Genomic DNA, 41,392 nt, shown 5'->3' with positions numbered 1-41,392 from the left:
GGCAATGCCACTGGTGACACCTACACCTCGATCGAGAACCTGCTGGGTTCGGACCATGACGACCTGCTGACAGGCTCATCCGGGCGGAATATTCTGGTGGGCGGAAGTGGCCAAGACGTTTTGCGCGGTTCGGCGGGCAACGACCTGTTACGCGGTGGCTTGGACAACGACACGCTGAACGGGGGGTCCGGCGAGGACGAGTTCCGGTTTGAGACGGCGCTCGATGCGGGGTCGAACGTGGACACGATCGAGCATTACTCGATTGCCAATGACTGGATCAGCTTGGATGAGCGCGTGTTCGGCGCGATTGGCTCGAGCTTGTCCTCCAGCGAGTTCCGTATTGGCTCGTCGGCACAAGACAGCAACGACTTCATCATCTACAACTCCGCGACTGGAGCGCTCTTCTATGACGCGGACGGGGCCGGAGGCGCCTCGCAAGTTCAGTTCGCCTTTCTAGATCCGGGGCTCGGTCTGACAGCCTCAGAGTTCGATATCGTGTGAGCAGAGTGAGGGCTTTCAGTCGCCAGAGTTTCTCGGAGAGAGCACGGTGTTGTTGTAACGTGTGATCCGGTTCGCTTTCTGTTTTAGGCCGTGCGGCGTCACTGGCGTTTCGCGAGTTTTCGAAGGCTCTTTCTTTTTTGGGTGGTTAGCCGAACACATGCAACCGTCCGGAGAGGACTCTCTGGAACAATGTTTGCGTCAAACTTGTTTTTGACTGTGCTCAAACTCCTTGGCCTCTCGTACCAGTTCGTTGATCTCCGCTCTGGTTTCGACCCATTCCTGCGACCGCATACCATGCTGCCAGGACGGGTGATCCTTGCCGGGCGGATGCCCACCCCGTGCCCCGTGCATTCGGCAGACCTTCCAGCCACGGACAGCGGGATTTTTACAGGGGAGACCAGTGCGCTTCGATTTCGCGGCACAACGGGGCGCTGCATTCGCCGCGTGCAAGGGGTTGGCGTCATGTTTCATTCTTACCCCTCCCCCCTGCCTGCACGTTTCCTACGATGGCCTGTCCTCCGTCCGACACGTTGACGTGCTGCACCGTGACCTTTTGCTCGCCCCCGGTTCGATGTTTTCTCAGGGCTTCGGCCTGCGCCGCGAAGGTTCGCGCCAGCTTGTTGTACCCGGTGTAATGAGCCTGGACCTGGGGAATGGTGTCGGCATTGGCCAGCCATCGGGCCGAACGGATCGTCGCAACATGCGTTGCCGCCATCTGTACCGCAAGCATCCGCTCCACGGCGTCGCGGGGGGCTAGATCGTTGACAATCGTCATCATGAACGCCCTTTCATCATTGGCCGGGTACTTGTCACTCGCTTCGCTTGCCCTGAGCGGTTTCAGGCATTGGTTAAAGAGTGCTTCCGCCAGGAACTCGTCCGATGTACCGAATATCTTTTGAAGGGCGTCCTTAGTCTTGAGTTTGACTTCATGGCCTGTCTCAGCCGATCCGCTGAACTCTACCCCCACCTCGTTCGGTTTTGCTTTTTCAACTTTGCTCATTTCCATGCCTCCGGGTCATATGGCCCCATGCATCCATAGGCGTTGAACGCTTCTGCGATGCACTGTGTGTGTCTGTCCTGCCAGACATGGCTAGGGTCGCTAGGTTCGCTTTTCATGTTCGGGGGTGCTGCTAATCCCGCTATTTCTGCTAATCCACCAACCCGATTAGCGGGATTAGCAAGATTAGCAGGGGGGTCAGCCTCGATTTTCGCCAGTGCGGCGTTCACATCAAACCACATCGCCGCGCCTCACGATATGCCAAGCCGCCTTGCGTGGCTTGCCTCGGACAATCGCTCCGGGGTCCAGCGGCACCAACCATCCGTGCTGTTCGAGCACTCGCAGTGCGGCCAGGGCCTTAGGGGATTCCCGTAGCTGGTTCGGGCCGAATTGCACCACTTCACTTTTCAGGATTTCAGGATGTGGCCAGCATTCCAGCAGCCACTTCCGCAGCATTTCCGCCCGGTCGATTTCCTCGCTTGTGTTTGCAGCGTCGGTCAGTCTCACGGCTTCGGACAGGTAGTATTGCGCCAGCGCGATGCCGTTGGCCATGTCCTGAGCCGTGACGGCGGGGGCGTCCAAGTCACGCCATAGCGTCAGAACGCCAGCGATACGCGCGGCCTGTTCCGCTGCCTTGGAGGCATACCCGGTGACATGAGCGAGGGTGCCGCCTGGGGCCTGCTCCAGCTCGATTGCATCGGAAAAACCGATCAACAAGGCGCGGGCTTCCGGTGCCAAGGGCAATGCGCGGGGTTGCAGTTCGCGGGTTTCGACATCCATCGGCATGGGGGGGGCGAGAATGGCCCGAAGCCGTGACCCGAAGCCTGCAAGTGCTGCATCGTCACGCCGCGCCTTTGCGTGTTCCCGCGTGCCGATTGCGCTGGGTGGCTCGCAGATCAGGAAACGGGGCAGGAAGCCGGTTTCTGTCGCCATGCGGTCAGCCATGAAGGTTCGCGCAACACGGGGTTGTACCATCAGGTGTACCGCCAGCCGACGACCGTAGAGCGTGGCATGTCCATCCCCGGCCCGTGTGCGCCGGATCGGGTTGCCTTGCCAGAGGTCATTCAGCGCCGCCAACGTCTTTTGACGGTTATCGCTGTTCATGGCGTGGCCGCCCAGGAACTGCCCGCCTTCGTCCGAGAAGATGCCCAGCGACGGTTGCCCGGTTGCAAAGAGACGGGTCAGACCCTCGAAGGTCGGTTCCGTCACCGTGCGGTCTGCGCTTGGCGGCGCGGCAGGTTCCTTGCCTAGCGCGGCCAGGTCGGCTTGCGCTGCCGTTCGCTTCTCTCCCTTTCCCTTCTTCGCCTCGGCAAGAATGCGGTCGCGTTCGCCCTTCCAGAGCGCCTGCGCATTGACCCAGCTTGCGTGATCGTCACGCTGGGCGATGGCCTGTTCCCGTTCATGGTCCCGCAATGCCGCCATCAAGGGCGCATCGCAGCTTGATTTGCGCTCGCCGGATTGCGCGATGGTCAGGGCGTAGAGAGATACAGGGCGCAACCCACCCAGCGTTTCGACATTGGCAAACCCCTGAACGGCCAGAGAGACGACGCACAGGGCCGATGCGGCAGGAATGGCCACAGGAGCCTGTGTCATGCCCTGAACGGCTTCAACAGCCTTCCTGAGTCCTCCCAGAGCCTCCACGGGATAAGGTGCTCCAGGAGCGATTTCCCGCACCAGCGGTTGCGGTTCCTCGGGAGGGGCGGTCCTTGGCGTTGGCAGAGCGAAAGCATCACGTTTGGACAGGGTTTCGCGCCAGGTCTCTTTCCAGGTTATTTCTCCGACAGCTTCCTTAAGCAATGCCAGTGCCGGGGCAATGCCGGTGATCGTTCGCGGAGTGTCGGCAGATTGCCAGACGTGCGAAGCCTCGGCAGCATCGCAGGGCGTGCCGCCTGAATAGCGCAGAGAAAAGGCGATGAAGCCGGAACGCAGAGTCTCACCAAACCCGGCCTTCAGTGACAGCGCCAGCTTTACCCAATCTTCGCGCGACAGGCTATTGGGTGCGGTTGCCAGCAGGCGGCTTAGAACTTCCAGCGTCTCGTCGTCCGTGGCCTGCGTATCTCCGAAACCGCCCGTATCTACCCCGAACTCGGCGTTTGCAGGGGTTGGTTGCCTATTCCGCTTGTGGGCCTCAATAGCGGCCTGCACGGCGGTTTGCGGATACGGGGGCAGATCGCCTTGCCGCAGGGCTTCGGCCAGCGTGCGGCCCGCGTAGGCATATGACGTACCGTTTGCCATGATTGCACCGGGAGCTATGATGTAGCCGCCATCCCCGCGCGTATCGACATGGGATGCCACCTGCTTTGCCGTACAACTTACCCCCTCGACGTACCGGAAGATGTGATGCACGCCGCCGCTCGGGGTATTAACGACAACGGCCAGCGGGTTGGTGAGACCAAGGTCAATGATTTCCGTCTTGCCGACTGCCTCGCCGGTTTCCTTGAACACGTCGCCGTCTATCACCGCCAGCCCGCTTGCCTTGCCGGTAGGGATACCAGGCAAGGCACCGGGATGATGGCTCCACCAAAGACCTACTTGCTCTAGATCGGTGGTTGCATCCTTGAAGCCGCTCGCGGTGTAGGGCGCTTTCGCTTTCTTGCCGTCGCTGTCGGCTTCACGGCAGGGAAAGACGGGAATACCGCCAATTGCCAGGCGACGGGCAAGATCATGGTTCGAGGTCACGTTGTTTTGGGGCATCTGGTTCATCAGCTGGCCCCCCAGATCAACGCGGTGATGGCCTGCGCTTGTGCTTCGGTCAGCCCATGCAGGCGGCGCAGGTAGAGGATCTGAAGGCGGGTCATTTCAGCACCTCCAGATGTTCCATCGGGTCGTAGAACCCAGCACCTCTGACGCGGGCCAGAACATGCCCCTTGTCGTCTTTCAGCACCCGGTCAGGAGAGCAGTTGCAGGTACGCTCTTGTGTGTAGATCGCGCACCAATCGTCGTGTTGGACATCCATGCGAAACACATGGCCGGGGCGAATGTGTTTGCGGATTGCAGCCGCCCATGCGCGGCGTGCCTTGCGTGATGATGTTTTCATGCTCGAAAGCCTCTAGTCTTGTTAACAAGGGCGGTTCGCGCTATCTTTTGGCTATCCCCAAGCCGAAACAGATCGCGCCGCCGCCCCATGCTCGGGGTGGCGGTTATTATTCGGCGACTTCGCGGGACTGTTCCCAGGCTTCAAGTTCAGCCAGTCTCCAGCGGGTGCATCCGGGGGATAGAACCACGGGTTTGGGAAATCCCGGTTCTGTTTTTACCCAGCGCCACGGGGTCGTGCGGTGTACGTTGTAGCGCTGGGCAAGTTGCAGGTCGGAAAGGAAAGTGTCCGACATGTTACATGCTCCAATCTGTTGCGATTGGACGCAGAACTAAGCTTTCGGTTACGAGTACGCGAAATGGGGGTTTCTGGAATTAGAGCGTGTCGCGTTTAATCGGTTCTGTACCCTGTGGCCTGGAAGAAGTTGTAGCATTCCTCATCGGTGAACAGGTCGCACACATGACCGACTACCTGCCAAAGTTCATGGTAGGTTCGGGCGGCAGCCTTTCGGATCAGCGCCTTAAGTTTGGAGAAGGCCATTTCGATTGGGTTGAGGTCGGGGCTGTAGGGCGGCAGGAACAGGAACCATGCTCCGATGCCACGCATGGTCTTTGCAGCACCTGGGCTTTTGTGGCTCGACAAGTTGTCGAGGATACCCGCCTAAAATTATGCAAATGATCGCGACAAAGTGCAACAGGTGACAACAGGGAAAGTTAAAATATAGCTTTAATACAGTATCTTATGAGAATGATCGCTACATACTGCGACAACAAAATGGCGGGCATCGGCTCCGCCACTATCACCCTTTCGAACCTGTTCAGGCTGCCCGCCCGCAGCGGATTTTCCCCTGTTTTCAAAGGGGTTTGCCAAGCGGGTGCGAACCGCTGAGACGGCGGCGCACAGCGATTTCCGTCTCTGAGTGGCCTCTCGTCTCTGGTCGGGCGAACCGCGCCGATTTCGGTTCGGTCGGAATTTTTCTTTCCTTTTCAATAACCTGACCCGAAAAACCGCCAAAACTGCGCGCCCTGTTTCCATCGCTATCGAATGAAACAGAGATCGAACATGCAGGAGGCGCGTTTGGTCGTAGTACAACTAGGTGGCGACGGAAGACGTGGGTCGCCGTCAACAAGGTCTTGGACGAGCCAGACTTCGCCCCGCTCATGATGCTGCCGGAACATCACCGTTCTGGCGGACCGCAGAATGCTCAACATGAGCTTTGATGAGTTCGGACCGCCGCGCTATGCCGGCACACTCTACCATGTGGTGAAGGCCACGATGCCTGGCGCCTTCCACCCCAAGATCGCTCTTCTGGTAGGTGCCGCGAAGGGCCGATTGATGATCGGTTCCGCAAACCTGACTGGATTGGGTCTTGGCGGAAATCGAGAATTGGTCGCCGATCTCGCCTACACCACCGACAACCCTGAAACGGAGAGAGCGGATGCAGCAGAAGCATTGCCTGAACCAGAAGGAACTCGCCCGGCGCTGGACGATCTCGCATCGTACGCTGGAGCGCTGGCGGTGGGCGGGTGAAGGCCCCGCCTACATGAAAATCGGCGGCCGGGTGGTCTACCGGCTCGAGGACATCGTCGCCTTCGAGCGCGACCAGCTTCAGCACGCCATGGACACCCAGCCGCGCGCGGGAGCGGCCTGATGGGACGCCTGTCGCCCATCACCGAGGCCGATGTCGTGCCCCTGCACGGCGCGAACGGGCCGGGGCTCGACGAGATCGGGCTCGCCGCCTGGATCGCGCAGGCCGAGCCAGGCGAGGCTCTGGTCTATCACCGCGGGTTCCTCGCCGTCGATGCCACGTCGGTCATCTCGAAGCTGCCGGCGGACCGGCAACGCACGCTGCAACTGGTGGCGGCTGCTGCCCGGCGCGCGGCGGAGCAGAACCTCGTCCACCTCGTGCAGTCCCGGCTCGGCCCCGACGCCTTCGCCTACATCGCCGTCGCCCGACCGAAGCCCGGTCCGTCCGGCGCGGCGCTCTCGATGCGCCTGCTCGAGGCCGCCTGATCCCCATTCCCCATCCCGGAGACCCCAATGCCCTATCCCGAGAACACCCCCACGCCCGATGATCTGCCGGGCCTCAGCCCGCAGGAGATCGCTGCGCTGCCCGTCGAACTGCTGGCCATCCTCCAGCGCGAGATCGACGAGCGCCTGAAGCGCGACAAGGCCGCGAAGACCCGGCTCGATGCCGCGCTGACCATCCGCTACGCCACCCGCGCCGCCGAGGAGCGGCAGGCGCAGACCAAGGATACCGGCACGGTCCGCTTCGACGACGGCGATTTCACCGTAGTCGCCGATCTGCCGAAACGGGTCGAGTGGGACCAGTCCCAACTGGCCGCCATGGTCGAGCGGATCCGCGCCGCCGGGGACGATCCGGCAGAATATGTCGACATCGCCTTCAAGGTGCCTGAGCGCAAATACGCGGCCTGGCCCGATGCGATCCGCCAGGGCTTCGAGCCGGCGCGGACCGTGAAGACCAGCGCGCTGAAGGTCGAGATCCGACCGCAGGGAGGCGATGCATGAGCCTCCCGATCATCACCGCTGACGAGCGGCTGGCCGAGTGGACGGCTCGTCCTGAACGGCACGACCGAGATCCGGGGGTCGTTCGGCGAGATCAGCGGCGCGCATGTCTCGGAGACGACGGCGCTCTGGCTCCAGACGATGGCTGCGCTCACCGCCGGCGACAGCGTCGAGTTGCAGGGCAACTTCCGCGGCGCCGACGGCTATTTCGCAGCCGACCAGACGTCCTTCTGGGGCATGAAAATCGGGTGAAGTTGGAAATCGCAGATTGGAGAAATTGGTCACCGAATTTCCGCTGCTCTTTATGCGCTTTCAACGCTAGTGATACCGGGAGCAGGGCCGTTGGCATCGTACCGCTATCGCTAAACTGCGCTTGATCGACGCTTGGGGCTCCACAGATCCACCACTCCACAAAAAATCGCGAAGACTTTAGCCGGTGTAACCAACTTCAGCCTCGTATCTCCTCATTGTGAAAGGGCTCTGTAGAGGAGCCGTCGCCGAAGAATTCTTCGACAGCCCGCACAATACTTGTGAACCCCCGACCTGCCGCCCAGCATATCGGTTTGCCAGAAGGACGATTTGCTCTGATAAAATCAGTCGCCGCATGTGTAGCCGACAAAGATGTGATTACGACCAAATCCGAGTTCACAGCCAGAGCTTTCAATTTTGCGGATCCGACCTGCTCCGAAGATATTTGAACTCTCGTACTTGGCTCTAGCCGGGTCAGGACGGATGCGGCCTGACGCGCCGCCGACTCTGTCAAAGAGTAGATTCCAATTCGCAGGTTGGCGAGTTTGGGTGCGAACTCGTCCTGAGCGATCGTCGCGCTGTCAGAGAAAGGAGAGTCCGGCCACCCCAAGAGTTCAGCGAGTGCAGCAAGGCTCGCGCGCTGGACCGGTTCGAGACGAAGCCGAAGCGGTTCTAGGACGGCAAGTGCGGTCAACCAGAATGCCTCCCTCGCGGATGGATCTGGGCAAGGATGACGCAGCAATGCCTCAATGAGTTCAAGGAGAAGGTACAAGTTATTCGTACCCGTGCCTTCTGTGATAAGCGTTGCAAGGGATTGGAGGAGTTTCTGATAGTCAGACGTGGAGTTTCCGATTGACAAGAGAGCTTCGCCGACGATGGCGGCCGAAGCCATGATGCCTCTGTCGCGTGCCTCACCCAGAGCGAACAGGGTTAGCACCGTCTCGTAGACGGGTCGCATCGAAGGCCGGGGAAACGCCACGTCACGCTGTAGCCAAGTGACGATTAGCGGCAAAGCCTGAGCCAGTCTTGCACGCGACACATCGTCGTCGATTGCATCCGCCAGGGCTTCAGCTAGTGCTGCCGCAACGATAGGATCGGCGACTTCTTTCACCGGCCATTCGAGCGCCCCCTTTCGTGCGACTTCAAATGCCATGGTGTATTCTGGTTCTGATATGCGCTTTAACCAGTCGTTCCAACCAAGTGGGACTAGCGTCGGTTTCACCGCGGTTCCATCGGTGAGTAGAGCGCGCAATGGTTCTATTTCTAAGAGACGAATTCGCTGTTCCAATGGAAGTTCGTTCAGGCGTTCACGGGACGCCCGAGGCGCCGGGATATCTTCGCGAACTCGGTGAGCTTGGCGGCTACGTCGCGCCCGATCTCTGGGATACGGCAGCGGCAATCGAGCGCATCCGAAAACGGTTCGGCGTTACCGGCAATCTCGTCGAGGGTTATGACCACCCATATCTGAACCTTGCTGACCAAGCGCTCGATATCGAGGGCGTCGACCCCGTCGAACTGCAAACCGCCATCGCCGACGAACTGGTCGCCCTCGACGGGGTGGCCTACGCGGTGCCGAGCGCACGGCTGCGCGAGGGTTCTGTTCCGGACAACGCATTAACCCGCGCCGTCCTGAACAACTACAATCCCGACCGCTCTGGCGACAACTAAGTTGTCTTCAACCCCGGGTGGTTCATTTCCGACTTTGACGGGCTTTCGGTTACTGTCACCCATGGCTCGCCGTGGCGTTACGATACTTATGTGCCGATCATCTTCGCGGGCCCCGGTCTGACACCGCAGCAGGTGTCCAGGCGGGTTCACACCGTCGACGTGGCGACAACGCTTTCCGCGGTCGTGGGCACGCGTCTGCCCGACGGAGCGGTTGGCGAGGTGCTGCGGGAAGTTGCTGGGCACTAGTCGCGGGTAGTGCAGGTACACCGCTACTGCGGCGTCTATCTCGAATACAGACCCTGAGAAGCTGGGCAATGACTGGTGGCGGCGCGGCGGCCTTGTTCTCGTGATGACCTGGCTCAGCGGTTACGTGGCAGGCGGTTCTGATGGCGGCGGGCTCGGGTCTTGTCCGCCCGTTATGGAGGGCAGTCGGCTGTAACAGGCGCGGGCGACCGAGGAATCTGAGCGGTTGCCGGAGGGGGGGCGGTGATTGCAGAGATGATGGGGAACTGCGCGGTGATGCGAGAGCCGCCGCTGGGATGCGCATCGTTCGAAACCGGCTGGATACTCGGCTGAGTCCTCCTGAACCAAACCTTGGTTTCAGGCTCGAAGGGTGAACGAGAACGCGGCCGAAACCGGATGCCAGCGGCGTTTCCGAAGCACGCAGCCGACCGGTGAAGTAAACCGGCTCAGTTGCAAGGCTGCCAAGCGCACCCTGTTGTCGACAGAACCAGGAATCAGATTTCGACCCTTAGTCGACAGCCCTTCCGGCCCGGTAGGCGTTTGGCGATACCCCCGCTTGCCGTCGAAATGCACGCTTGAAGCTCTTGGGTTCTTCGTATCCCAGCGCTTCGGCGATCGTTGCGATGGCCAAGTCCGTCTCCCGCAGAAGCGTGCGCGCCCGCCTTTCGATGACCCGAAAAGACGTTCCCTCTCGCTGCAGCAGCCGCTGCAGCGTTCGTCGTCCCAGCGACATGCTGGCGGCGACTTCGTCCTCGGACGCGTCGCCTATCGTGATGTTGGTTTGTATCATTTGTTCGACCGTGTCCGTCATGTTTCGGGGCGGGTTCACCCCCATCAACACCGGCAGATCAGACAGGGTCACGATGTCCTGAGGGTTCGGAGGATGGGGGTTCGGTGTGGCCAAAGCTTGTTCCGGAAGAGCAACCATCGGCATCTTGGACGCGCCTCTGACAGGTGCGCCGATCCTGTCTTCGAGATACAGCAGCCGGGCGTCTGTCTTGCCTGTCGCCTCGACCCAGGCTGGTCGCCAATGCGCACCGAGAAAATGTCGGATGACGCGTATGATGATGAAGAGTGCGCCGTCGTCGAGATGATGGTGCCCGATCGTGGTGCCGATCCTTGAGAGTCGGCCAGCGAGGACATGACCGTCTGCCTGCTTGAGGACGATCTCTCCTCCGGGCTGTATCAGGGGAAAGGTCTTACGGCCGCGGGCCAGCGCTGTTCCAAGGTCGCGGGCGGACAGAACATAACGGGCATAGGCTGCATAGGCGCTGTAGTCGAATTTCGGCGCGGCGCGGGCTCCCAGGAACGGATCGCCGATCGCGCGGGCAACGTGTTCGACCACCTGCGCTTCCAGCCGATAGGGAATAAAGCCGCTTGGGGCCGTCAGCAGGCTGCGGGAGATGTTCGAGGCTTCAAGCGCCTTGGTGACGACGGACGGAGACGCGATTTCGTCCAGCATTTCGACGACTTGAGCCAATTCGATGACATTTATCAACGGAATCCGCATGGCGCACTTTGTCGCAAAATGATCCCCGGCGCCAGCCTATACTGGACTCGAATCATCAACCGTCGGAGGAGCAATGAAGAACACGCTGTCGACATTGCTGGTGCTGGGCCTCCTGGGGTCTGGCTCGGGGTTGCATGCGCAATCGGCGGGCGACTGGGAGTTTCGCGTGGCGCCCTATGCCTGGCTCTCGGGCCTGTCCGGTGAGGTGGGTGCGATTCCCGGGCTTCCCTCGGGCAGTGTCGATCTGTCTTTTGGCGACATCCTCGATGATCTGGATTTCGCGGGAATGCTGATGGCCAGCGCCCGCAACGGTCCCTGGGTGATCTATTTCGACACGACCTATGTGCGCACCACATCGACCGAGGCGCTGGGCGGAATTGTTTTCAACAGCGTGAAGATCCGCAGCGAAACATCGACACTTGCGCTCGCCATCGGCCGCAGACTGTCGGAGACCTCGCAAGGGTCGCTTGACGCCTATCTCGGCGCGCGGGCCTGGTGGCTGCAAAACCGCTTCGACCTGACAGCTGTCGGCGGCGCCGTAACCCGCCGGACCGAAAAGGCGGATTGGGTCAATCCTCTGATCGGGTTGACCGGCCGGTATCGGATATCCGACCGCTGGGCGCTGTTCGGCGCACTCGAGGTTGGCGGCTTTGGCGTCGGCGCGGACAGCGAATGGTCGGTGCTGGCCGGCGCGACCTGGCAGATCAACGACAGGTCCGGCCTGAGCTTCGGCTGGCGCCATATGGAGGTCGATTACGAAAAACCCGGGGTTGTGTTCGATGCGGCCCAGTCGGGCCCGGTTTTCGGTGCGACCTTCCGGTTCTGAGGGGGCGGCAACGGCCGTCGCGATAGGGCAGACATATCTGGATCTGGCCCGTCACGCGTATAGCCATGGAGGCAACACAATGCAGATACTGATAAGACCCATCCTGTTGGCCGCGATGATGGCAAGCCTTGCGCTGCCGAATCCGGTCGAAGCCAGTTCCCAGCGCACCAAGAACACTGTCGGTGGCGCCGCGATCGGTGCCGGGGTTGGATATCTGGTCGGTGGCAGCGACGGCGCCAAGGCCGGCGCCGTGGTCGGCGCGATCTCTGGCTACACCAAGAAAACCAGAAAGAAGAAGTGACCGGCGCCGGTTGCTTTGGCTCAGATACAGGACGTTGCCATGTTTCATTCCCTACGCACCCCAACCATCGCCCTTGCGATGTTTGCGCTGTCCGGCACGGCGCAGGCCGACGAAGAGATGCAGCGCATCATCGCGGCTGCCATGCCGCATATGCATTACAGCTGCGAAAGCGTGCTGGAGGCCCACCCGGGTGATGACCAGGCGGTGGCCGATATCGTCCGCCTGATGGCCATGGTGTCGCTTTACAACCGTCAGATCGACATCCTCGCCCTGATCCCGGACGAGGCGGATCGCGCTGGCCTCAAGGATGATTTCGTCAAGGAACTGGGCGATACTTGCGACGACGATCCGGGCCGGCTTCTGGCGGCGGCGGTCGATGATGCGGTCAAAGAGACCATGGACGCCTATGATTGAGCAGCGGGCATCGCTGTTCCAAAGGTGCCAGCGCGCGCCACAACAAGGATCGCGAGCAAGGTGCAGTCGAATTTGCGTTTGGTATTGAGAAAGCACAGGGGACGATTGACATGAAAACCATGATTACCAGCGTTTGCGTTGCGACGATCTGGGCCGGCACTGCCATGGCGCAGGGCTATCTCGGCGACGTGGCAATCGGCCAAGACGATGTGCGGCTGGGGGGGAAACACTACTCGCCCTATCTTGACCAGTCCTATCCGAACCGCGTGTTCTTCGGCGACACCCATTTGCACACCTCCTATTCCACCGATGCGGGCATGATCGGCAATACGCTCGGCCCGGAGGAGGCATTCCGCTTCGCGCGCGGTGAAAAGGTGCGTGCCTCCCTTGGCGACTATGCAAAACTGATCCGCCCGCTGGATTTCCTCGTCGTGGCCGATCACGCGGAAAACCTCGGCCTGGCTCCGATGATCTCCGAGTCCAATCCGAAGTTGCTCTCGATCCCTTGGGGCCGCGAGATCCACGATATGGTCAAGGCCGGCGATCCATTCGGGGCCTACGTCATGTGGGGTGGGGCAATGATGGAGGTGCGTGACCCAATCGACGACGACGATTTGACCCGCACGATCTGGAACCGGATCGTCGACACCGCCGAGCGGTTCAACGAACCGGGCCTCTTTACCGCGCTGCATGGCTTCGAGTGGACGTCGAGCTACGAGGCCAACAACCTGCACCGGATCGTCATGTTCCGAGACGATGCCGACCGGGTCGAGGACCTTGTTCCCTTCTCCAACTACGACAGCAGCGATCCCGAGGATCTGTGGGATTGGCTGGAGGCCTACGAGCGCGACACCGGCGGCCGCGTCATGGCGTTCGCTCACAACGGCAACCTGTCGAACGGGCTGATGTTCGACGACGTGCGCCTGAATGGAGAGCCCATCGACGCGGCCTATGCGGAACGCCGGATGCGGTGGGAGCCGCTCTACGAGGTGACCCAGATCAAGGGCGACGATGAAACCCACCCGATGCTGAGCCCCAACGACGAGTTTGCCGACTACTACACCTGGGACCGGGGCAACTTCGGGTTGGAGTTGAAGACGCCTGAGATGCTGCCGCGGGAATACGCACGCACCGCGCTCGCCCGTGGCCTCGCCTTCGAGGAAGCGATCGGTGTCAACCCGTTCAAGTTTGGCATGATCGGCTCCACCGACAGCCACACGTCCCTCGCCACCACGCGAGAGGACAACTACTTTGGTAAAGCCACTGCCGGAGAGCCGGGTGCGGGGCATGAGCGCTACGACGAGAACATCATCCAGCCCGATTTTCTGGGCGAGGAGATCACCGTCAAGCACTACGAGACGCTAGCCTCGGGTCTTGCCGCTGCCTGGGCGCGGGAGAACACGCGCGAGGCGATCTGGGATGCCTTCAAGCGGAAGGAGGTCTATGCCACCACCGGCTCGCGCATGACCGTGCGTGTTTTCGCCGGCTGGGACTTCGAGGGACACGAGGTGCATCGCCCCGATTTTGCCGCAACCGGCTATGCGCGCGGCGTGCCGATGGGGGCTGACCTTTTCGCGGGGCCTGAGGGGGGCGCGCCCACCTTCATGGTTCGCGCCCTGCGCGACCCTGACGGCGCCAACCTCGACCGTATCCAGATCGTCAAGGGCTGGCTCGGCAATGCCGGAGAGCCGCAGACTAAGGTGTTTGACGTGGCGTGGTCCGGTGACCGCGAACCGGACGCCGAGGGCAAACTGCCGCCGGTGGGCAGCACCGTGAACGGCGCCGATTTCACCAACACGATTGGCGCGGCGGCGCTCGGCGGATACTGGGTGGACCCGGAATTCGACCCCGGACAGCGCGCCTATTACTACGTCCGTGTTCTGGAGATCCCGACGCCATCGTGGCTTGCCCATGACGAGGCGTTCTACGGCCCGCTCGACCTTCCCGAGGATGCTGTGATGGTCCAGCAGGACCGCGCCTATACATCGCCGATCTGGTACACACCATGACAACAAGCGCCAAGCTCGGGTGGCTGGCATTCGTCCTGTCCTGGCTGGCATGTGATGCGCTGGCCTGTGGCGTCTGCATCGAGCGGCCGGAGAAGACCTTTGCCGACCTGATTTTGGAAGCCGACACGGTGGTTCTCGCGCGCGAAGATGCGAAACGTCCGTTTCGGTTCGAGGTAACGGCGGTTCTGGCCGGGTCGGATCCTGCCGACCTTGCCATCCCGTTTCTGGTCGACAGCGCCACGCGGCGCAAGCTGTCGTCGAATGCCTCGGAGGGCGTCTTGATGGTGAGGCAGGGTTCGACATGGACCCGCGTCGGTTATGCAGATGCCGCATTGCAGACGGTCACGGGAGAAATCCTGTCATTCGGCCCCGATTGGCAGGTCGCGCCGGCCGCCCGGTTCGCGTATTTCGAAGCCCGGCTTCACGATGCCGGTCCGATGCTGCGGCATCTGGCCGTCGACGAGTTGAGCCGCGCGCCTTATGACCGTCTGCGCGCGATGAAGCGTCCCGTCGACGGGATGCAGGCAAGGCATGCCTTGGCAGACCGCGCCCAGCTACCATGGAGGCAATTCTATATCCTGATGCTGGGGTTGAGCGACCATATCGAGGATCACCAGCTCGTACGCCATCGGCTAGCGCGAGAGCTGCGGTCTGGAGGCAGCAAAGACCTTCAAGCCTGGGCGACAGCTTTTCTGGAGATCGACGGTCAGGACGCGCTTGCGAAACTTGTCCACGATTGGCTTGAACAGCCTGAGACGGACACCGATGCGGTGCGGGCCGTGATAGCGGCGCTGAGTACGCATGCCCGGTTCGCGAATTTCGAAATGGCGTCGTCAATCGTTCCGGAAATCGCGGCTCTCGCCCGGCGGCGCCCCGATGTCGTTGGGTCGGTTGCATCGGCGCTCGGACAAATCGGCGAATTTTCCTATGGCGATATGGTACAGTCCGCGGTCTCGGACCTGCCCCTGCGGCAGGCGAGGGCCATTGATGCGGCTGAACTGTTCGCTGCCTCTGCCTATGTTCATCGGGCACGGGCGACGCGACCGATTGATCCGTTGGCAATCGTGGAGAGAAAGTGAAAATACACCCCATAACATTCGGCCTTGTGTTCGCGCTCTGCGTGGTTGCGGCCGCCGCCCAGGCCCATACTGACGCGCCCAGGGAAGTGGGCGTTGCGGGCGGCCTTGCCAGCGGCCTTTTGCACCCGCTCTTCGGTTGGGACCATGTCGTGGCCATGGTGGCTGTCGGCCTTTGGGGCGCGGTTCTGGGGGCGCCGTCACTCTGGCTGCTTCCCGTGGTGTTCCCCGTGGTGATGGCCTTGGGCGGCGCCATGGGCGTTGCGGGCATCCCCTTTCCCGCAGTCGAGACCGGCATCGCCCTTTCGGGCGTGATGTTGGGGCTACTCATAGCCTTCGCCATACGCGCGCCCTTGTGGGTCGCAGCGGTCATCGTCGGCCTGTTTGCGGTTTTTCACGGTCACGCCCACGGCACCGAGCTTCCGGTCGCGGCGGATCCGATCGCCTATGCGACAGGCTTTGTCATCGCCACGGGTCTTTTGCACCTTGCCGGGATTGCCATCGGGTCCCTGTGGGGGCGACGCTGGGGCGACTATGTGGTGCGGGGGACTGGCGCGGCCATCGCCCTGGCCGGTGCAGCCTTCCTTGCCGGGATTGCCTGAAAGCGAGCCATGACACGATTTCTGCGCGAACCGCTTCTCCATTTCTTCCTGATCGGTGCGGTGGTGTTTGCGTTGTTTACGGTGTTCGATGATGCACCCCCAGCGGTGCAAAAGCAGACCATCACGGTGACGCCAGAGGATGCCATGCGCCTCATTGCCGAATTTGAAACCACCTGGCGTCGACGGCCAAGCGCGGCGGAACTCGACAGCCTTATGGATTCTCTGGTTCGCGAAGAGGTCTATGTGCGCGAAGCGATCGCACTTGGTCTTGACGATAACGACCCGATCATCCGTCGCCGTTTGCAACAGAAGATGGAGTTTCTGACCGAGTCCGGTGCCGAAGCGGTCGCGCCGGAGGATGCCGTGCTTGAGGCGCATCTGGCCGAGAATGCGGACAGGTTCGCCCGACCGGCGGTCATCGCCTTTCAGCAGATCTTGCTGAGAGACGATATCGATGACACCCGTATCGCGGATATCGCCAGCCGACTCGATGCAGGTAAAGACGTGCCCGAAGCCTGGCAACCCAGCCTTTTGCCAGACCGTTTGCCGGCCAGCCCGCTCCAGGTGGTGGACTCGACCTTTGGCACCGGATTCTTCCAGAACGTTCTTGAATTGCCGCTCGGAACATGGTCCGGCCCCGTGGCTTCGACCTTCGGCAAGCACCTTGTTCTTTTAGAGGAACGCGTCGAGGGTGCTCTGCCGTCTTTGGAAAGCATACGCGAGCGTGTCGAACTCGATTGGCGTGCGAATTTCGCCGCAGAACTGCGTGAGCGTAGGTTTGATGCGTTGCGGTCGCGGTACCGAATATCGCGCCCGGACACCAGGGATATACTCGGCGAATGATCCGTCTGGTCTTATTGCTGTCGATTTGTCTGGGGGTCTTGCTCCCGTCCCGGGTGCCGGCTCATGCCCTGGAGCCGGCGTTTCTCGAACTCACGCCCTTCGGGGCCGGCGAGTGGCGCGTAACCTGGCGCAAACCGCAGGTGCAGGGGCAACCGATGGACATCGACGCTGTTCTGCCCGAGGGATGCAGCCCGCGTCGAGGATCGCAACCGGATTTCGACGGGCGAGCCTTTCTGGAAGGTTGGGTTGCACACTGCGCTGACGGGATTGGCGGCGGAGAGATCCGTATCGAAGGATTGGAGCGCTCTCGGACCGATGTGCTGGTGCGCTATGCCACATCGCCCGAGGCCGCCCCGCAAGCCATGCGCCTGACCGCCGCGACTCCGGCTTTCATCGTGCCGGAAAACTCCGGCATGCTGGGGGTCGCGGCGGGCTATTTCATGCTTGGCGTTGACCATATTCTGAAGGGCGTCGACCACCTTCTCTTTGTTCTCATGTTGCTTTTTCTGATCCGCGACTGGCGGCCGCTGCTCGCGGCAGTGACCTCTTTCACCGTGGCACATTCGATATCTCTAGCTGCAGCCAGTCTTGGCTGGATCGTCGTTCCATCGCCGCCGGTAGAAGCGATCGTGGCTCTCTCCATCGCCTTTCTGGCCGCTGAACAGCTGCACCACCGCCGTGACTTGCCCGGCCTGACGTTGCGCTATCCCTGGACGGTGGCCTTTGCTTTCGGGTTGTTGCACGGGTTGGGCTTTGCTCGCGCGTTGCTCGACGTTGGGCTGCCCGAGCGTGATGTGCCGCTGGCGCTCTTGGCATTCAACCTGGGCGTCGAAGCGGGCCAGGTCCTGTTCATCGCCGTGGCCGTGGCAATGGGCCATGCGATCGCCCGGCTATACCCGGTGTTTGCCACTCATATGACCCGCGCTGGGTCGTTTGGCCTTCGGAGCGTTGCCTATGCTGTAGGAGCTTTGGCGTCATACTGGGTGATTGAGCGCGTGGCGGGGTTCCTCACATGACACAATCGATCCGAAGGTTCCTTGCACCAACGGTGCCTGTTTTCACGGCTGGCTCTTTGAGCCTGTGCCCCACGGTCGTTTTTGCGCATGATGCATTCGGAGAGCTCGGCCCGTTCTATTCAAGCCTTCTGCATCCCTTGATCGATCCGATGCAGGCGGCTTTGTTGATCGGCACCATGGCCTTTCTTGCGGGACGGACGCTGGCGTTCACGCGCATCGCCTTTCCCGCGTTCGTTTTGATGTCCTGTCTTTCGGCGCTTGCCCTGGCAAGCGACACGGCGCCTTTGTTGCCAGCCGTTGCCGGACCATTTGCGGTGTTGTTCGTCGGGCTCGCCGCCACGATGCCCAGGGCGGTGAGGCCTCGTCTTGCAGCATTCGCACTTGTCGCTGCCTGTGGCGCGCTGGCAGGGGTGATCCCGGATGAGCCGGGAGCAGGCAACGGGTTTCAGTGGTATGCAGGTACGGTCTCGGGCATCGCTGGGCTCGGTTTGCTGGCATGGTTCGCGCTGGAAGCGATATCGCGGCACCTTTTCCCGGTTGCTCCGAAAGTGGCTGGATCGTGGGTCGCAGCCGTTGGGGTGCTCGTCACCGCCTTCTCGCTCTGGGGGGGTGCATAGGCCTCGAAAACACCGGAAGGAAACGGATCAGGTCTCCTAACGGAATTCTGTCGGTTGGCATACAAATCTCTTGCCGAAAGGAGCGTAACCAAGTCGGAGAACGCCCGATCCCGGTTGCGTCCGCTCCGCCACCAAACGTCCCTGATACGCGTAGCAGGATGGCCAACCTGATAGCCGGGTGAGCCAGGGAGAACGTCAGACACGTTCAGAGTCCTCACTCTCTCTAGGTCACTGGCGCCCGGCGACGCGTCAATCGGATCGAAGGCGACCAAGACCCGAAACTCGCAATCGGTTTACCGGCTCCAGGCAGCCTTGTCGCCAGCAGGGTCAATCTCGAGAACTTTGATCAGCGGGCGGCTCCGCCACCTAGAGTCGGGAGCAGTTTATCCAAGCTCAGGGTTGGTAGGCGTTTCCCGTTGCTTTCGATGGAATGCCCGAGAGGCTGAGCGCCGGAGATGTTGCGTGAAACCTCGGAAGATGGTCATTCCGGTGCGATATTCATCCAGGATGAAAACCTCGGGAAATCTGTACATGTACGGTAAGTCTTAGAAACAGCGCGCCTCGCAGAGGGCTTGGCTTTGTGCTTCGATGCCCGTGGTTGTTGCGCGAATGGACGTAATTCCAAAGAAGCATCGACGGGGGAGGCTCCCATGGCCGGAGTGTAAGCTTGGCGTCTCAGAAGACTACGCTCTGCTGTGCTTTGTGAGAACCACCCGCACGCGGTTTCCTGTCCTATCTCGAACAGATACGGCGGCAGATTGCTCTGCCGCCGTTCTTGATTTCGCAACCGAACTCAGTTCTGCAGCTCTGCCGGGCTCTTGTCGGCGATATCGGTCCAGTTGGCGTTGGCCTTCACGATGAAACCGGGGACGTCCTCTTCCCACTTTGCCTGGATCTCGTCGGACAGGTTCAGGTAGAGCTTGTCATCGACGATCTTCCAGTTGTCCGGGTCGCCATCGAACTTGAAGCCCATCGCGGCGCCAAAGGCGCAGTAACCGCCATAGGCCGGCAGATAGGCTTCCGGGTTCGCCTCGAACGTCGCCTTGTTCTCGGCGCTGGCAAAGCGATAGGTGGCATCATGATAGACCGAGGTGATCTTCCAGTCGCCTTCGGTGGCTTCGCCCACGGTGAAATAGGCCACCGGGTCATAGCCCTGCAGCGCCAGACCGGTCGAGCTGGCGTTCAGGTCGACACCGGCTGCCATGGCCGAACCGGCCAGCGTCAGCGACAGGGCGACGCCGCCGATGAAAGATTTGATAGTGTTCATTCTATGTGCCTTTCGCGTTGATGGCCCCTTGGCGGTCTATGCGCTGTAAGGGCCCTTTGATCCCGCACGGCGTAATGCGCCGTGGTGACCCCGATCTGGGAGGTCCCCCGATCACGTTCAAAGCAACTCTTTTTGAGTGGGCGTGTTGTGCCGGTGAGCACGCCGGGGACAGCAGGATCTAGCCCCGATTGCTTTCGTGGCTCAGTTGGCTAAGGAAGGTGATGACCTTGTCTAGCGGCATCTCGCAGGGCGCCAGCCGCGGCCCCGCGGTCAGGTCGTAGAAACAAAGGCTGATGTAATCGTTGCCGCCGCGCTCGTGCGCGACCAGCTTGATCGAGCGACCAGCGGCAAAGACGGTCTTGCTGACCAGATAGTGCTTGCCACCAGACTGACCGTAATGCGTTCCCAGCGGCCAGTTCCGCAGGCAGGTCAGCGCCGTCGGGATGGGGCTCAACTGGATTTCTGTCCGATGCGCGGCTCGGTGCCGGCCTTGAGGCGGGCGATATTGGCGCTGTGACGCCAATAGACGAGCAGGGTCAACGCGATGCCCAGGAACAGCGTGGTGCCATGGCCAAGAAAGACCAGCCACAGCGTCGAGCTGGCCGCCGCTGCCAGCGCGCTGAGCGAAGAGATGCGGGTGGCTAGGGCAACGACCAGCCATGTCAGGCAGCAGGCGATGCCGACAGGCCAGGCCAACGCCAGCCAGAGGCCCAGAAAGGTGGCGACTCCCTTGCCCCCCTTGAAGCCCAGCCAGACCGGATAGCAATGGCCCAGGAACGCTGCCAGCGCCGCCAGTTGTGCGGCATCCTCGCCAGCGAACACCCGCGCCAGCAGCACCGCCACCGCCCCTTTACCGCCGTCCAATAGCAGGGTCAGTGCCGCCGCCTTCTTGCTGCCGGTGCGCAGCACGTTGGTTGCACCGATATTGCCCGAACCGATCTGGCGAACGTTGCCCAGACCCATGATGCGTGACAGCAGAAGTCCAAAGGGGATCGAACCCAGACCGTAGCCGATCAAGGCCCAGAGGATCAGCGCATTGGTGGCGGTATCGATTGGGGGCATCAGTCTCTCCGATAGACGGGCAGGCCCGCGACATAGGTTGCCAGCACCCTACCTTGCATCCGCTGGCCGTCAAACGGAGTGTTCTGCGATTTCGATTTCAGCGTGAACCGGTCCAGTACAAAGGGTACATCCGGGTCGAACAGCACCAGATCGGCGGGCGCCCCCGCGCTCATCCGTCCCGACGCCAGCCCCAGCCGCCGGGCGGGGTTCAGCGCCATGGCGCGGAACAGGGTGGGCAGGTCAAGCTGGCCTGCATGATAGAGCCTCAGCGCCGCCGGCAGCAGGGTTTCCAGCGCCACCGCGCCGCTTGCGGCCTCCTCAAAGGGCAGCCGCTTGCTTTCCTCGTCCTGTGGTGTGTGCATGGAACTGATCGTGTCGATCAGGCCCGTGCGCACCGCCTCGATCACCGCCTGCCGGTCGTCCTCGCTGCGCAAGGGCGGCTTGACCTTGAAGAAGGTGCGATAGCCCGACACATCCAGTTCGTTCAGCGTCAGGTGGTGGATCGAGGTACCGGCGGTGATGTCCAGCCCGTTCTTCTTGGCCCGTTCCAGCGCGGGCAGGGCGCGCGCCGTGGTGATCTGGTCGGCATGGTATTTTGCCCCGGTCATCTCCAACAGCGCGATATCGCGATCCAGTCCCATCCGTTCCGCCATGGGCGACACGGCGGGCAGGCCATAGAGTGCCGCGAACTTGCCGCTGGTGGCTGCCGCCCCCTCGCTCAGCCCCGGTTCCTGCGGATGCGCGATCACCAGAGCGCCGCAGGACCTGGCATAGGTCAGCGCGCGGGAAAACACCTTGGTATTGGCGACCACATGGTCGCAATCGGTGAACGCCACCGCGCCCGCATCCAGCAGGAAGCCGATCTCGGTCATCTCGCGGCCTTGCCGCCCCTTGGTCAGTGCCGCCATCGGCAGCACGTTGACCGGCGTGTCCGCCTGCGCCCGGCGGGTGACGAATTCCAGCGCCTCGGGCGTGTCGATGGCCGGGTTGGTGTCGGGCCGGGTGATGATGGTGGTGACACCGCCCGCCGCCGCCGCCTGTCCTGCGGATTTATAGCTCTCCTTGTGGCGCTCGCCCGGCTCGCCCACCTTGACGCCGATATCGACGATACCGGGGGCCAGGCACTTGCCGCCGCAATCGACCACCTCGACATGCTCGGGCACGCCGATCTCGTGGCCCTGCGCCACGATCCGCCCGCCCTCGACCAGCAGCGCACCGCGTTCGTCGGTGCCTGCCTCGGGGTCGATCAGCCGGGCATTGGTGAAAAGGATGTTGCTCATGTCATCGCCCTTTCGATGGCGGCCTTGGTGGCGGCCGGATCCGCCTGATACTTGATCAGGTGCTTGTCACCGCCCTTGGTGATCACCTGCACATAGCTGCCCATGGTCCGCACCATCTCGATCTGGCTGAGCGGCACGCGGGGGCCGGGGCCGCTGAGCGTGCCCTCGGAGATTTCCCACACCACCACCAGTTCCTCGGACGCGAGGTACCAGCCGCGCAGGGCAATCGCGGCCAGACCCGCCGGGGCACCGGTCCAGATATAAGGGTTGCCCAATGCCCAGAGCACGGCCATGGCGCCACCCATGGCGATTGCGGCCATCCAGGTGTGATTGCGCAGATAGGCTTGTCTGTCCGCAACAAAGCGGATCACAGGATCAGCCATGCCAGCCCCGCGATGATCAGAGACATGATGATGACAAACAGGGTGAGACCGGTGTTACTGGCTTTGCGCCGCGCCGCGCGCGGCGACAGGCGGGGCGCGGAATGGGGCAGGGCGCTGGCGGTCTCTATCGGGGTGCCGGTCCAGTCGGTTCCGGCCTCGCGATACGTCCCGATGGGTTTGAGCACCGCCGGCAGCGGCAGGTCCAGCACCCGCCCGCCAAAGGCCCGGCTGCGCAGCATCAGCACCCAGCCGGTGCGCGCCCGCAAGTCTGCCCGGTCGAACTGAGCCTCGGGCACGCCCAGCCCCTCGGCCAGATATCCATCAAGGCCAAGTTCCTCGAGATCAGATACCGGGAAAACCTCGACCTGATCCATGTCGAGCGTCTCGGCCCCCAATAGCTGCGCCACCGCGCCCGGCTCGCGCAGGAAGCGCGCCTCTTCGGGCCGCATGTCGAGGGAATAAAGGCGGATCACGCCATGTTCGTTCGCGGATACATTCAGCCGGGTCATGCGGCCTCGCGCAGGTTGCGGGCCAGCAGTTCCATCGCTGCCATGCGCACGGCGACGCCCATTTCCACCTGTTCCTGGATCACCGAGCGGTTGATGTCGTCGGCCAGCGTGCCGTCGATCTCGACCCCCCGGTTCATCGGGCCGGGATGCATCACGATGGCGTCCGCCTTGGCCAGTCCGAGTTTGTCGCGATCCAGCCCGTAGCGGTGGTAATACTCGCGCTCGGATGGGATGAATCCGCCATCCATCCGCTCGCGCTGAAGGCGCAGCATCATCACCACATCGACGTCTTTCAGACCCTCGCGCATGTCGTCATAAACCTCGGCGCCGAACTCGGCGAACTGAGAGGGAACCAGCGTCGGCGGTCCGATCAGGCGGATGCGGTTTTCCATCTTGCCCAGCAGGATCAGGTTCGAGCGTGCCACGCGGCTGTGCGCGATGTCGCCGCAGATGGCGATGTTCAGCCGGTGCAGCCGCCCCTTGGCCCGGCGGATCGTCAGCGCGTCGAGCAAAGCCTGGGTCGGGTGTTCGTGCCGCCCGTCGCCCGCGTTCAGCACCGCGCAATTGACCTTCTGCGCCAAGAGGTCCACCGCGCCCGAATGCGGATGCCGCACGACAAGCAGGTCGGGATGCATCGCGTTCAATGTCATCGCGGTGTCGATCAGGGTCTCACCCTTCTTGATCGAGCTTGCCTGCATCGACATGTTCATCACATCCGCGCCCAGCCGCTTGCCCGCCAGTTCGAAACTGGCCTGCGTGCGGGTGGAGTTTTCAAAGAACATGTTGATCTGGGTCAGCCCCGACAGCACGTCGGAATGCTTGGCCGATTGCCGGTTCAGATCCACATAGGTTTCGGCCAGGTCCAGAATGGCGGTGATATCGGCGGGAGACAGCTGTTCGATGCCAAGCAGGTGTCGGTGGGCAAATGACATGGGCGGCTCCGGTCAGGCGATTGCGCCGCTTATAGAAAGGGTGCGGTCTGGGGGCAATACGGCCCTTCGCCTCAGTCGGTGGGCGCACAACCCCCCTCGGGCCGGCAGATCTCGCCCGGTCTGCACCATTTGCCTTGGCCGCAATCGACGGCCTTGAGCGGAACACAGCCCCGTTCGGCCGAGCATTTGAAGCCGGGCCTGCATTGCGATCCGGTCTCTTCGCAAAGGGACCAGCCGACGCGACTGCATCCACCTTCGGGGAGGCATTGGGTGCCTGCCGGGCAGACCCGCCCATCCTTGCAGGGCGCGTTTACGGGGAGGTCCAAATCCCGCGAGGTGGCAGGTACGCATCGACCGCTGGCGGTGCAGGTCATGCCGGGGCCGCAGGTCAGGCCCGATTGGCAGCCGCCGTCCCCCTTGGGGGCGCAGCGGGTACCGCCTGCCACGCATTGCTCGAACGGGCCGCACGAGCGTCCACCGCCGCAATAAGTCGCGCCCAGGGGGATGCAATAGCCGTCCCAGGAACAGGTCTGCGCCCCCGAACAGCAACTTGAGGGGCCGCATCGCAAGGTTCCGGGCGGGCAATCGCCGGTAGCGGCGCCCGTCGAAAACGCCGTGCAAATCCAGAGCAGAAATGGCAACAGCCAGATGTGAGACCGGAACATGCCCCCATGCTCGGACCCGACGCGCGCGCTGTCCAGCCCAATCCGCTTTCCCTTGCCGCAGGGACGGTTAGATTGGGGGCATGGAATCGGCACTTGACCCTCATACCGCGCTGGCCCTGCTGCAATGGCAGGTCGAACTGGGCGTGTCCGAGACGATCATGGATGCGCCGCTGGATCGCTATGCGCTGACCGACACCGAACCGCGCCAGTCGGTGCATGCGACGCCCGATCCGCGTCGCCCGGCAATGCCCGCGCCGCCTCCCAAGGCGCCCGAGGTCGATCCGGCCCAAGAAGCTGCGCGTGCCGCGCGTGCGGCAGCTTCGCTCGACGCCTTGCGTGCTGCGCTGGCCGCGTTCGAGTATTGCGAATTGAAGCGCGGGGCCCGCAATCTGGTCTTTGCCGATGGGGCGCCCGGTGCGAGGGTGATGATCATTGGTGAGGCTCCGGGCCGTGACGAGGATCGCGAGGGCCGTCCCTTTGTCGGCCGGGCCGGGCAGTTGCTGGACCGGATGCTGGCGGCGATCGGTCTCAACCGGTCGGAGAGCGTCTATATCACCAACGTCCTGCCATGGCGGCCCCCGCAGAACCGCGACCCGTTGCCGGTGGAAATCGGCATGATGAAGCCGTTTCTGGAACGGCATGTGGCATTGGCCAAGCCCGAGGTGCTGGTGCTGATGGGCAATATCAGCTGCGAAACGGTGCTGGGCCGGCGCGGGATTACCCGGTTGCGCGGGCAATGGACCCAAGCCATGGGCCTGCCGGTGCTACCGATGTTTCATCCGGCCTATCTGCTGCGCCAGCCGCAGATGAAGCGGCAGGCCTGGGTCGATCTGCTGGAACTTCAGGCGAAACTGAGGGAGGCGTGATGCGCATACTGGCTTTTTCCGATCTGCACATGGCGCGCGCCCGGGCCGCCGATCTGGTTGCCGCCAGTCTTGAGGCCGATCTGGTCATCGGGGCGGGCGATTATTGCAACGGGCGGCAGGGCCTGGATCAGGCGATGGCCATGCTGGCCGGGATCATGGTGCCGCTGGTGCTGGTGCCCGGCAATGCCGAAAGCGCCGACGAGCTGCGCGCTGCCGCCCCCGATGGTGCCCATGTGCTGCACGGCTCTGGCGCGCGCATCGACGGGTTGCGCCTGTTCGGTGTGGGATACGGTGTGCCGCCCACCCCCTTTGGCGACTGGTCCTGTGACCTGACCGAGGGCGCGGCGGCCGAATTGCTCGACCGCTGCACAGGTGCCGATATCCTGATCACCCATTCGCCGCCCAAGGGGATCGGAGATGTGACCGGAACCGGGCTTTCGGTCGGGTCGACCGAGATCCGCGACGCCATCGAACGGGTCCAGCCGCGGCTGGCGCTTTGCGGACATATCCATGACAGCTGGGGGGCCGAAGGCGTGATCGGGCGCAGCCGCGTTGTCAACCTTGGCCCCACCGTGAACTGGTTCGAGATACCGGCATGATCGATCCGGTTACCTTGCTTACATTCGTCCCCGCCGCGCTCGCGCTGAACCTGACACCGGGGGCCGACATGATGTTCTGTCTCGGGCAGGGGCTGCGCGCGGGTCCACGCGCGGGCTGGGCCGCCAGCGCCGGGATTTCGGCGGGCGGCATGGTGCATGTTTCGATCGCGGGACTGGGTCTGGGGGCTGCGGTACAGGCGATGCCCTGGCTGTTCGACGTGATCCGCTGGGTCGGGGTCGCCTATCTGCTCTGGCTGGCCTGGGGGGCGTTGCGGCAAGAGTTCAGCGCATCCGAGGTGCCGGTACGCCCGGCGCGCCGCGCCTTTCGCGACGGGATGCTGGTGAACCTCACCAACCCCAAGGTGATCCTGTTCGTGCTTGCCTTTATCCCGCAATTCATCGACCCGGCTGCCGGACCGATCCTGATGCAATTCCTGACCTTTGGCCTGGTAATCGCGATCGGCGGATTCATCGTCAACGGCATGGTGGGTCAGTTCGCTGGCGGATTGGGCAGACGGATGACCGGCGATCCGCGATTGGGCCGTCTGCTCAGCCGCTTTACCGCCGGTATTTTCGCCGCGCTGGCGCTGCGGCTTGCCTTGCTAGAAAGGACCTGACCCCTTGTCCCGCATCGACGAAAGCCTCGATTTCATCCCGGTCCGTATCGCTGTGCTGACCGTGTCGGATACCCGCTCGCTGGAGGAAGACCGCTCGGGCCAGACGCTGGTCGACCGGATCGCACGGGCAGGCCATGTGCTGGCCGACAGGCGTATCATCCGGGACGAACGCGCCCAGATTGCCGACCAGCTGCGCGCCTGGGTTGCAGACCCCGAGATCGACGTGATCATCTCGACCGGCGGCACCGGCCTGACCGGGCGCGACGTGACCGTCGAGGCCCATCGCGACGTCTATGAAAAAGAGATCGAGGCCTTTGCCACCGTCTTTACCCTGATCTCGATGGAAAAGATCGGTACCTCGGCGGTACAGTCACGCGCCACGGGTGGTGTGGCGGGCGGCACGTATCTGTTCGCATTGCCCGGCAGCCCCGGTGCCTGCAAGGATGCCTGGGACGGCATTCTGGAAAAACAGCTGGATTATCGGCACCGGCCCTGCAATTTCGTGGAAATCATGCCCAGACTGGACGAACATCTGCGACGGAAATAGCTTTGCGATCCGTTCAAGCACTTGGGGCTTGGCGTTTTTCCATGCGCTGCTAGTTCTGTTACAGTGCGATCCTGAGCGAGCGGGGTGCGAAAACCGATGCGATTTCTGCGGCAGAGCCTTTTGGGTGTCTTTCTGGCCTCGGTGGCGCTTGCCCTGCTGATCTGGGCCGGACAGCTGGTGATGGAGGCGGTGCAAACCAGAATGGCCGGTGACCACAAGCCGCCAGCTGCGCGCGAACGGGTCTTTGCGGTCAATGTGCAGCGTGCCGAATACGGCACGGTCACCCCGGTTCTCGAAGCCTTCGGTCAGGTCCAAAGCCGCCGCACGCTGGAACTGCGCGCCGCGATGGGCGGGCGGGTAATCGGCCTGTCGGACAGTTTCGTCGAGGGCGGCACGGTCGCGATGGGCGAGGTGCTGGTGCGCATCGACCCGGCCAAGCCGCAGACCGAGCTGGACCGCGCGCGATCCGACCTGATGGATGCCGAGGCCGAGGAACGCGATGCCGCAAGGGCGCTGATCCTGGCCGGTGACGAGTTGCAGGCCGCCGAGGATCAGTCGGCCTTGCGGGCCCAGGCGATGAAGCGGCAACGGGACCTGGTGGAACGCGGCGTCGGCAGCGCCGCCGCCGCCGAGACCGCAGAGCTGGCCGATGCCCAGGCGCGGCAAGCCGTATTGGCGCGGCGCATCGCGGTGGCCCAGGCCGAGGCGCGCGTGGATCAGGCCGCGACCCGTCTGGCCCGCGCCCGGCTGGCGCTGGAACAGGCCGAACGCGATCTGACCGAAACCGAGGTGACAGCCCGGTTCGATGGCACGCTCAGCGGCGTGTCTCTCGTCGAGGGGCGGTTGGTGGCGGTGAACGAAAAGCTGGCCGAACTGATCGACCCCGACGCGCTCGAAGTGGTGTTCCGTGTCTCGACGGCCCAGCATACGCGGCTGCTGGATGCGGCGGGCCGCTTGATTGGCGCAGCCGTCGAGATCGAGTTGGATGTGGCGGGGGCCGATCTGACCGCCACCGGCACTGTCAGCCGCGACAGCGCGGCAGCGGGCGAGGGACAGTCGGGCCGGGTGATCTATGCCCGTCTCGATGCGGCGCCGGGGTTCAAGCCCGGCGATTTCGTCACCGTCCGGGTCGAGGAACCGCCGCTGGCCGACGTGGTCCGCCTGCCGGCCTCGGCGCTGGACGCGGCGGGCACGGTGCTGGTTCTGGACAGTGAGGACCGGCTGGAACAATTGCCTGTCACCTTGATCCGGCGGCAAGGTGATATGGTGCTGATCCGGGGCGAGGGGCTTGCCGGACGCGAGGTGGTGCTGGGCCGCACGCCGCTTTTGGGCCCCGGCATCCGGGTCCGCCCCCTGAGGGACGAGGCGCAGGCGGGCAGCCCCGATCTGTCGATGCTGGAACTGAGCGACGAACATCGTGCCCGGCTGGTGGCGCTGGTCGAAGCCAATGAGCGGATGCCCTCTGAAGTGAAGGCCAAGGTGCTGGGCCAGCTCGCCGAAACCCGCGTTCCCGCCGGGCTGGTGGCCCGGCTGGAAGACCGGGCCGGGGGCTGATCCGCGATGGTGCGCGGCATCCCCAGCGCGGCGGGCGGCTTGCTCAGCTATTTCACCCGGCACCGGACGGCGGCGAACCTGCTTTTGATGGTGCTGCTGGTGCTGGGCGCGGCGGCGGTCCCCAACATGCGGGCGCAGTTCTTTCCCGATGTGATCGTGCAAAGTGTCTCGGTCAACGTGGAATGGGAGGGCGCCGGCCCAGAGGATGTGGACAGCGCCATCGTGCAGGTGCTGGAACCGGCGTTGCTGGCGGTCGACGGGGTGGAAAGCACCACCGCCAGTTCCCGCGAAGGGCGCGCCGATATCGAGCTGGAATTCGAGCCCGGCTGGGACATGTCGCAGGCCGCCGACGATGTGCAGGCCGCCGTCGACGCGGTCACCACCCTGCCCGAGGATGCCGAGGACCCGGCGGTGCGCCGGGGCGCCTGGCGTGACCGGGTGACCGATGTGGTAATCACCGGGCCGGTCGGTCCACAGCAGCTGGCGCTCTTTACAGACGAGCTGATCGTGCGCCTGTTCGAGATCGGCGTCACCCGCACCACCATTCGAGGCATCGCCGCGCCGCGCACGGTGGTCGAAGTGTCCTCGGCCAAGCTGATCGCAAACGATATCTCGATGAACGAGATCGCCACGGCCATCGCCGCCGAGGTCACCGGCGACCCGGCGGGTGATGTGTCGGGGGCCAATGCGCGCATCCGAACCGGGGTGGAAAAGCGCAGGCCCGAGGATATCGCGGGCATTGTCCTGCGCTCGAACCCCGATGGCTCCAAGCTGCGGATCGCGGATGTGGCCCAGATCCGGGTCGAAGGCGTCACCCGCGACCGCTCCTATTGGGTCGGCGACCAGCCGGCCATGTCGATCCGGGTCGACCGCTCCGACCGGGGCGACGCGATCCGGGTACAGAAGCAGGTCGCCGAGGTGGTCGAGCGGATGCAGGCCAGCCTGCCCCAGGGCGTCACCATGCAGCTGATCCGCACCCGGGCCGAGGCGATCAGCGACCGTCTCAATATCCTTGTCGACAACGGATTGATGGGGCTGGCGCTGGTGGTGATGCTGCTGTTCCTGTTCCTGAACGCGCGCACCGCCTTCTGGGTGGCGGCGGGGATCCCGGCCTCGATGTTTGCGGCGATCGCGCTGATGTATGTCGGTGGGCTGACCATCAACATGGTGTCGCTATTTGGCCTGATCATCACGCTGGGCATCGTGGTGGACGACGCCATCGTGGTGGGCGAGCACGCCGATTTTCGTGCCCGGCGCCTGGGCGAACACCCCGTGGTCGCCGCCGAGACCGCCGCGCGCCGCATGGCGATGCCGGTGTTTGCCGCGACGCTGACCACGATCATCGCCTTTTTCGGCCTGACCGCGATTGGTGGCCGGTTCGGCGAGCTGATCCGCGACATCCCCTTTACCGTGATCGCGGTGCTGGCGGCCTCGCTGGTCGAGTGTTTCCTGATCCTGCCCAACCACATGTCCCATGCCATCGCCCATTCGGCCAAGGAACATTGGTATGACTGGCCCAACCGGGTGGTGAACCGCGGATTTCGCTGGCTGCGCGATCACCTGTTCCGGCCCTTTGTCGGCTGGGTGGTGCAGGCCCGCTATGTGGTGCTGGCCGCGACCGTCACCGTGCTGGCCAGCCAGGCGGCACTGTTCATCACCGGTGATGTGCAATGGCGGTTCTTCAACGCGCCCGAGCGCGGATCGGTCACGGGTAATTTCATCATGGCCGAAGGCGCCACCCGCGCCGACACGCTGGAGATGATGCGCGAATTGCAGCGCGCCACCGAGGAACTGGGCCGCATCTACGAAGAGCGCCACGGCCGCAACCCGATCGACTATGTTCTGGCCGAGATAGGCGGCAATGCCGGGCGCGGTCTGGCGGGGGCAGAAACCAAGGATGCCGACTTGCTGGGCGGTATCTCGATCGAGTTGATCGACGCCGATCTGCGCCCCTATTCCAGCTTCGCCTTTGTCGGCGAGTTGCAGGATTTCGTCACCCGCCACCCCAAGGTCGAAACGCTCAGCTTCCGTGGCTGGCGCTCGGGGCCGGGTGGCGATGCGCTGGACGTTCAGTTCTATGGCGCCTCGGCACAGGTGCTCAAGGCGGCGTCGAACGACCTTCAGGCGGCGCTGTTGCGCTATCCCGAGGTGTCGGCGGTCGAGGACGATCTGGCCTATGACAAGGAAGAGGTGGTGCTGGACCTGACCGCGCAGGGGCAGGCGATGGGCTTTACCGTCGACGCGCTGGGCCGGGCCTTGCGGGCGCGGCTCAACGGGATCGAGGCGGCCACCTATCCCGACGGTCCCCGCAGTGCCGAGATCCGGGTGGAACTGCCCGAGGGCGAGCTGACCGCCGATTTTCTGGAGCGCACGCTGATGCGGGCGCCCGCCGGGGTCTATGTGCCGCTGGCCGATATCGTTTCGGTCAGCCAGCGCACCGGGTTTTCGACCGTTCGGCGCGAAAACGGCATCCGCCGTATCTCGGTCACCGGCGATATCTCCGAGGACGACCCGGCCCGGGCCACCGAGATCTCGACTGCGCTGGAAACGCAGATCCTGCCGCGCATCGCCAGTGAACGGCAGGTCGAATGGCGCATGGCGGGGCTGAGCGAGCAGGAGGACACGTTCCTGTCCGAGGCGGCGACCGGACTGACCCTTTGCCTGACCGGCATCTACCTGGTGCTGGCATGGATCTTTGCCAGTTGGACCCGGCCGCTGGTGGTGATGGCGATCATCCCCTTCGGACTCGTCGGGACGATCTGGGGCCACTACATCTGGGAGGTGCCGCTGAGCATGTTCACGGTTGTGGGCCTCTTGGGCATGACCGGCATCATCATCAACGATTCCATCGTGCTGGTGACAACCATCGACGAATATGCCGAGAGCAGGGGGCTTTTGCCCTCGATCATCGACGGGACGGCCGACCGGTTGCGGCCCGTTTTGCTGACCTCGCTGACCACGGTGCTGGGTCTGGCGCCGCTGCTCTATGAAAGCTCGCAACAGGCGCAGTTCCTCAAGCCCACGGTGATCACGCTGGTCTACGGGCTGGGATTTGGTGTGCTGTTGGTGCTGCTGGTGGTTCCCGCGCTGCTGGCGGTGCAGAATGATGTGGCGCGCCCGTTGTCGGCGTTGCGCCGAGCGCTGCGCGGCGGGGCGCCTCTGGCGCGTGGGGCGGTGGCGGTAAGCGGTGTGCTGACCTTGGCTTGGCTGGGTGTCACGGTGGCCTGGGTTGCGGTAACCGGCGCCCTGCCTGTCTGGATGCTGGGGCTGGTACCGCAGGTGCAGAGTTTGGCGCCGATGCCTACCGCGCTGGTGTTGTTCATTGCAGGGGCGCTTGTTGTCTGCTTGCTGGCAATGGCGGTCTCGGCACTGATCCTGATGCGCAACGCAGGACGCAAACCGGCCTGAGCGGGGCTTAGCTGGCGCGCAGCGCGATTTCCATCAGTTCGGTCACCCGGTCGATCACCGGCACCGTACCATCGCGCAAGCGGTCAATCGGGAACCAGCGTGCATCCATTGCATCGTCGCCCGCCTGCAACGTGCCCCCCTGATAGCGGCAGAGCACGCCGACCAGCAGGTAGTGCACCACGGCCTGCCCGTTGTCGTCGTGGTGGATCAGATCGAAATGGGTCAGATAGCGCTGGGCGCGGGCCTCGATCGCGGTTTCCTCGCGCAGTTCGCGCAAAGCGGCCTCGCGCACGGTCTCGCCCCATTCCACGTGGCCGCCGGGAAAGCCCCAAAGCCCGCGCCCGGGATCCTTGCCGCGCTGCGCCAGCAACACCTGGCCCTCGTGGATCACCACGGCCAGTGCGCCGATCTTTGGCTGGGGTGTCACCGATCAGCCCGGCAGGCAGCCGTGGATATCCACCGCCCGCTTGGCCCCCAGTACCGTAATCCGGATGCGTGAACGGTCCAGCGCGAAGGCGGTGCCGCCGGCATTGAGGATTTCCGAACTGGCGATCAGGGTATTGCCCTGGCGCCGGGTCTGCGCCTCGCCCGCCCAGAGAGTCGGGTCGCCCGGTTCGAACACGGCAAGTTCCGAGCCGCCGGTTGAAGGCATCGCGATCCGCGCTTCGATCCGCATACCGTCCTGGCTGGGGCTGATCCGGCAGGTGGCCGAGGTCACGCCCGCCTCGGCCGCCGAATAGGGCCGCCGGGCCAGCGCCGCCACGATGGCCGGGTTGCGCGGTGCGCCAGCGTCAAGCGTATGATCGAAGTCCAGATTGCCGGGCACGCAGATATCCTTGCAGACGCCAAATTCCATCTCGCCGCGCAGCCGTACCGGGCGGTTGGCATCCTTTGGGGTGATCTCGATCGGCAGCACCATCTGGTCGGTATAGCCGATCGACCGCAGGCCGCTTTGCTCGAACACTTCGGGCGCGGGCCATGTGATGCTCACCTCGCCCAGATTGCGCGAGCCGCGCCAGTCGAAACTGGGAGGGATACCCGCTTCGCCCGGAGCGCGCCAATAGGTTTTCCAGCCCTCGGACAGGGTCATGCGGATCGCGCCCAGATAGGTACCGCGTGGGGTCAGCCCGCCGTCGAGGATTTCGATCTGCACCAGATCGTCCAGCCCTGCGGCAGGCGCGGGATTGGCGAGCGGCAGGCTCAGCAGCGCGACAAGCGCCAAGGCAGAAAAGCGGGTCGACATGACCAATAGATGCGCTTTCAAATGCGGTTTGCCAAGTCACGATGCAGTCAACCGCGGGATTTCCGCGCGTCCTGCCCGCTGTCCCTTGCACCCTGGCCTGCGGTTGCCCATTGTAGGGCAAAGGAGAGCCCTAGCCGATGATGGACCTGACCGGAAAACTGCTGATCGCGATGCCGGGGATGGGCGATCCGCGCTTCGAACGCTCGGTGATCTTCCTGTGCAGCCATGGCGAGGACGGTGCCATGGGGCTGATCGTGAACAAGCCCGCCGATCTGAACGTTGCCACGCTGCTGGAGCAGCTTGAGATTCCTGCGACCTCGGCCTCTGCCGCCCGGGCGCCGGTACGGCTGGGCGGACCGGTAGAGATGGCACGCGGCTTTGTGCTGCACTCATCGGATTACGCGGGCAAGTTGCAGTCGCTGAAAGTGTCGGACGCGTTCACCATGACCGCGACGCTGGATATTCTCGAAGACATCGCGCGCGACAACGGCCCTGCCCGCGCGGTGCTGATGCTGGGCTATTCCGGCTGGGGGCCGGGGCAGCTGGAGGCGGAAATCGCCGACAATGGCTGGCTGACCGCCGAGGCGGACCCTGACATCGTGTTCGGCAGTCGTGATGAGGACAAATGGGAAGCTGCGCTGAAATCGCTCGGGATTGACGCGCTTTTGCTGTCGGCCAGCGCCGGACACGCCTGACCCGATTGAGCGCCTGCGGCGCGCTCGATATCTCGTCGTCGTTCCTCCTCCTCGGTGCTTGTGGCGGCGTGACGTGCCGTCTTGCTGTTTGGGTCGTGAGGGGGCTGATGCCTCCGGCGGGAGTATTTGGGGCGAAATGAAGCGGGTTCAGGGCATGCGCGGGGCGGCGGCGCGGCGCAGGCGGTCGTTGATGGCAAGGCCCAGACCGCGCTCGGGGATCGGGGCAATCGCGATGGGGTGGCCCGTTGCGTCGAGGCGGTGCAGCGCGGCAAAGAGATTGGCGGCGGCTTCGGTCAGGTCGCTGGTGGGTGAAAGGTTTTCGTCGCAGTCCACAGGGCCGAAGCCGAGGAAGACCTCGTCCTCAGAGGGGGCTGTGGCATTGAGTCGGACTGTGCTCTGAGGCGCGTAATGCGACAGCAGCTGACCCGGCGCGCTGATGCCATCACCCTGCTGGTGCCGCTCCAAAGACTGGCCAAGCAGCGCTTCGATCTCTTCGGCGGGCAGGCCACCGGGACGCAGCAGGGTGGGCGTGCCGGAAAGGCCGATGATGGTCGATTCCACACCCACGCCGCAGGGACCGGCATCGAGCACCGCCGCAATCCGGCCATCGAGGCCCGCCAGCACGTGATCCGCCGTGGTCGGGCTGATCCGGCCCGAAGGGTTGGCCGAGGGAGCGGCGACCGGCCGGTCGAGGGTGGCAAGCAGCGTGCGCGCGGTCGGGTGGGCGGGCACCCGCACCGCCAGCGTATCGAGCCCGGCGGTAACCAGCTCTGAAATCCCATGATCGGAGCGCAGTGGCAGAACCAGCGTCAGCGGGCCGGGCCAGAAGGCGGTGGCGAGCCGCTCGGCGGTTTCGGACCACTGCACATGGCGCCCGGCGGCCTCGGCGCTGGCGACATGTGCGATCAGCGGGTTGAAGCTGGGCCGGCCCTTGGCGGCATAGATCCCTGCCACTGCCTTCCCGTTGGTGGCATCGCCACCCAGCCCATAGACCGTCTCGGTCGGAAAGGCGACAAGCTGGCCCGCCCGCAGCAGCTCTGCCGCGCGGGCGATGCCGTCGGGATCGGCGGCAAGGCGAAGGGTGTGTTGGACAGGCATGGCGGGGTGACGCGGCGTTTTGGTTGCTTGCCGGATGGCTCTGGATAGGTAATCGGACAAGCCTTGATACATACCGATGCGCTCGCGGCTTGCCAAGCCGCCAAGACCACCACCGAGGGGACCCCATGCCGTACCGTTCGCCCGTGACCGATTATACGTTCCTGCTGAGCCATGTGGTGGGATATGACCGGGTGTCCGGGACCGAGAAATATGCCGAGGCGGGTGCCGATATGGTGAGCGCCATCCTGACCGAGGCAGGGCGGATGTGCGACGAGGTGATGGCGCCCTTGCAACGCGGTGGCGATCTGAACCCTGCGCGGCTGGAAAACGGGGCGCTGCGCAGCTCGCCCGGCTTTGCCGAAGGGTGGAAGGCCATTGCCGAGGGGGGCTGGATTGGCATGAGCGGGTCGCCGGAGCATGGCGGCATGGGCCTGCCGATGGCGGTCACCACCGCCGTGAACGACATGATGAGCGGTGCCTGCCTGTCGCTGCAACTGGCGCCGCTGATGAGCCAGGGCCAGATCGAGGCGCTGGAGCACCATGCCAGCGACGCGATCAAGGAGCTGTACCTGCCCAAGCTGATCTCGGGCGAGTGGTCGGGCACGATGAACCTGACCGAACCGCAGGCCGGGTCGGATGTGGGCGCGCTGAGTTCCAAGGCCGAGCCCAATGGCGACGGCACCTATGCGGTCACCGGGCAGAAGATCTTCATCAGCTGGGGCGACAACGATTTCTGCGACAATGTCTGCCACCTGGTGCTGGCACGGCTGCCCGACGGTGTACCCGGGACCAAGGGCATCTCGCTGTTCCTGGTGCCGCGCAACCTGCCGGATGAAAATGGCAATGCGGGCGTGGCCAATAGCCTCAAGGTGGTGTCGCTGGAGCACAAGATGGGCCTGCATGGCTCTCCCACCTGCGTGATGCAATATGACGGTGCAACCGGCTGGCTGGTGGGCGAGGAACATGGCGGCATGGCGGCCATGTTCACCATGATGAACAACGCGCGCCTTGGCGTGGGCGGGCAGGGCGTCGGCGTGGCCGAGGCCGCCTGGCAGCACGCGATGGCCTATGCGATGGAGCGTAAGCAGGGCAAATCGGCCTCGGGCACCATAGCTGACCACGCCGATGTGCGGCGGATGCTGACCAGCATGAAGGCGGATGTCTTTGCCGCCCGCGCGATCCTGGCGGCCTGTGCGGTGGCGATCGACATGGGCAATGCCACCGGATCGGCCGAGTGGAAGGCGCGGGCCGCTTTCCTGACCCCGATTGCCAAGGCATTTGGAACAGACACGGGTATCGCGGTCTCGGAAGCCGGGGTGCAGGTGCATGGTGGCATGGGCTTTATCGAGGAAACCGGTGCGGCGCAGTTTTATCGCGATGTGCGGGTGACCGCGATCTACGAGGGTACCAACGGAATTCAGGCGATGGACCTGGTGGCCCGCAAGATGATGGATGGGGGCGAGGCTGCGGCCAAGCTGCTGGATGAGATCGAGGATCATGCCGAGCGCGCCCGTGGCCGCCTGCCGGAACTGGCCGGACCCGTCTGGGAGGCGACCGAAACCCTGCGCGAGGCGACCGAATGGATGGTGGCGCAAGGTGAGATGAATGACCGCTTTGCCGGGGCGGTGCCATTCCTGCGCGCCTTTGCGCGGGTGTTGGGCGGCCATTTCCACCTGATCGCGGCGCTGTCCGATCCCGGTGGCGCGCGCGAGAAACTGGCGCGGTTCTATATCAACGCGCTGTTGCCCGAACATGCCGGTTTGCTGGAACAGGCGCGAAATGGTGCAGCCGACCTGTATGCCATCAGTCTTGAAGAGTTGTCGGCGTGATGGATCGGACACCGGGCCTGGCCATGCGCTACCCCTGGGACGAGCCGCCCGCTCATGGTTCAGCGATCGAGGTGGCCGAGGGCGTCTTATGGATGCGCCTGCCGCTGCCGATGAAGCTGGATCACGTCAATGTCTATGCGCTGGACGATGGTGATGGCTGGACCGTGATCGACACCGGGTTTTCGTCGAAAAAAACGCGCGGCATCTGGCAGGCGCTGATCGACGGGCCGCTGGCGGGCAAGCCGGTGCGCCGGGTGGTCGTGACCCATCACCACCCCGACCATATGGGCAATGCAGGCTGGTTCCAGTCTGAACTGGGTGCCGAGTTGGTCACCACGCGCACCGCATGGCTGTTTTCGCGCATGCTGACACTGGATGTGCAGGAGACCTGGCCCGAGGAAACACTGGACTATTACCGCAGCGCGGGCATGGCGCCCGAGGTACTGGCAAAGCGCATGGCCGAACGGCCGTTCAACTTTGCCGATATGGTCTATCCGATGCCGCTGGGGTTCACCCGGATCAAGCAGGGCGACGTGTTCCGCATGGGCGGGCGCGACTGGGACGTGCATATGGGTAACGGCCACGCGCCCGAACATGCGACCTTCTGGAGCCGCGATGACAACCTGGTGATCACCGGCGACCAGATCCTCAGCTCGATCAGCCCCAATATCGGCGTCTATGCGACCGAACCGATGGCCGACCCGCTGGCCGACTGGCTGGAAACCTGTGAACGGCTGGCACCGTTGGCGCGCCCCGACCATCTGGCGCTGGGCGGGCACAAGCTGCCCTTTACCGGGTTGCCGATCCGGATGCGGCAGCTGATCGACAATCACCATGGCGCGCTGAAGCGTCTGCGCGACCATCTCGATACGCCAAAGCCGGCCTCGGACTGTTTCGCGCCGCTGTTCAAGCGCACCATTGGCGAGGGCGAGTACGGGCTGGCGCTGGTTGAAGCGGTTGCCCATGTCAACCATCTCTATCATACCGGAGAGGTGACACGGACCCGGCGCGCGGATGGCGCCTGGCTCTATCAACGGAAAGGATGAGCCATGGAAAACAAGATCGAGACCTCGGCCGAATATGCCGAGGCGGCGGTGTTGCCGCCCCGGTGCCACGAGGTGCATGCCGATCCTGACAGCCCCGCCCGTATGACCGAGGTGCCCGCACCGCTGCAGGAACCGGTCCAGAACAAAAGCCCGGCGCAATGGGCCTATGAACGTCTGATCCTCTATATCCGCAACTTCGAAAAGCAGCTGGACGCCAGCCAAGAGGTGGCGATGGGCTTTGTCGGCGGCGATGCCGGGGTGTTGCGGATCGAGGGGATCGGTTATTTCGACCCGGATATCGTCACCTTTTACGGGGCCGATGGCACCGGCGCGCGGACCCAGCTGGTCCAGCATGTGAGCCAGTTGAACGTGATGTTGCGCGCCATGCCGGTGGCGACCGAGGATCGTCCTGCCCAGCGCATCGGTTTCCGGCTGGCCGCCGATCTGGAAGCGGACTAGGCGCTTTCGGCTTGCCTTGGCAGCGGTAGGGCCGTTCAATGCCTGCATTGTTTGCAGGAGATAGCCGCCCGTGTCGCATTTTACCCATGTCCGCAATGCCTGGTCCGGTTCCTGGGCTCGGCGACGGGTCTTTGTTCCGCTCTATGCCGCGCTGCGCCTGCTGGTTCTGGCGCTGATCGCTCCGGCGCTGGCTGGGCTGATCAATCTGGCCGTCGGCCTGTCGGACCAATCGGCGCTGACCGATCAGGATATCGCGCGTTTTGTCCTGTCTCCGCTGGGCTTTGCCGCGACGCTTGCAGTGCTGAGCATCCTTCTGGTTGCCGAGGTGCTGAGCTTTGCGGTGATGGCCGCGACCCTGCGCAGCGGTGCCAGCAATGTCTGGCACGCGGGCAGTTCCGGCCTGACGCTGGTGCTGCGGCACCTGCGGCCGCTGCTGGCCTTTGCCGCGCTCTTTGTTCTGCGGGTGCTGGTACTGGCGTTGCCCTTCGTCGCGCTTGCCGGGCTGATCGCCTTGTGGGTGCTGGGTGATTACGACATCAACTATTACCTGACCTTCCGCCCGCCCTCGTTCCGGCTGGCGATGGCGGCCATCGCGGTTCTGGTTCTGATCCTGGCCTGGCTCTTGATGCTGCGGCTCTCGGGCTGGGCGCTGGCGCTGCATCTGGTCATCTTCGAAGGGATCCGGCCGGCTCAGGCCTTTGCCGAAAGCACCCGCCGCATGGGCACCCGCCGCACCGCGCTCAAGATCGAACTGGTGCTCTGGCTGCTGACCCGGTTGGCGCTGGCCGCCGTTCTGGGCGCTTTGGCCAGTGTGGCGCTGGCGCTGGTCCCGATCCCGGTCGAGGGTGCGTTGCGTCGGGCGTTGGTGTTGGTGGTGCTGGTGATGGGGCTCTGGTCGCTGGCCGGGCTGGTGCTGGCCGCGACTGCGCTGGGGGCGCTGACCAAGCTGCTGGATCGTTTCTACGACGGAGCCGCGGCGGCGGCCCCCCTGCCGCCCGCGAACCCGCAGGGCCTGCGCGCGCGGCTCATTGGAGCGGCGATACTGGCAGCGCTGGCGCTGGGTGCGGGCATGTGGGTCAGCGACGGGGTCCTGACCCAACTGACGGCTGCGGATGAGGTGACGGTGATCGGCCATCGCGGCGCCGCCGGGGCGCGGCCCGAGAACACCATGGCGGCGATCGTCAAGGCGATGGAGGATGGCGCCGACTGGGTCGAGATCGACGTGCAGGAGACCGCCGATGGCGAAGTGGTCGTCATGCATGACAGCGATTTCATGAAGCTTGCCGGGGTGCCGACCAAGATCTGGGATGCCACCCTGCAAGATCTGGCGGAAATCGATATCGGCAGCTGGTTCTCGCCGGATTACGCGGCAGAGAGGACGCCCACCCTGCGTACGGTGCTGGAGACCGCCAAGGGTAAATCCAACGTTCTGATCGAACTGAAATATTATGGCCATGACGTGGATTTGGAGAACCGGGTGATTGCCCTGGTCGAGGAATTCGGCATGCAGGACCAGATCGCCACCATGTCGCTGAAATACCCGGCGGTGCAAAAGATGCGTGCCTTGCGCCCCGATTGGCGCACCGGTGTTCTGGCGGCGACGGCAGTGGGCAATCTGGCCGGGCTCGAGGGTGATTTCGTTGCCGTCAGCAGTGCCAGCCTGCGCCCGTCGCTGCTGCGCGCGGCCCATGCGGCGGGCAAGGATGTCTATGTCTGGACGGTGAACGAGCCGCTGTTGATGTCCAAGATGATCTCTCTGGGGGTCGACGGCTTGATCACCGACGAACCCGCCATGGCGCGCGAGGTTCTGGCGGTGCGCGCCACGCTGAACCCTGCTGAACGGCTGCTCTTGTGGCTGACCCAGGAAATGGGGTGGGAGCTGAATGCAAAGGCCTATCGCGATGACAGCCCGTAACCTGTTGATCCTGTGCCTTTGCCTGGGCAGTCCGGTCGCGGCGCAGGATCTGAACCGGATGCTCGAACTGCCGGCGCATCGCGCGCTGATGGCGGCGCAACAGGCGGCGCCGCTGGCACCGTTCACCACTGATGGCTGTTCGGGCGGGCTCAGTGCCGGTTGGACCATGGTTGCCGACACGTTTCCCGATTTTGCTGCCGCGCAGGGCAATCTTCCGCCTTGGGAGGCCTGCTGTGTCATTCATGACCGCGCTTATCACGACGCAGGCGGGTCAGAAACTGCCGAGGACAGCTATGCCGCGCGTTATGAGGCCGACCGGGCCTTGCAAAGCTGCGTGCGCGACACCGGCGAAAGCCATCTGGCGGAGCTGGCGACCCGTTATGACACCACGCCCGAAACGGTCCGCGCCGCCTATGGCACGATTGCAGATGCGATGTACCTGGCGGTCCGCTTTGGCGGTGGCCCGTGCTCTGGCCTGCCCTGGCGCTGGGGCTATGGCTATGCGCACTGCACCCCCTTTGACTCAACCGCGCCTGCGCGCGATTGACGTCGTGACAGAGCGGCGAGAATCCGCTATCCAACCGAAAAAACGCGAATAGGATGATTGCTATGGCTGACTTCAAACCCGGTTCGATGGACATCACCACTCAGACCAAGACCTTTGATGGGTTCATCAAGGCGATGATCTGGGTCTGTGTCGTGATCTTCTTCGTCCTGCTGTTCATGGCCGTGTTTACCGCCTGATCCTGCGAGGGGCCTTCCCGTGAAGCTGATTTTTCTTGCCGGCGCGTTGACGCTGAGCCTGATGGCTTGTACCCGCCAGAGCGCGCCACAGGCCGATGATGCGACCGTCGCTGCCGTTCGCTATCGCGATCCGGGGCCGGCAAAGCTGACGCTTTATACGATGGTCAACAACCGGTCGGGCGCGGGGGCGCATACCTCGCTGATGATCAATGCCAGCGAGCGGGTGATCTTTGACCCGGCGG

45 protein-coding genes and 1 pseudogene (1 of these 46 only partly in view) are annotated in these 41,392 nt (G+C 63.6%); 29 read left to right on the top strand and 17 right to left on the bottom strand.

Annotated elements, in window-relative coordinates:
- Positions 1-501 (top strand): annotated as a pseudogene (locus tag AC2FLM_RS11685) (hypothetical protein); the annotation flags it as partial.
- A 198-nt stretch (positions 502-699) separates the two neighbouring features.
- Here AC2FLM_RS11685 and AC2FLM_RS11680 read toward each other — a convergent pair.
- From AC2FLM_RS11680 to AC2FLM_RS11660, 5 genes are all read right to left on the bottom strand, one after another.
- Entirely contained in the window at positions 700-972 is a 273-nt protein-coding gene (locus AC2FLM_RS11680) for a hypothetical protein (protein WP_496858043.1), read from the bottom strand.
- A complete protein-coding gene (locus tag AC2FLM_RS11675; RefSeq protein WP_496858041.1) occupies positions 962-1,501 on the bottom strand; it encodes a hypothetical protein in 540 nt (179 codons plus the stop codon). Before AC2FLM_RS11675 ends, AC2FLM_RS11680 begins: the two co-directional genes overlap by 11 nt.
- A 228-nt stretch (positions 1,502-1,729) precedes the next feature.
- A complete protein-coding gene (locus AC2FLM_RS11670; RefSeq protein WP_496858039.1) occupies positions 1,730-4,201 on the bottom strand; it encodes a DUF3987 domain-containing protein in 2,472 nt (823 codons plus the stop codon).
- A gap of 91 nt (positions 4,202-4,292) precedes the next feature.
- Complete coding sequence (locus AC2FLM_RS11665; protein ID WP_496858037.1) at positions 4,293-4,535, bottom strand: hypothetical protein; 243 nt, start codon at positions 4,533-4,535, stop codon at positions 4,293-4,295.
- Between the two features lie 387 nt (positions 4,536-4,922).
- On the bottom strand, positions 4,923-5,138 hold the full coding sequence (locus AC2FLM_RS11660) for a transposase (protein ID WP_496858035.1): 216 nt from the start codon (positions 5,136-5,138) through the stop codon (positions 4,923-4,925).
- 594 nt (positions 5,139-5,732) lie between these two features.
- Here AC2FLM_RS11660 and AC2FLM_RS11655 point away from each other — a divergent pair.
- The 4 genes from AC2FLM_RS11655 to AC2FLM_RS11640 are packed head-to-tail and all read left to right on the top strand — an operon-like array spanning position 5,733 to position 7,061.
- A complete protein-coding gene (locus AC2FLM_RS11655) occupies positions 5,733-6,062 on the top strand; it encodes a phospholipase D family protein (protein WP_496858067.1) in 330 nt (109 codons plus the stop codon).
- Positions 5,971-6,183: a helix-turn-helix transcriptional regulator gene (locus AC2FLM_RS11650; RefSeq protein WP_496858033.1), complete on the top strand. Its 213-nt coding sequence runs from the start codon at positions 5,971-5,973 to the stop codon at positions 6,181-6,183. Before AC2FLM_RS11655 ends, AC2FLM_RS11650 begins: the two co-directional genes overlap by 92 nt.
- Entirely contained in the window at positions 6,183-6,545 is a 363-nt protein-coding gene (locus AC2FLM_RS11645; RefSeq protein ID WP_496858031.1) for a hypothetical protein, read from the top strand. Before AC2FLM_RS11650 ends, AC2FLM_RS11645 begins: the two co-directional genes overlap by 1 nt.
- A 27-nt stretch (positions 6,546-6,572) precedes the next feature.
- Positions 6,573-7,061 carry a hypothetical protein gene (locus AC2FLM_RS11640; RefSeq protein ID WP_496858029.1) on the top strand — a complete coding sequence of 163 codons (489 nt, stop codon included), beginning with the start codon at positions 6,573-6,575 and terminating at the stop codon, positions 7,059-7,061.
- 445 nt (positions 7,062-7,506) lie between these two features.
- On the opposite strand, the gene AC2FLM_RS11635 is transcribed toward AC2FLM_RS11640, so the two are convergent.
- Complete coding sequence (locus tag AC2FLM_RS11635; RefSeq protein WP_496858063.1) at positions 7,507-8,610, bottom strand: hypothetical protein; 1,104 nt, start codon at positions 8,608-8,610, stop codon at positions 7,507-7,509.
- Here AC2FLM_RS11635 and AC2FLM_RS11630 point away from each other — a divergent pair.
- Entirely contained in the window at positions 8,559-8,975 is a 417-nt protein-coding gene (locus tag AC2FLM_RS11630; protein ID WP_496858065.1) for a hypothetical protein, read from the top strand. The genes AC2FLM_RS11635 and AC2FLM_RS11630 overlap by 52 nt on opposite strands.
- A gap of 751 nt (positions 8,976-9,726) precedes the next feature.
- Here AC2FLM_RS11630 and AC2FLM_RS11625 read toward each other — a convergent pair.
- Positions 9,727-10,728: a helix-turn-helix domain-containing protein gene (locus AC2FLM_RS11625; RefSeq protein ID WP_496858028.1), complete on the bottom strand. Its 1,002-nt coding sequence runs from the start codon at positions 10,726-10,728 to the stop codon at positions 9,727-9,729.
- A 73-nt stretch (positions 10,729-10,801) separates the two neighbouring features.
- Between AC2FLM_RS11625 and AC2FLM_RS11620 the strand changes: the two genes are divergently transcribed.
- From AC2FLM_RS11620 to AC2FLM_RS11580, 9 genes are all read left to right on the top strand, one after another.
- On the top strand, positions 10,802-11,554 hold the full coding sequence (locus AC2FLM_RS11620; RefSeq protein ID WP_496858027.1) for a hypothetical protein: 753 nt from the start codon (positions 10,802-10,804) through the stop codon (positions 11,552-11,554).
- A 79-nt stretch (positions 11,555-11,633) separates the two neighbouring features.
- Positions 11,634-11,855 carry a YMGG-like glycine zipper-containing protein gene (locus AC2FLM_RS11615; RefSeq protein WP_234219745.1) on the top strand — a complete coding sequence of 74 codons (222 nt, stop codon included), beginning with the start codon at positions 11,634-11,636 and terminating at the stop codon, positions 11,853-11,855.
- A 39-nt stretch (positions 11,856-11,894) separates the two neighbouring features.
- Positions 11,895-12,269: a hypothetical protein gene (locus AC2FLM_RS11610; protein ID WP_496858025.1), complete on the top strand. Its 375-nt coding sequence runs from the start codon at positions 11,895-11,897 to the stop codon at positions 12,267-12,269.
- A 110-nt stretch (positions 12,270-12,379) separates the two neighbouring features.
- The gene (locus AC2FLM_RS11605; RefSeq protein WP_496858023.1) at positions 12,380-14,278 is read left to right on the top strand and encodes a DUF3604 domain-containing protein; all 1,899 of its coding nucleotides are present in this window, start codon (positions 12,380-12,382) and stop codon (positions 14,276-14,278) included.
- Entirely contained in the window at positions 14,275-15,357 is a 1,083-nt protein-coding gene (locus tag AC2FLM_RS11600; RefSeq protein WP_496858021.1) for a hypothetical protein, read from the top strand. Before AC2FLM_RS11605 ends, AC2FLM_RS11600 begins: the two co-directional genes overlap by 4 nt.
- A complete protein-coding gene (locus tag AC2FLM_RS11595) occupies positions 15,354-15,956 on the top strand; it encodes a HupE/UreJ family protein (protein ID WP_496858019.1) in 603 nt (200 codons plus the stop codon). Before AC2FLM_RS11600 ends, AC2FLM_RS11595 begins: the two co-directional genes overlap by 4 nt.
- 9 nt (positions 15,957-15,965) lie before the next feature.
- Entirely contained in the window at positions 15,966-16,799 is an 834-nt protein-coding gene (locus AC2FLM_RS11590; protein ID WP_496858017.1) for a peptidyl-prolyl cis-trans isomerase, read from the top strand.
- Complete coding sequence (locus tag AC2FLM_RS11585; protein WP_496858015.1) at positions 16,796-17,815, top strand: HupE/UreJ family protein; 1,020 nt, start codon at positions 16,796-16,798, stop codon at positions 17,813-17,815. Before AC2FLM_RS11590 ends, AC2FLM_RS11585 begins: the two co-directional genes overlap by 4 nt.
- On the top strand, positions 17,812-18,432 hold the full coding sequence (locus tag AC2FLM_RS11580; RefSeq protein WP_496858013.1) for a hypothetical protein: 621 nt from the start codon (positions 17,812-17,814) through the stop codon (positions 18,430-18,432). Before AC2FLM_RS11585 ends, AC2FLM_RS11580 begins: the two co-directional genes overlap by 4 nt.
- 793 nt (positions 18,433-19,225) lie before the next feature.
- On the opposite strand, the gene AC2FLM_RS11575 is transcribed toward AC2FLM_RS11580, so the two are convergent.
- The 7 genes from AC2FLM_RS11575 to AC2FLM_RS11545 form a co-directional block, all read right to left on the bottom strand.
- On the bottom strand, positions 19,226-19,699 hold the full coding sequence (locus AC2FLM_RS11575; protein WP_496858011.1) for a YHS domain-containing (seleno)protein: 474 nt from the start codon (positions 19,697-19,699) through the stop codon (positions 19,226-19,228).
- Between the two features lie 178 nt (positions 19,700-19,877).
- Complete coding sequence (locus AC2FLM_RS11570; protein ID WP_496858009.1) at positions 19,878-20,153, bottom strand: hypothetical protein; 276 nt, start codon at positions 20,151-20,153, stop codon at positions 19,878-19,880.
- Positions 20,150-20,761, bottom strand: a complete 612-nt coding sequence (gene plsY, locus AC2FLM_RS11565) for a glycerol-3-phosphate 1-O-acyltransferase PlsY (RefSeq protein WP_496858007.1) — start codon at positions 20,759-20,761, stop codon at positions 20,150-20,152. Before plsY ends, AC2FLM_RS11570 begins: the two co-directional genes overlap by 4 nt.
- Complete coding sequence (gene pyrC, locus AC2FLM_RS11560; RefSeq protein WP_234216115.1) at positions 20,761-22,041, bottom strand: dihydroorotase; 1,281 nt, start codon at positions 22,039-22,041, stop codon at positions 20,761-20,763. The genes plsY and pyrC overlap by 1 nt, the downstream gene beginning before the upstream one ends.
- Positions 22,038-22,424 carry a hypothetical protein gene (locus AC2FLM_RS11555; RefSeq protein WP_496858005.1) on the bottom strand — a complete coding sequence of 129 codons (387 nt, stop codon included), beginning with the start codon at positions 22,422-22,424 and terminating at the stop codon, positions 22,038-22,040. Before AC2FLM_RS11555 ends, pyrC begins: the two co-directional genes overlap by 4 nt.
- Positions 22,409-22,933 (bottom strand): hypothetical protein, encoded by a 525-nt coding sequence (locus AC2FLM_RS11550; protein WP_496858003.1) that lies wholly within the window; start codon positions 22,931-22,933, stop codon positions 22,409-22,411. Before AC2FLM_RS11550 ends, AC2FLM_RS11555 begins: the two co-directional genes overlap by 16 nt.
- Positions 22,930-23,865, bottom strand: coding sequence for an aspartate carbamoyltransferase catalytic subunit (locus AC2FLM_RS11545; protein ID WP_234137183.1), 936 nt, complete (start codon positions 23,863-23,865; stop codon positions 22,930-22,932). The genes AC2FLM_RS11550 and AC2FLM_RS11545 overlap by 4 nt, the downstream gene beginning before the upstream one ends.
- A 745-nt stretch (positions 23,866-24,610) precedes the next feature.
- On the opposite strand from AC2FLM_RS11545, the gene AC2FLM_RS11540 reads away from it, so the two are divergent.
- The 6 genes from AC2FLM_RS11540 to AC2FLM_RS11515 all read left to right on the top strand — a co-directional run bounded on the left by AC2FLM_RS11540 (position 24,611) and on the right by AC2FLM_RS11515 (position 32,121).
- Positions 24,611-25,396 (top strand): uracil-DNA glycosylase, encoded by a 786-nt coding sequence (locus tag AC2FLM_RS11540; RefSeq protein WP_496858001.1) that lies wholly within the window; start codon positions 24,611-24,613, stop codon positions 25,394-25,396.
- On the top strand, positions 25,396-25,995 hold the full coding sequence (locus tag AC2FLM_RS11535; protein WP_234162811.1) for a metallophosphoesterase: 600 nt from the start codon (positions 25,396-25,398) through the stop codon (positions 25,993-25,995). The genes AC2FLM_RS11540 and AC2FLM_RS11535 overlap by 1 nt, the downstream gene beginning before the upstream one ends.
- Complete coding sequence (locus AC2FLM_RS11530; RefSeq protein ID WP_496857999.1) at positions 25,992-26,612, top strand: LysE family translocator; 621 nt, start codon at positions 25,992-25,994, stop codon at positions 26,610-26,612. Before AC2FLM_RS11535 ends, AC2FLM_RS11530 begins: the two co-directional genes overlap by 4 nt.
- Positions 26,613-26,616: 4 nt before the next feature.
- A complete protein-coding gene (gene moaB / locus AC2FLM_RS11525) occupies positions 26,617-27,159 on the top strand; it encodes a molybdenum cofactor biosynthesis protein B (RefSeq protein ID WP_234137188.1) in 543 nt (180 codons plus the stop codon).
- Positions 27,160-27,255: 96 nt separating this feature from the next.
- Complete coding sequence (locus tag AC2FLM_RS11520; protein ID WP_496857996.1) at positions 27,256-28,713, top strand: efflux RND transporter periplasmic adaptor subunit; 1,458 nt, start codon at positions 27,256-27,258, stop codon at positions 28,711-28,713.
- Positions 28,714-28,719: 6 nt separating this feature from the next.
- The gene (locus AC2FLM_RS11515; RefSeq protein WP_496857994.1) at positions 28,720-32,121 is read left to right on the top strand and encodes an efflux RND transporter permease subunit; all 3,402 of its coding nucleotides are present in this window, start codon (positions 28,720-28,722) and stop codon (positions 32,119-32,121) included.
- Positions 32,122-32,128: 7 nt separating this feature from the next.
- Here AC2FLM_RS11515 and AC2FLM_RS11510 read toward each other — a convergent pair whose 3' ends face one another.
- On the bottom strand, positions 32,129-32,548 hold the full coding sequence (locus tag AC2FLM_RS11510; RefSeq protein WP_234142503.1) for an NUDIX domain-containing protein: 420 nt from the start codon (positions 32,546-32,548) through the stop codon (positions 32,129-32,131).
- A gap of 3 nt (positions 32,549-32,551) precedes the next feature.
- Complete coding sequence (locus tag AC2FLM_RS11505) at positions 32,552-33,364, bottom strand: protein-disulfide reductase DsbD domain-containing protein (RefSeq protein WP_496857992.1); 813 nt, start codon at positions 33,362-33,364, stop codon at positions 32,552-32,554.
- 140 nt (positions 33,365-33,504) lie between these two features.
- Between AC2FLM_RS11505 and AC2FLM_RS11500 the strand changes: the two genes are divergently transcribed.
- Positions 33,505-34,059 (top strand): YqgE/AlgH family protein, encoded by a 555-nt coding sequence (locus tag AC2FLM_RS11500; protein WP_496858061.1) that lies wholly within the window; start codon positions 33,505-33,507, stop codon positions 34,057-34,059.
- Positions 34,060-34,206: 147 nt separating this feature from the next.
- Here AC2FLM_RS11500 and AC2FLM_RS11495 read toward each other — a convergent pair whose 3' ends face one another.
- On the bottom strand, positions 34,207-35,157 hold the full coding sequence (locus AC2FLM_RS11495) for an L-threonylcarbamoyladenylate synthase (RefSeq protein ID WP_496857990.1): 951 nt from the start codon (positions 35,155-35,157) through the stop codon (positions 34,207-34,209).
- A gap of 125 nt (positions 35,158-35,282) precedes the next feature.
- On the opposite strand from AC2FLM_RS11495, the gene AC2FLM_RS11490 reads away from it, so the two are divergent.
- The 7 genes from AC2FLM_RS11490 to AC2FLM_RS11460 all read left to right on the top strand — a co-directional run.
- The gene (locus AC2FLM_RS11490) at positions 35,283-36,986 is read left to right on the top strand and encodes an acyl-CoA dehydrogenase (protein WP_496857988.1); all 1,704 of its coding nucleotides are present in this window, start codon (positions 35,283-35,285) and stop codon (positions 36,984-36,986) included.
- Positions 36,986-38,032, top strand: a complete 1,047-nt coding sequence (locus AC2FLM_RS11485) for an MBL fold metallo-hydrolase (protein ID WP_496857986.1) — start codon at positions 36,986-36,988, stop codon at positions 38,030-38,032. The genes AC2FLM_RS11490 and AC2FLM_RS11485 overlap by 1 nt, the downstream gene beginning before the upstream one ends.
- Before the next feature lie 3 nt (positions 38,033-38,035).
- Positions 38,036-38,491: a DUF6173 family protein gene (locus AC2FLM_RS11480; RefSeq protein WP_234137196.1), complete on the top strand. Its 456-nt coding sequence runs from the start codon at positions 38,036-38,038 to the stop codon at positions 38,489-38,491.
- 70 nt (positions 38,492-38,561) lie between these two features.
- A complete protein-coding gene (locus tag AC2FLM_RS11475) occupies positions 38,562-40,406 on the top strand; it encodes a glycerophosphodiester phosphodiesterase family protein (protein ID WP_496857984.1) in 1,845 nt (614 codons plus the stop codon).
- Positions 40,393-40,953: a hypothetical protein gene (locus AC2FLM_RS11470; protein WP_496857982.1), complete on the top strand. Its 561-nt coding sequence runs from the start codon at positions 40,393-40,395 to the stop codon at positions 40,951-40,953. The genes AC2FLM_RS11475 and AC2FLM_RS11470 overlap by 14 nt, the downstream gene beginning before the upstream one ends.
- 62 nt (positions 40,954-41,015) lie before the next feature.
- The gene (locus tag AC2FLM_RS11465) at positions 41,016-41,150 is read left to right on the top strand and encodes an aa3-type cytochrome c oxidase subunit IV (protein WP_234137199.1); all 135 of its coding nucleotides are present in this window, start codon (positions 41,016-41,018) and stop codon (positions 41,148-41,150) included.
- Positions 41,151-41,169: 19 nt separating this feature from the next.
- A protein-coding gene (locus AC2FLM_RS11460) for a hypothetical protein (protein ID WP_496857980.1) crosses the window boundary here: on the top strand, positions 41,170-41,392 show its 5' portion. 395 nt of this gene lie beyond the right edge of the window; only the first 223 of its 618 coding nucleotides appear in the window; it begins with the start codon at positions 41,170-41,172; the stop codon falls past the right edge of the window.

Source organism: Ruegeria sp. SAZD011 (genome assembly GCF_059612545.1).
Note: the sequence above shows the minus strand (reverse complement) of the source record. Positions and strands in the feature narration are given on the sequence as shown.

Coding starts and splice junctions, on each gene's coding strand:
- AC2FLM_RS11680 (WP_496858043.1), bottom strand. CDS start 972: ATGAAACATGACGCCAACCCCTTGCACGCGGCGAATGCAGCGCCCCGT.
- AC2FLM_RS11675 (WP_496858041.1), bottom strand. CDS start 1,501: ATGAGCAAAGTTGAAAAAGCAAAACCGAACGAGGTGGGGGTAGAGTTC.
- AC2FLM_RS11670 (WP_496858039.1), bottom strand. CDS start 4,201: ATGAACCAGATGCCCCAAAACAACGTGACCTCGAACCATGATCTTGCC.
- AC2FLM_RS11665 (WP_496858037.1), bottom strand. CDS start 4,535: ATGAAAACATCATCACGCAAGGCACGCCGCGCATGGGCGGCTGCAATC.
- AC2FLM_RS11660 (WP_496858035.1), bottom strand. CDS start 5,138: ATGCGTGGCATCGGAGCATGGTTCCTGTTCCTGCCGCCCTACAGCCCC.
- AC2FLM_RS11655 (WP_496858067.1), top strand. CDS start 5,733: ATGCTCAACATGAGCTTTGATGAGTTCGGACCGCCGCGCTATGCCGGC.
- AC2FLM_RS11650 (WP_496858033.1), top strand. CDS start 5,971: ATGCAGCAGAAGCATTGCCTGAACCAGAAGGAACTCGCCCGGCGCTGG.
- AC2FLM_RS11645 (WP_496858031.1), top strand. CDS start 6,183: ATGGGACGCCTGTCGCCCATCACCGAGGCCGATGTCGTGCCCCTGCAC.
- AC2FLM_RS11640 (WP_496858029.1), top strand. CDS start 6,573: ATGCCCTATCCCGAGAACACCCCCACGCCCGATGATCTGCCGGGCCTC.
- AC2FLM_RS11630 (WP_496858065.1), top strand. CDS start 8,559: ATGGTTCTATTTCTAAGAGACGAATTCGCTGTTCCAATGGAAGTTCGT.
- AC2FLM_RS11625 (WP_496858028.1), bottom strand. CDS start 10,728: ATGCGGATTCCGTTGATAAATGTCATCGAATTGGCTCAAGTCGTCGAA.
- AC2FLM_RS11620 (WP_496858027.1), top strand. CDS start 10,802: ATGAAGAACACGCTGTCGACATTGCTGGTGCTGGGCCTCCTGGGGTCT.
- AC2FLM_RS11615 (WP_234219745.1), top strand. CDS start 11,634: ATGCAGATACTGATAAGACCCATCCTGTTGGCCGCGATGATGGCAAGC.
- AC2FLM_RS11610 (WP_496858025.1), top strand. CDS start 11,895: ATGTTTCATTCCCTACGCACCCCAACCATCGCCCTTGCGATGTTTGCG.
- AC2FLM_RS11605 (WP_496858023.1), top strand. CDS start 12,380: ATGAAAACCATGATTACCAGCGTTTGCGTTGCGACGATCTGGGCCGGC.
- AC2FLM_RS11600 (WP_496858021.1), top strand. CDS start 14,275: ATGACAACAAGCGCCAAGCTCGGGTGGCTGGCATTCGTCCTGTCCTGG.
- AC2FLM_RS11590 (WP_496858017.1), top strand. CDS start 15,966: ATGACACGATTTCTGCGCGAACCGCTTCTCCATTTCTTCCTGATCGGT.
- AC2FLM_RS11585 (WP_496858015.1), top strand. CDS start 16,796: ATGATCCGTCTGGTCTTATTGCTGTCGATTTGTCTGGGGGTCTTGCTC.
- AC2FLM_RS11580 (WP_496858013.1), top strand. CDS start 17,812: ATGACACAATCGATCCGAAGGTTCCTTGCACCAACGGTGCCTGTTTTC.
- AC2FLM_RS11575 (WP_496858011.1), bottom strand. CDS start 19,699: ATGAACACTATCAAATCTTTCATCGGCGGCGTCGCCCTGTCGCTGACG.
- plsY (WP_496858007.1), bottom strand. CDS start 20,761: ATGCCCCCAATCGATACCGCCACCAATGCGCTGATCCTCTGGGCCTTG.
- pyrC (WP_234216115.1), bottom strand. CDS start 22,041: ATGAGCAACATCCTTTTCACCAATGCCCGGCTGATCGACCCCGAGGCA.
- AC2FLM_RS11555 (WP_496858005.1), bottom strand. CDS start 22,424: ATGGCTGATCCTGTGATCCGCTTTGTTGCGGACAGACAAGCCTATCTG.
- AC2FLM_RS11550 (WP_496858003.1), bottom strand. CDS start 22,933: ATGACCCGGCTGAATGTATCCGCGAACGAACATGGCGTGATCCGCCTT.
- AC2FLM_RS11545 (WP_234137183.1), bottom strand. CDS start 23,865: ATGTCATTTGCCCACCGACACCTGCTTGGCATCGAACAGCTGTCTCCC.
- AC2FLM_RS11540 (WP_496858001.1), top strand. CDS start 24,611: ATGGAATCGGCACTTGACCCTCATACCGCGCTGGCCCTGCTGCAATGG.
- AC2FLM_RS11535 (WP_234162811.1), top strand. CDS start 25,396: ATGCGCATACTGGCTTTTTCCGATCTGCACATGGCGCGCGCCCGGGCC.
- AC2FLM_RS11530 (WP_496857999.1), top strand. CDS start 25,992: ATGATCGATCCGGTTACCTTGCTTACATTCGTCCCCGCCGCGCTCGCG.
- AC2FLM_RS11520 (WP_496857996.1), top strand. CDS start 27,256: ATGCGATTTCTGCGGCAGAGCCTTTTGGGTGTCTTTCTGGCCTCGGTG.
- AC2FLM_RS11515 (WP_496857994.1), top strand. CDS start 28,720: ATGGTGCGCGGCATCCCCAGCGCGGCGGGCGGCTTGCTCAGCTATTTC.
- AC2FLM_RS11505 (WP_496857992.1), bottom strand. CDS start 33,364: ATGTCGACCCGCTTTTCTGCCTTGGCGCTTGTCGCGCTGCTGAGCCTG.
- AC2FLM_RS11500 (WP_496858061.1), top strand. CDS start 33,505: ATGGACCTGACCGGAAAACTGCTGATCGCGATGCCGGGGATGGGCGAT.
- AC2FLM_RS11495 (WP_496857990.1), bottom strand. CDS start 35,157: ATGCCTGTCCAACACACCCTTCGCCTTGCCGCCGATCCCGACGGCATC.
- AC2FLM_RS11490 (WP_496857988.1), top strand. CDS start 35,283: ATGCCGTACCGTTCGCCCGTGACCGATTATACGTTCCTGCTGAGCCAT.
- AC2FLM_RS11485 (WP_496857986.1), top strand. CDS start 36,986: ATGGATCGGACACCGGGCCTGGCCATGCGCTACCCCTGGGACGAGCCG.
- AC2FLM_RS11480 (WP_234137196.1), top strand. CDS start 38,036: ATGGAAAACAAGATCGAGACCTCGGCCGAATATGCCGAGGCGGCGGTG.
- AC2FLM_RS11470 (WP_496857982.1), top strand. CDS start 40,393: ATGACAGCCCGTAACCTGTTGATCCTGTGCCTTTGCCTGGGCAGTCCG.
- AC2FLM_RS11465 (WP_234137199.1), top strand. CDS start 41,016: ATGGCTGACTTCAAACCCGGTTCGATGGACATCACCACTCAGACCAAG.